This window comes from Paenibacillus praedii (assembly GCF_049725345.1).
In the GTDB taxonomy this organism is placed as follows: domain Bacteria; phylum Bacillota; class Bacilli; order Paenibacillales; family Paenibacillaceae; genus Pristimantibacillus.
Genome location: NZ_JBMWAM010000004.1, coordinates 115343 through 173013, shown reverse-complemented (window position 1 = coordinate 173013; position 57671 = coordinate 115343). Strand labels below are relative to the sequence as shown.

Genomic DNA, 57671 nt, shown 5'->3' with positions numbered 1-57671 from the left:
GCAAGCTTCGCTCCTGCCGTAAGCCCCTCCAGCTCCGCATCACTAATCTCTCGCCCCGCACCGCCATACTCGCTATCTCTTGCTGCTCGCCCCCCGCTGCCATACTCGCTTCCATCCCCCGCTCGCCTCGCCTCTCCGCGCTCGCCTTTAATTGCTCGCTCCCATCTCTCCACCAGGCCAGCCCAATTCTCGTCCCCCAGGCCTCCTCGTTTGCGCCAGCTGCTCCATCGTCTCCACCAGTTATTGCCTGCTGCTTTCTCGCTTTCGCGCGCTTCCCGTTTCGCTTCCTCAACACAACGAGATAAACGTCGAAGCAAATTCGCCTCCAGCTCCAAATAGATGCCCCCTGCCCTTTTTGAAAATCCGTTAACGGATTTCCCCCTTCCGCATTCTCTCTCCCAAAGCTCTGCCGCCAAGCAAGCATCGCCCAGCGGCAGCTTCTCCTTCCACAACCAGCCCGCTTCCGCTTTAACCCCAGCATGCGCACTGCTCATCCAATACCGCTTATCCACTTCCGATTCGATTGTCATCCGAGCCTGCCAGCGACCGTTAACCATGACGATATATACCTGCCCCCGCACCCTCGCTCCCCCTCTCAATCGTTCCCAATAAGGTCCTCTGTTCCACCAAAACACAAAAAAACACACCAAACGACGCAGCATGCGTCATCAAGTGTGCTTCACTTTTCTTATTTATCTCCCGTCATTATATCCTAAAACGGCATCTTCGACAAATCAGCCGGATTTTGCAAATCAACAAGCACCGCATGATCAGCCTTCGACACAACCCCCTCCTCCTGCAAAAGCCACATCAGCTGCGTAGCATCCGTCTCGTTCATATGCGAACGCTTTCGTTCTTTAGGGCTGCGCTTCTCATCAAAAACAACAGCCTGATCTGGATGCACGCGCACCTGCAGCTTATGACTGTCTTTAGACATCCGATCTATAATCGCCAGCGTTTCTCCGTCTATACCGCGATCGACAATCGTAACCTTGACCTCCTTTCCCATCCACCTTGAAAAAGAAAGCATCGAGCGCATATACCATTCCATCCTTTTATGCTCGCCTTCGGCAACGAATACATAATGCTTCCCGGACGGCTTGTATCCTTGCTGTATCCGATAGGCCAGATGCACCGATAATGCCGCCAAAGCATAGATACCAATGACAAGCAATAATATTCCCAACATCGCAGCACCTCCTCTTAGTGACACTATATGCCACGAGGTGCCCACTGGTTCCCTGATTCGCGGACATGCTTAAAAATAGGCGTTCAATCCCTAATAACTTTTTTAGCCTTTACTATTTGACACTGCGAACATGCCGACATCTACGCCAATCACGACAACCAAGCCTGCATCCGATCCCCCGCCTCCATAACTGCAACAACAAAAATCCCGCATCGAGCCGATGCGGGATTTTCCGTCTTATAAAAAAGCACAAAATGGCCTGCTACAACTACAACGTAACCCAGCCATACTTAATCGATTGAATAACCGCCTGCGTGCGGTCGTCAACCTCCATTTTTTGCAAAATGCTGCTTACATGATTTTTAACCGTTTTCTCGCTAATAAATAAAAATTCACCAATCAGCTTGTTGCTCTTGCCCTCGGCCATAAGCCGCAGCACTTCCGCCTCGCGGCGTGTCAATGGGCTATCGTCGCCAGCAACGAACTTAACGCCTGGCTCCTGCGCCGCTGCAGCACCCGATACGATGCCCATTTCATCCAAGTAGGTCATTCGACGAAGCTGATTAATTAGCTTGCCTGTTACTTTAGGATGAATGTACGCATAACCCTGCACGACTGAGCGAATGGCATTAATAAGCGATTCGGCTTCCATATCCTTTAGAAGGTAGCCCGTAGCACCCTTGCGAAGCGTCTCGAATACGTAGCTCTCATCGTCATGAATCGATAAAATAATAACCTTTACGTCGGGAAACATATTTTTCAGGCGCTCTGTCGTAACAACGCCATTCTCAATCGGCATATTAATGTCCATTAGCACAATTTCAGGAAGGGTATGATTGCAAAATTCCATAACTTGGATACCGTCTCCGCATTCTCCAATGACTTCCAAATCATCTTCCATATTTAGAATACGCTTTAAGCCTTCCCGAAATAGCTGGTGGTCATCCGCAAGTAATATTTTAATCGTTTGATTATAATTAGCAGGTCTTTGGATCGTCATATTATTGCTCCTTTCTAGATTCAGCGGTTATTGGTATTTCTATTACAATTTTCGTCCCTTGGCCGGGATTTGAGTCGATCTCCATCCTTCCTTCAATCAGCTCGATACGTTCTCTCATTCCTACTAATCCAAAATGTGTATTTCGGCTAGCATCCATTTCCATGGATTGACTATGAAAACCAACTCCATTGTCGTGAATAACGAGTGAAATCTGATGCGGCTGGTAGTTTATTTCGAGTATGACATGGGAAGCGCTCGCATGCTTGTAAATATTAGTAAAGGCCTCCTGTACCAAACGATAAATAGCCGCTTCCATTGCCGACGGCATACGATTTTCCTTGCCGCTTAACTCGAATACGGTGTGTATTTTGGTTTTTTCCTCGAAGTCCTGCGTAAACTTGCGAAGCGTTGGTACAAGCCCCAGGTCATCCAACGCCATCGGACGCAAATTAAAAATAATTTTGCGTATTTCCTCCAGACCCGAACGAACCTGTCCCTTTAAATCTACTAATTCTTCCTGTACCATTACAAATTCCTGCTTGATTAACATACGTTCTGCAATTTCTGTACGAAGAACAATATTGGCGAGCGATTGCGCCGGGCCATCATGGATCTCTCTGGAAATTCGTTTGCGCTCTTCCTCCTGCGCCAAAATAATTTTCAGACCCAGGAGCTGCCTCGTTTTGGCGGACTCTACAATACGGGTGACCTGATTCAGGTCACCCGATAAGTATTCAAGTACGACATTTATTTGGGAAGCAATCGTTTCTGCTCTCTCGATTGAATTTTCCACATTGCGGACGCGCTTCTGCAGATCGTCACGACGCGCCTTCAAATAGGACTCCTTCTCGCGATAAACCATAAGATCAAGCTGAATTTGTGTCGCTTTCTCATAGGCAGTCTTAATATCTTCTTCCTTATATTTGACAAAATCCCGACTAACCTCAGTTAATCGAATACGCGCTCGACGGTAATCCTGTTCAAGCTTATCCACTTTTTCAATGGTTTTAACGGTTTCTTGCAATACCAGCTCGAGCTCCTGCTCAAGCAATTCCAGCTCCGTTCTTGCCGACTCGCAAATTTCGTAAATCTGATATTTGCTATCTTCCATTACTTCAATGGCATTCTTAATTATTCGATTAATATCAACGCTTAAATGGTCCACGACGGATCGGCAACCTTTCTCTTGTTAAAGGTTTTTCTATTCTATCATATCACAAACCAGTTCGAATCCGTCCATCGTTAATCGATGGTAATCTTTTTCTGCTTGGCTTCGTAGCCGACCTTTAACCCCAGCTTCTCCGAGAACAAACGGACCGGAATTAAGGTACGGCTGTTGCGGATAATCGGCGTAATTTCAGAGGATTGAAGGACACCGTTCAGATTGAGCTCTTTTTCTCCAATCGTCATTTCCAGCAGCTTATTGCCGCGGAGTACAGTTACTTGCTTCGACTTGTTATCGTATAATACTTGCGATCCCATGGCATCCGATACGAATCGAACAGGTACGTAGGTCGTTCCGTTCAGCACGAGAGGAGCCGCTTCAAGCTTAATTGGCTTCCCATTCAATGTTGCATTAGGATTGCCTACAAGCATTTCAATCTTCGTATTCGTGTCGACCACAGCAGATGGCGGATACTGCAGCTTCATGTTATCCATTCCAATCGACCCGGATAACGCTCGTTTATCTTGCCCCTCGGCAATGGTTACAATATATGCTCGCTTCAGCTTAACTGGGAACTTCATACCCGCGGAGGACAGGTTCACCTTGACCGTCTTCCAGCCGCTCCAATCAAGCTGCTTGGCCAGGTCGAGCAAATGCGCTTTGCCGTCAGCATCGATAAACTCGGCGCGCACCCAGTTAAAGCTGTTGTCGCTGTATAGGTCAACTGTCATCGAAGTCGGCGACCCGGTGAGCGGAAGCCCAGTTGAATTAAAGATCGCGTAGGATGCTTTTGTGCCTGTTCCATTCGTAAAATCATAATCAAGCTTCAAGGCCTGAGCGGATGGTTGTTCCGGCAGATTGGACACCAGACTAACATTGCCTGTCGCTCCGGTTGGCGTTACCTGCGACGTAATCGCATAGGCCGGTTTCTCAAAGTCCTCAAGCGTTGTTACAGCTTCTCCCTGTGTAAATGGAATCATCGTTGCAAAACCATCATAACGGGCAATCGCATAGCCTGTCGCCGTTCCTGTGTTAACGGAAGTTACAGTCAAGCTGTCCCCCTGCTGCGTAGCATTGAAGCCGATAAATTGCCATTGGACAGCGTCGCCGCTTAGTTTATAGCTCTTTCCATTCTTAAGCTTCGCGGTCACGGGAACCGAAATCGTCACACCCGGAGCGAGTACACCGGCAGTCGTGCCAATAGATAGTGACGCGATTTGGTCCCTGCCAAGCACCTCCACATCATGTTTCGTCGAGATTGCGCCTGATTTCACGCTAAGCGTTGTTTTCCCAGCCTTCAATGCTGTAAATTCATTGCCTTGCAAAGTGCCAATCGCATTTGAGCTGCTCCATGCTGCCGAATTGTTCAAATTCATTGGATTATAGTATGTATCATAGGCATTCAGCGAGAAGGATGCCTTCTGTCCAATCAGCAGCACGTTAGCACCGCTTATGTTAATGCCTTTAAGTGATCCTTGTGGCGCGCTTGTAAATACGCCAATTCCATTCGAGACGCTGCGCTGCGTTGTCCCACTTTGCGTCGCATGCGCAAGCTGTAAGGAAAAGCTTCCTAGCGGACGCTCCGTCATCGTTGTAGACCCGCCTCCATCCAGATTAACGCCCTTGAATACGCCTAGCTGCAGCATGATTTGCTGCAATTCCTTAAGACTCAAGCCTGTATTGCTGCCGTAACGCTCACTTGTAATAAGGTATACCTTCGTACCGTCCTTACTGTAGCCGACCGCTGTACGAGATGTGTAGGAATTTCCGCTTATGCCCGTTACATCGCGGGAGTAGGTGGCAGCAGCGCCGGCATTCACAAGCAGCGTATGTCCGCCTGCCATCATTTCGAAGGAGACAGGATCGACTTTCGCGCCTGTCGTCTGAGATATCAGCGAATAATTAGCAGCAAGCGCTTGTCCGACCTGCAGACGCTCCTTTACATAAGCAGCCGCTTTGCCGTGCGCGCGAAGAATAAAGCCGTCTGACGGCGCTTGCCCGGCAATTGCTTTATCAATCGAGATTTCCTCAATAATACCGTTGCGTACCAGCACTTCGGTAGGTGTTGTTCCGGAGTTTCTCGGACGCTCCGCACCGCCCCATGCGCTTGTGTACATATACATCTTATCTACATGGCTAAATTTAGAGCCTGTCGTTTCCGGTGCATAGGCTGATTGATTCAAGCCCTCGAGCGGGAAGCCTGAGCCATCCGCCGCTGTAACCTGGCCTTCAAACGTATAATGATCAATCATTGGCTTGCGATCCTTAGACAGTGTGAAGGCATACATCCCCTTAAGGCTTGCCGGACTCGACATGAATACCCCGCTGGTCACCTGTGCGCCAAACGGCGCTCCCTCATTGCCCATAACGAAGAGATCAGCATTTACAGCTGCAACAGCTCCGCTTTCCTTGCTCATGTTAAGTATCGTATTTAATTGACCGACACTGTTATTTTTACCGCTGATCGCGTTTAAGGATACATAAGGATTCGTTAAATCAACTTCAATCACATGCACAGCAGTCTGCACCTTCGCGCTGCCGCGCGTCGTATGCCAAACGTAGTCGAGCCGTTTCGCTCCCGCTGTGACGAAGGATTGCTGCGTCAGCTTAAGCACAGGCCCAGTCGAAGCAGAGGCTATTGCCGGCTTCACAGCCGCTGCAGACCAGCTATCTGGCAGTATAGAAGCCATTGGCTGTACGAGCAGCGCTCCACCTAACATTACGATAATGACCCTTTTACCCAAGCTTGCTGTTTGCCGTCCGATGGTCTTTTGAACCTTACCCATTATTTTTGAACTCTCCTATCCTGTAATCTAATAGTTATAGACTACAAGAGTGATAGAAAAGTTACGTCCCATAAAAGAATGCTATTGCTTTCACTTCGGTGAAAGATAATGCCTATCTACTTTCACATAAAAAACCTCTATCCGTTCCTACTGTTCTGGATAGAGATTTAACTAATTAAATGTTTATGGCGTAATAAATTTTGCCTTCTGCAGCAAACGCATCAGCATAAGCGTACCCTCTGCGCGTGTAGCATTCGTTAACGGACTCATCGTTGAAGCTGTTTTGCCTCCGATAACGCCCAAATGGACAGCCTTCGCTACATCGGCCTGCGCCCAAGCGCTAATCCTACTCCGGTCTGTGAATTTCTGCAGATAGGAAGCTGTCGATTGCGGCAGATCGGCCGAAACGCCCGCCATCTTTGCAGCCCTCATCATCATGACAGCCATCTCTTGTCGAGTAATGGAACTGTTGGGCTTAAAGGTGCCATCGGTATTGCCTACTACGATACCTGCCGATGACGCTGCTCCAATATAAGCGCCCATAGCCGTACTCGTATTGACATCCTTAAACTTAGCTGCCGAAGTTTTATCCCCTGCAAGACCCAGCCCTTTCGCAATATACGTGGCGAATTCTCCGCGCGTAATCGCCGCACCCGGCTCAAATCTCGTTGCTGTTCGCCCTTCGACAATAAATTTGCGCGACATCGTAAGAATGGCGTCTGCCGCCCAGTGCTTCGAAATGTCGGTGAAGCTGGATGAATTCCTCACAAGCGCATAGGCGCTATTGCCTTGACGCTTAAACGTAGCAGTTGTCTTTCCGGAGGAGGTGGAAAGCTCTGTCGGCGCGTAGGATAATGCATTTGTCTGTGAATCATACCATACGACTGCTGTTTGAGCAGGATCAACCATCGAACTGGTCTGGATTGTCCTTGTCACATAGTGATTGAATTTGTTTATCGCTTTCTCTGTTGTGCCATTCGTGGCCGAAACCTCAAAATCGACTGGTCCTGCGATGACCTGCGCATTTGCGCTTTTTAACAGCATCGTTAAACTGCTTGTATCCGCAGAGGAGCCTTGATCGATTTCAATTAGCAGCTGGTTAGCAATGCCGCTTCCGCCAAGCAAGGCGGATACTTCCTGATAATTAATAACGCTCAGCGGAAGCTCATAGGCCACATCACCATACTGCACCGCAAATACGGCGTTGCCGCCTTGACGATTCGCCATATCCAGTGCGAGAACAGGTATGGCTACGATCGCAGCGCGCTCATGGCTTGGCACCTTAAAGACGACACGAGGATTAGCAAGCCCTGCTGAGCGTGCCGTCTGATAAGCCGACAAAATCTTGTCATTCATTACCACATATCGCGTGGCCGTAGCTCCTGACGGCGATACGTCGGTTGATGTCGATGCCGTTGAAGTCTTCATACCGACACCACTGCCGTCGGCAGCCTCATAATCGCCGGTCAGCGAATCCAGCAGCGTTGTCTGATTCGCAGCATTTACATTTGTAAAGTCGTTAATAAGCCGTCCGCCTGTCGTTTTCAAGCCTGCGGAATTCGAGTAGTAAGATACGTTAGCACGCTCTCCTACTCCAGCAGGCGAAGCTAAGGTCAACGTAACCTTAGATCCGCTTACTTCGACCCTCGTCACGACCTTCACGGAATCATTCAGCCGAACAACAAACAAGCTGGGTGATGGATTCGAAGCCGCACTTACCATTTCGCTAAAGGTTAATGTAACCGTCGAGCCTTTCACAATCACGCCCTGAAGTAAGCCGGATTGAGTAGGGCCGCCGCCATTTGCCGAAACCGAGTGGAATGACGCTGCCGCATTTCCTAATGCATCCGTTACCATACTCGCTCCCGCAATATAAGTGACCTTCACATCTTGTCCCGTTAAAACATTCGTCGTTAAAGCTAAAACAACAGTATCCCCTGTTATTCTAACCTGACTAACCGCTCGTAAAGTATTGTCAACAAGAACACTGTATTGGCTGGCCGACGGCAAAGATTGAGGATTGATATTTTCATCATACTTCAAAGTAATCGTTAGACCGCTTGCGCTAATAGATTGCAGAGCCGGCCCGCGTGTGTCGACCGATCCTGATAAATTCAGACCGCTCACCGCAGTCACGTTATTGCCGGCTGCGTCACGCAAAGGATAGGCTCCGGGACTGTAGTGGAGAATGACAGACTGCCCATTCTGAATCGTACCGTTAATTGTCAGTTTAAGTACCGCTCCGCTGCTTGAAATCGAGGTTCCGCTGTAATAGACGCCTCCTACATTAACGGAGAATTGGGTGTAGGCGTAGCTGTTAACCCGAGTCAGCTCCTCACTGAAGGTCAGTGTAATCATGCTTCCGGACACGGAGCTTGAAGCAATCACCGGCGGTATTGTATCCTGCGCATTCCCTACCCCCACATTTGTTAAGCCTGCTGCCTCGTTACCGGTCAGATCCTGTACAAGACCCGGTGACGGCTTTGAATAGGAAAGCTTCACATCCTGACCGCTAACGATTGGACTGGATAAGGCGAGAATAACCGATTCACCCGTTATATGAGCATTAGTTACGGAACGGGGAGCACCGTTGACGGTAACATAATAGCTGCCGGGAGAAGGCCAGAGCCCCGTATTCAATGGTTCATCGTAGGTTATTTTTATTGTGGCTCCTATTGATTCGATTCGACTGACCGCAGGCGGGGTCACATCGGAGCCAACTGTTTTGAATGTCCATTGATATTCATTTAGAATACCCGCAAACATGTTTCCAGCCAGATCCATAATCGCATTTTCCTCAATATAAATGTAATAGGACGTTGCGCGGTGCAGCGTACCCGCCGGCGCAGTAATGAACAAGCGCTTATTGTCTGCAGGGTCTATCGAGAGATTCGCGATGAGCGGAGCAGGCGCGCCTATTCCAGCCTGATGAATGCGAACGGCCCCAAGGCTTGTTATCCTAATCGCTTCACTGAATGCAGCAACGAAGGTCGTGTTTGTTGCAACGGTAGATTCGTTATTAACGGGACTTAACGACGTTAGAGCCGGACGAACAGTGTCCTGCGTAACGTTAAAATTCCAATTGAGATTTGCAGACATCCCCGCATAGAAATTGCCCGCTGCGTCACGGATCGCCCGATTGCCGATCGTTACGTAATACTTCGTATTGTTAACAAACGGTTTCGCCTCCTCACCGCTAATCGCTTTATTCGCGTCTATCGTAATTTGGTAGGTTCCCCCGCCCGTCACACGCTCTGAGGTAATCGGAATCGTACGGAATACAGTATGATTAGAAGCATTTCGAATCTCAATATTGCCGCTGCTTGGAAATACAGGCTCATTAAACGTCAGCTGAAGCAGCGCGTTCAAATTGGCTGCAGCGCCATTATTAGCAGGCGATAAAGCGGTCACCAATGGAGGGACATTCTCATTTCCCGGATCTGTGCTGAAATTCCATATCGATGCACCCGCAATACCGTGATACCATTGGTCACCCTGGGGGTCCGGCATCGTGAAGGCACCTGCATGAACAAGTATATAATAGGCCGTATTTGCTTCTAAATGCGAGCTGGGAGTTATCGTTACCGTATTGTTCGTTACTTGAATACGTGAATTGGTCGCGTCAAATCGCTCAAATGTTGTATTGTTGCTAATTCTGCGTATCTCAATAAACTTTCCTGCACGCGCTTGCACATTTTTGTCAAAGGAAATGGTAAATGTAGAATTGACCGGCACCGAGGTCGCATTATCCGCCGGAGCGAAGTCGACTGCATTAACGGGTGCGGCATCCGTTGTAAACGTCCATAATGTGCCGTTGTACAAATTGCCAGCCGTATCCTGAAACGCCGTACTTGGAATATTCACGGTGTAAGCTGTATTCGGTTGAAACGCTGCCGGCGGCTGAATGACAATTTGGGTTGTGCCGCTGCCCTGCACTGCGCTTGAGGTTACGGATATGCTGCGCGTATCCTCAGCGGAGCTGATTAAAATATTTCCGCTGGCTACAAATACAGGCTCATTAAATGTTATTGTGATCGAAGCTGTTATCGGGACCCCTGCAGTTGTTGGAATGATTTGAGTATGAGATGGTTTTGCTATATCCAACTCTGCAACTGTGCGGAAATTCCAGCTGCTAGCACTGTTTATTCCTACATAGCCTGCTCCATTCGAAGCATTCGTATATGCTCCCGCATCTACCAATACATAATAATTTGTATTTAATGCGAAATTGTTTGTGGGATTAATCGTAACCACGCGTTGCGACGAATCAATCGTTACCCGGTTTGATCCTATATTTATGCTCTCTACCAGGTTGCTTGTCGCATAATCATAAATATTAATGTTTGTCGAGCTGGAGCCCTTCAAGATGTTTTCATCAAAGGTCATTTTTAGATCGGCCGTTATCGGTACATTAGTAAGATCATCAGCCGGGCTTAAGCTGACTAGAACAGGTCCTGCAGGTGCCGCTAATGCTTGCTGCGGGCTCCATGACCAGCCAGTCAGACTTATTTGCAGCAGCAGCATAACAGCCATAAATAAGGACAGCTTCCTGGTACGAATCATTTCAATTCACTCCTCAAAAATTACAGTCGTACCTTATTTGTCGGTATACCGATATGAAAAATTTAGGTTATTTCACTTCTTTTATCAAAAAAAAGAAGCCTGGTCCATGATGGAGACCAGGCTTCTTCCTATTCATTAAACTCCGCTTTGTACGCCAGCGTCAGCTTTAAGCTTCTCTGCTTTGTCTACGCGCTCCCAAGGAAGGTCAACATCTGTGCGGCCGAAGTGACCGTAAGCAGCTGTTTGTGCGTAGATCGGACGACGAAGGTCAAGCATTTTGATAATTCCTGCCGGACGGAGATCAAAGTTGCTGTTAATTAAATCAACAAGCTTATCTTCCGCTACTTTACCTGTACCGTAAGTATCGACATTGATCGATACTGGTTTTGCTACACCAATAGCGTAAGCCAGTTGAATTTCGCATTTATCTGCCAGCCCTGCAGCAACGATGTTTTTCGCTACGTAACGAGCTGCATAGGCTGCGGAACGGTCAACCTTTGTAGGATCCTTACCGGAGAATGCGCCGCCGCCATGACGAGCGTAGCCGCCATACGTATCAACGATAATTTTACGGCCAGTCAAGCCTGCATCGCCTTGAGGCCCGCCGATAACGAAACGGCCTGTTGGGTTAATGAAGTACTTCGTTTCTTCATCAAGCCATTCCACGGGTACAACCGGTTTAATAACATGCTCAAGAATATCCTGTTGAATTTGCTCAAGCGTAATTTCCTCAGCGTGTTGCGTGGATACTACAATTGTATCTACACGAACAGGTTTACCGTCAACATACTCGATTGTAACCTGTGTTTTACCATCTGGACGGAGATAGCCAAGCGTATCGTTTTTACGAACCTCTGACAGACGGCGTGCAATCCGGTGCGACAAAGCAATTGGCAGAGGCATAAGCTCAGGTGTCTCATTCGTTGCAAAACCGAACATCAAGCCCTGATCACCTGCGCCAATATCTTCGTTCTCCTGCTTCATGTCTTTGCCGTCACGCGTTTCAAGCGCAGCGTTAACGCCTTGCGCGATATCAGCGGACTGCTCATTAAGTGATGTCAAAACAGCGCAAGTGCTGGAGTCAAATCCGTATTTCGCGCGAGTGTAGCCGATTTCCTTAATTGTACGTCGTGCAATCGCCGAAATATCGACATAATCCGCTCTGCTGCTAATTTCACCAATAACCAAAACAAGACCTGTTGCTACTGAAACTTCACAAGCGACACGCGCATATGGATCTGCTTCAAGGAATGCATCCAAGACAGCATCTGAAATTTGATCACAAATCTTATCCGGATGGCCTTCCGTAACTGATTCCGATGTGAACAAGTGGCGTCCTTTAACCGACATCCGTATCAACCTCCTACAACCTTAGTATGATATAAGAGCGAACCTTCTACACAAAAAATGAACCTTTTCCCGCAGGAAAAGGTTGTTAGACAACTCTTCTAAAACAGTATGATACCGAAAATGTCGCTTAGTGTCAATGGACGCCTATATTGTGAGCTACAATGAGTAGCCGCCCATGACCTGCTCCGCTTGGGCAATCAGCCTTTTTGTAATCTCGCCGCCGACAGATCCAGCTTGTCGGGTTGACAACGTTGACCAATTGACACTTTGTCCACCGCCGCCGCTGACTGCTGCCCCAAGCTCGCCTGCGAATTCAGTATCCTGCACTCCGCCTGCTTGTACGCCAGTTGCTAAACCAAATTCCGCCGCAATTTCATACTTTAATGTATGCAATGCCGCTTTACAGCCTGGTACGATAACTTTATTTGATCGACTCATGATTTATACCTCCTAGAGAAGTAAGAGCACATCTATATGATGTGCCCTTCGCTTTCTTTTGAAGCGTATAACCTTTTGTCACATTGGGTAAAATGTTCTACATCAACCAATATTATTTCAGCGTGTAGCTTCCTCTTACCAAAACCGTTAATCCATTCTTTTGATTCGGATCCGGCAATATGCCCCGACCATCACGAGGAAACAAAAGCAAATGGTTTGTTGGAATAGCTTTGCCATTGGCAATGTCCGAACCCGCTGTTAAGTTCGAAATTCCGTTCGCATCCGAGCTGAACGCGATCGCTTTGCCGACACGTACAATAACCTCAGCGCCCTGGCTCGCCATAAGCGTCTGTCCAGGTGCAACGACTACAACCTCTAACGAGGCGTCAGCAACCGTTCCAGTCCCTGTGTCGCCGCCAACGGATCCTCCATTAAGCTTGGCTATTTGTTCGTCCACATAGCTCTTGGTCACGACAGGATCCTCTACAGACCCGGGAGTCAGCGCATTGGTTTCTGCTTCAAGCGGAGAAGCAAAGTTCACGCCAACCCACACACCAGCTCCTACAATGACAGCGGCAACTACCCCGCGGATTACATTTTTTTTCACTACGCAATCTCCTCTCCGTCTCTTATCTCCTATAAAGATACTAGATTTGAATAGAAGAAACCAGTTTATCTTTTACATTTTAATGATTACCATCCAACCAGTTGATAATGTTAGAGAATTTTATATCTTTAGCAAACAGCTTCTTCTTATTGCCATTAAAGGTTTCATACACATTTAACGTATATGTGCTCCAATACCTGTTCTGAGTCATTGGCTGGCTTATCGCATTATAGTTCTCGCCAACCTTCCATTGCAGACTCCCCTCAGATTTCCCTTCCAAATCAACGACTTTTGACCATATAACATCGTTAGTTGGCTCATACTCTAGTTCAAATAATAGCTTTGATTGACTAAATCCATCGAAATTGTAATCTCTTGTTACGTTACCGCCCAAATCGACCTCTAACGAATCTTCATATGCAAAAACATTAAAGTAGTTCAGGCCAATCTGATAGGGTCCTACTTTTAGCTGTTCGAATGCAGTTGTATCGGTATTTTCGGCAGGCAATCCAAACAGTACGGCACGGACATAGCCCTTTGGCTCTGCAGTTGAACCCTTCAACAAACCCGAGTCATCAAAAGCTTCTCCAAGCAGCAGCTGCATGCCTTCACTGCTTACATTGGGCGGAAGCTCTGTATATACGATCATTTGATCCTTATTGGAAGGATTAATCGCAGCTGATGATTTTACCACTTTTGCTTCATAGTAATTTCCGCTCTCCGTCTTAAAGTACCCTGTGAATAATGGCAAAAGATTTCTTCTTGATTGATCATTAGAAACATCCATGTAAACAGCATAAATATCATTTGCAGTTCCAGTATACGTTTTTACATCTGTTATTTTTACACTCATCTGAGAACCAATTGATTTCTGCGTATATACGTTGCCATATTTAACGGAATAGATCGCAGTAACATTTGACTTCGTTACTTCCGCAACTTGAGCAAGCTCTTCGCCAACCTTTTCATTAAGCTCAAGCTCAAATTTTTTCCACTCATATTCATATGGAAGCTTGCCAATGAAGGTGACAGTAGTCGAAGCACCTGGCGCAAGTCCAATATCACCAGTATTCGTTATTTTTTGACTTGTTAAATTTATATTTTCGTCCAAAATCATCGTGCCGCTAATATCCGGTATAGGCAGATAAACAGATTCTTTATTCGTTACAAGCAGCTTTGCAACAATGTTATCATCATTATTCCATGGAAACCGCTGAACGGATTGCAATTCTACCTCATATGTACCTTTTACGTTCGTAAATGTTTTTTTAGATGATGTGCTTGTCGTAGGATTTATTTTTACTGGTACATTAAAAATAACGACTGGCAGTTCAATTTGAGCGGTCTCTGCCGCACCAACCTTTTGAGCGATAATCAACTTCCAACCCGTTGTAGGCACTGTAGTCGGGATCATCCCAAATAATCGAATAGAATTCAATACGGTAGGCTCAAGTATCTTATTTTGATCAGCAGTATTTTTCATTTTTAATTGAAACAAGCCTTTTGGCGTTTGCATATAATATGCGTATTCCGGAAGAGCGACTCCAAGCTGATTAGAATTCCTTGCAACATAAGATAAATTAATGGAATAATTATCACCTGATTTGGTTACATTAACTTGGTCAATACGTGTATTAACTGTTGAGTTACTGATCTTAATTCCTTTAAATCCCCCCGCTTTAACTACATTAGAATACCCTGCAGGAAATGTAAATTGTCCAAGCGCTCTTTCATAACCAGGCACGGAGAAATCAAATTTTATAAAACTAAGTATAAGCTCATCAAGAGTAACATTCGCAGCAACTTCACTATAATACGTTAATGTTGTGGTGGACTTTGGACTCACTAGTTTTTTTGAATCCTTGTCTAACAACGTTAATGTGTAGGTTGTTCCACCCTTTGATTTTAAACGCGCCCAATAATCAAGCAAGTTGATTGACTTACTCTCATTATTAAATACTGTAAATGTAAAGCTTGCCGTCGCGCCCTTCGAACTTGGAATGAGATTGGCATCGGTTAATTGCACATATGAAACATTAGATAAAAACACTTTCTTATTGCCGGCAATAGTTGATGCCGCATCTGATATCGGCACAGCACTCAGCAAGAAAATAAGTGCAATAAATAAGGAAAAGAGTCCAATAAACTTTTTCGGTGCTTTTTGCATTTTTATTTAATCACTCCGATTTTATGAATTTATCTATTAGACGTAATCAATACAAAGTAAGTTTCACATGAACATAAATTTGTTTACTCGAATGCCGTCTATAGGAATGACTATAGCAAGTCTATATGAACTGCGTATGAACGTGGATACAAAAAAAAAGAAAGCTGAGAGTAAACTCTCAGCTTTCTAATTTCATCCAACCGGATTATCTTAGTATTTAACTACCAGGATAACGCCAGCTTCTTGTAGTGTTCCGTAAGTAGTACCGCTACCTTGTACTACTACTTTGTATTGGTTCGAACCAGTACCGTAGTTAGTACCGTCTGCAGCTACACGAACGTCAGTAAACGAGCCAACTTCGATCGAATCGTAAGTCTTTTGAGTTACAAGAATTTGTGTTGCATCTGTTACCAAGAAAGTACCGCCAGCAACTGTAAGTGTTCTAGCGCTGTTATTTACAGTCAAACCAGCGGACTCAGCAGAGCGAAGAACCGGAGTTACTGTTTCATATAGAGCGTTAGTATCCAGAGTATCAGTCAGTTTAACGATGTCATACTTCTGTTGTGTTGCAAGAGCAGAGTATGCACCGCCATCAATTGCGTAAGTTTTCACTTCGCCTTTAACGTTAAGGTTAACAGAGTAAGTGGATTCTGTTGCACTTGTCGCTACTTGAGCGCGGCTGATGTACAGACCTTGTACAGCGTCAAGCTCAGCGCTGTCGCCTTCGGAAGTTACTACTACATATTTAGCTACGCCATTGTCAGCTTTAATAGCTACATCGTCGTTTTTGCTAACAGCAGCAGCATTCACAACAGTTACAGTGGAATCAGCTCCATCAACTTTAACTTGAAGGTAGATTGTACCGCTGTTAAGAATGTAGTTAAGGTTAGATGGAGAATTTACAACTACAATTTTAGAAGCTGTTACTTCGTTAACAACTTTAGTCGAAGTAAGATCAAGAGCTGCTGCAGCTTCAAGTGGAGTCAAAGCGATATTACCGTCGCCATCGAATTTAAGCTCGACAAGTTTGTTGTTCAACCCGATTACGTCTGCATCTTTAGTGAAAGCAGTAACCTTTTTCGAGTCTTTCAAAGAGTAGTAAACAACTTTGAACCAACCCTGAGATACAACGCCATCAATTACACGGCCAACTGTATCAGTTGTTGCAGCTGGAGCTTCGTATACAACAGCATACTGGCTGTTGTCTACAGCATTAACAGTTCCATAATATACAATTTTACCATCTTTGTTCAGGTAGTAAGTGTACTCAGAACCGATGTTTGCAGCAACTAGATCGTCAGCATCGCCGATAGCTACATAAGATTTGCCGCCAACTTTGTAAGTTACGTCGCCAGCAACTACACCAGTAGATTCAAGCTTACCGGAAATCGCGTTGCGAGTAGCAACCACGTTAACTGCATCGCCTGCAGCGTTTGCGATTACATCAACAACATCGTATTCTTTAAGGTCAGCAAGCGCTGCTTTATTTCCATCAAGAGTAATGGAAGTGCTGCTTACTACTTTGAATGAACCACCGTTTTTAGTAGTAACACGGGTGTAGTCTTTGTAAGCTACAGTTTCGTCAACTACAAGGTTCGCATCCCAATCGTTAACCAACAGGGCTTGAACTTTGCCATCGCCGTTCAGATAAAGTTTTACTTCTTTATCGTCAGCAAGGTCATAAGTGTTGCCTTGAGCGTCAGTGTTGTCGAACACGAACAGGCCCGCTGCCGCTTCATACTCTTTAGCATCGTTATTAACTGCGATGTAAGTAGCTGTAGCTACGTCAGTGATTGCATCGGATTTAGCAGTAATGATGTTTTTCGCATCTTGAGAATCCGTTACAGCAAGAACGTCGCCGTCTTTGTTGTAAAGAACGCTAACTGTGTGACCAAGAAGGTCAGCAAGTTTAAGACCGCCAGTTACGAAGAAGCTTGCTGCAGTATCCTCACGGGAACCGTTCAGGCTAACTTCTTTGTCGCTGTTCAAAGATACAGCAGTTACAACTTTGTTAGTGGAGCTGCCAAGCTTATTGATCAATGAAACGCTACCGTCATAACGGATTGTGCCGTTTGTGTTAGCAAAGTATTTGTTGCCGTCAGCATCGTAAGTAACAAGCTTTGCGGCAAGTGTGTTGGAAGCCAACTCAGCTACAGTACCACGGTTAGCAAGTGTGCCAGCTGCGATGTCTAGACCGCTGAACAAGCCGATTTCGTCAGCTTGAAGCAATACGTTGTATGGCCAAGCGCCAGACAGGTATTTGTCTTTGTAGCCAAGAGCACGAACCAACATTGCAACTACTTCTTCGAACTTAACGTTGTCGGAAGGACGGAAGTTGCCGTTGAAGCCTTGGATAAAGCCTTTAGCTGCAGCAACGTTAATGTAACCAGTGTACCAAACGTTAGCTTTAACATCTTTGAAAGATGGCTTAACGTTTTGCATCAAAGTTGCAGCAGTTGCGTTGCCAGTTGCGATCGTGATGATTTTTGCAAGCTCAGCACGAGTGATGTTGTTCTCAGGCTTGAAAGTACCATCTGCATAACCATCGATAATGCCTAATGCTGTAAGCTCTTCAACCGCAGATTGTACCGGTTTGCCTGCAACGTCAGACGGCGTTGCTGCAAATGCAGGAACAGCTACGGAAAGTACTAGCGAGAAAGCTAGCACAAATGCTAATAAACTTTTTTTCATAACCTTTTTGTCATCTCCTCTAAATTGTTTCGGTTGTTGAGAGTTTTGTTTGGAAATTGAATTGCTCGTTTCCCTCATAGCCGATTCACCCCCTTCCCAGAGTAGAGCACTAATTTAGTATAAAATGTCTGCGGGGCATGTTTAACCCTATGTAAGAACATGTCGCAGAAACTTGTAAAAAACGGCAGTAAAAGTGCTAGAGTTGCGACACCACTATAACATTATACAATGGGCAATCCATACCGTAAAGAGGAAGTTGAGAATTCATTCCATTTCTTTCCCAGTCTACCTTAGGCCTAACGCATCACTCGGCGTGTTTTCCAACGCTATGTATTTAAACGCATTGTTGCGCGAAAAGTTGCGATGGTTTGAAAAAAAATATGGATTTCTCAAATGGCTCTCTGCTCAGTGGGCACTACGATAGTATATCTCGTTTTAATAGGACAAGTATATACAAAACTTTTTCCATATATGATGCTGCAGCTTGGCTCCTCATGAGCGAAGACCGGCCTCATCGCCGGTCTTCGCTCAAAAGCCTATTATTTGCTGTAAATCTTAGGAAGCTTCTTTAGATCAGCCAATACTCTAGCCATTATAATGGCCGCATCGCTGCGCAGCAGCTTGGATCTCGGTTCAAATACGGAACCGCCCTTGGGATTGTTCATATCGATCGGCGAACCAAGAATGAATGCTTTCTTTTGAATAGCGAGTACGGCAGGGATCGAATAGTAATCAAAACTGCCTGAATCCTTAAACACTTTATCAAGCCCCGCCTTTGCTTTAGCCGCATCCGTATCCAGCTTCAGATTCAACGCTCTCGCCAGAATGACGGAAGCATCTTGACGGGATAAATCAACATCCTCATCGAAGAAGCCTGGTCTTGTGCCGCGTACAAAGCCTGCTCGTGCCGCAGTTTCAATATAACGATAATCGTAGATGGCATTTGCGTTATTGGCATTTGTAATGGTTTCTGGGTAATAGGAGAAATGCAGCGCTCCTCCATAGTTCAAAGGAACATCCAATGCGCGGATAATCATCCGCGTAAACTCTCCGCGAGTAACATAACGGTCTGCCCCAAATACGCCAATCGGATCTACTGCGTTCATGATGCCTTTTGAGTAAATAGCTTCCATGGCCTCGCGTGCATAGGGATGATCGTTAATATCGTTATAACCTCGCGTAAGCTTAACTGCAACATAGTACCCGAATTTTGTGAATGGCACTTTAATCGTACGTTTCTTATCGTCAACAACACCGCCGATATTTTCCCATGTGCTGTTGTAAAGATCGAAACGGAATACCGTAATGGTGGTTCCTGCAGTTTGCGCCACGTTAGAATCATAAGAAAGCGTCAGCGTCCCTGGCGCTGTAGGAACAAGTTCAAGCCCGAATTTATTCCACCGCTTTGCGAAGCTGTCCGTCTTCTTACCTACTATATTCGGAAATGGAAATGGATCCTGCCCGCTCGTAACCGGATCAAAAGCCGGAGATGACGGATCCGGATTATCTGCCTGCCCTCCATCTATCCAATAAAGCGGACTGGCCTTAATGAACTGTCTCGCTTGATCCTGGAAACGGAAGCCGATGTGCAGATTACCTTCTGCAAGACTGTTAGCCGAATAGTTTGGCGGCTGGCTCTCAAACTCATGTCGATCCACAATGCCGTCATTTGGATTCGCGATAGCAAACAGAATATCATTGCCGCTGTACACTTGTCCGGCATGATTTATTGCATCATTATAAGATGGTCTAACAAGCTTGCTGTTTCTTGCAAATGTCAAAACAAGATTATTATCGAATACTTTATGCGAGTTTTGCATCGTCTGTAAGAACTGTGCTCCCGGTATGTTCGCCGGCTGGTATAACATTTCAAAGCTATCCCGAATAACATCCTGACCGCGTGTGATCGTAAAATCGATATTCGTTGCCCGGTTTGGCCTCAGATTCTTCACCGTCACGCTGAAGGCGTCGACGTATTGCGGTGTGCTGTCTGTGTAGTCGATATACTTCACTTTTGCGGCCGTTTGCTTACCGACTACAAGCGAGTCAGCGCCTGGCGATGAAATAATTACCTCAACAAAATTTTGGTTTGTTGTTCTCTTCTCTTTTAAAGGAGCAAGAATCGTATATGGAATAGATACGGAATCAATTTCCATACGGTAGGTCGCTCGAGGCCCTGTTTCACCGCTGTTGAACACGGTGACGACATATACCTGTGAGCTTCCATCCTCCGGCATTAGCTGATTTCTCATTTTGAAATAAAAGTATTGATTCTTTACATCGTAGAAGAAATCAATTGCTGCATCCGGCGTAGTTGCATTTGTCCTTATGGTAGAATTCGAATTAGTATTAAATGGCGTGTTTGCGTAATCGGCAAGAGGCTCGCCGTCCAGAGTTGGCGTAAATTCCATACCCAGATTCCAATTTACAGCGGTATCCCAATTAGGTGATGTAATTTGAACAATATAGTTCCCTTTCGAAACGATCGAAGCGTGGCCATCCTCAAAGCTGTCTGCATTGCCTAAATCAACAAAATCGAATGTTCCGTAAACGTTAAGACGAGCTTCTTTGGTTGTAAAGATACTGCCCTGCTTCACGAAATTAGAATCATTGGGCAGCGGCTTGGAAAGGTTTGCGCTATAAGGATATACCCCATCCGTATTCGGTGCTGGAATAACCGGAAGATTGGTAGGGACGACACTGAACTTAAGCGTGTTCTCATAACTATTTTTTGGCGTGCGGAATACGAATTTCACCGTATTATCTCCCGCTTTATTCAGAACGTTAAAAATCGTCGTGCTTATATTCGTTCCCGTTGGGCCGAATTTCGATGTTGCAACACTATCAGGCCCCAGTGGTATCTCTACATTATTAATGTAAAGGAATACGGACTGCCCGGTACCCGTGTAAACAATCTCGCTCTCAGACGCTACATTAAACAATTGTCCGTTAAACTGCCCAAGCTTAGTAAGCAAGGATGCCGGCGTTTCTCTAACAGTGTCATATTCGATTTTCATACCTTCAACAAGCGTGTTGAACTTCACATATGGTCCGTAAAGCAGCTTTGCTATGATCGTCTTCACTTCAGAGGAGCCGCCAATACTATTCGTGAGATTAATTTTAACCGTATTCGTTCCTGCTGAACCCAGCTTGTTAATTTCAATAAACAAACGCAAGAACGGCACTAATTGGTTATTAACCGTACGATAAACGACTTCATTATGCAGAATCTGTTTGAATTCCCCTGCAGCCTGCAGCTGGCCGTTGATCTCAAACAGATCGGTATATCTCGTTAAGCTTGTGTAATTGCCAACTAGCACTTCAACACCCATTGGCATCGAGTAGACATTAACGCCATCGCTGGGAATGTCCGTTCCCTGCAAGCCCTGAAGACGAGCTGTGTTAACGCTTGGCGTCGCCATTGTAGGATCATAGCCGGATAAATAGTTAATATCATAAATGTACGCAATGGTGCTGTCTCTAAGTACGAATGTCGTCCAATTGGAAGCTTGATAGGCATTATTGTTCGGCGCGATCAATCGCATACGGTTGGATTTGTCAAACGTAAGAGCAGGCAAGTCGAATGTATAGGTAACGGTTATGAATTTAGTCGTGCTGTCAATCGTAGCTGGGGAAATCGTAATGTCAGCTGCATCTGGCTTATGCTGTGTCACAGGATCAGCACCTTGCTGAAGCTCAAGCGTAAGCATCGGTTGCAGATTCGCCTCATTCACTACAATTGGCTGATTATCCCCGTCTATATTTAATATTGGCAGCGGTAAAATCGCGCTTCCTGAAACTTTAATGCCTGTTTCACTTTTCGTCGAGAAGTTCATATTAGGCTCAATAGTAACTTCCTGCGGCACTGGCGGCGCAACGGGGGAATCGCTCATTTTCAAATTATAAAAAGTAACCTCCCCGTTATAGAAGGCAATTTCTCTTGTTGTTTCTACGATTTGACCATTATTATGGACCTTCAGCACAACGGTATTAATCCCCTTATCAATACTTAGCAAAGAAGTACTGAATCGGCTATCGCTTGTCGCGGTTGATACGTTAAAATCATAGCTTCTTCCGTTAATAACAATGCTCACCTTCTGCGCATTCGGCGCTTTGCCGGAAATGACAACTTCTCCTCTTTCTTGAACAGTAGGAGCAGTGGAATAGAGCATCGTAGGTTCGCTCTCCGGCATATCATAGTCTCTGTTCTCGAAGGTAACCTTCAAATCATAAAGCATAGGGCTGTTGCGATATTCAATGTAAATGGATTCACTGACCGTAGACGAACCCGCAATCCCTTTAAATGTAATTTTATTCAAGCCCGGAAACAAAGTGAGATTGGAAATGGAAATATTATTCGTTCCTGAAGAAGTCGCTATACCCGTTGTGATCTCTTCAGTCGTATTCACAACGGTTTCTAGAGCTCCGTTCAGCGTAATTTGCTTGACGTTATAGCTGATGGAGTTCCCCACTACACCGTTAATGCTGCCGTTTAGCGTTACGGACTGAGTAGAAACAATTCTTGCGCTCCCTGGCTTGTCCTGCTCATTTGGAAATAAAAAATATGAACCCGCAGCCGAAGCTTGCTGGATTAAACCTGACGGCGGCAGCAATGTAATAAACAGGGCCAGCGTTAAAACAATTGAAAGTAATCTTTTCAAAACTCTATTCCTCCTTTATGTATGTAGCTTGCATGGGCATTAGACATGAGTGGGTTGAGCATCATTAGCGGCATGGTTAACTTACGAAGTTACTATCCTCCATTTTCTTCTTTAGTCAATTTTTGTCTACAATGACATTAGACGCATTGACTGCAGAAAAGTTCTGTACCTTTTTTATCGGTTAGGGGCAGCTGTTTTTTTAGTCAAAAGGATAATTATTCAGTGGAGGGAGGCAACAAAATACCTGAGCAGAGGGGATAGTGAAGCAAAGCAGACCAAAGGGCCACCGTATAACTAAAAAAAACTCCTAACCCCGCTTTAAAAGGGAAAGGAGCTCATGCTTATTTGGAACGCGATTCTGCATCAACCTTCAGGCGAACCAGCATTCTGTTCAAGAAATTAATAAGCGGCTTTCGGGTTTTGTCGACAATTCCGGTAACCTCTGCGCCAATCTGCAGGAAGAACATCAGCATACAAATCACGCCGAATGTGATCCAGTTCGCTGCGCTTGATTGTACGACAGCCGATTGAATGATGGCAAGAGCGCCGAATACAGCAGCTACGCCCCAAATGATTAATACGGTACGGCGGTGGCTAAAGCCTAGATCGCGCAGACGATGATGCAAATGGCCTTTGTCCGGCGCAAAAATCGGTCGCTTGTTCACCCAGCGGCGAACGATCGCGAAGAATGTATCCGAAAGCGGCACGCCGATAATAAGCAGCGGCGTCACGAACGAAACGATCGTTACTTGCTTAAAGCCCAGCATCGATAGGGTAGCTAGGCTGAAACCGAGAAATAGCGAGCCTGAGTCACCCATGAAAATTTTCGCGGGATGGAAGTTAAAGACAAGAAATCCGATGATGCCGCCAAGCAGCAAGGTGCTAAGCAGGATAACAGGCTGGAAGCCCATTAGCGATGCCATCACAGCAATCGTGGCAATCGCAATACCTGAGACGCCGGCTGCAAGCCCGTCCAAGCCATCAATCAAATTAATCGCGTTCGTTACGCCGACGATCCATAGAATCGTAAGCGGAATACTGATCCAGCCAGCAATAGGCTGCATCGTTTCGCCGAACGGAATGTTAAGCAAATCAATTTTCACGTCAAAACCAAACACAACAACGCATGCCGCAGCGATTTGACCGAGCAGCTTCATTTTTGCCGAAAGCTCGAAGCGGTCATCGAGCGCGCCTAGAATGATAATAATTGTTCCGCCCACAAGCAGCGCATTGATCATGTTCGTATCCTGCGCTCGGAGCAGCCCTGCCGGAATGAAAGGCGACAGAATAAAGAAAGCTCCCACGAAGGCCAAATAAATAGCGAGACCGCCAAGACGCGGCATAATGCGCGTGTGTACCTTGCGGTGATTTGGTTTGTCTATTGCGCCTACTTTAAATGCAAATTTCTTAACAAGCGGCGTTAAAGCAATTGCAAGTACAAGAGCGATAATGAATCCAATAGTATACAGCAAGCCAACCGGCATGTGTGCAACTCCCCTTTTCTTTCTACCGAAGTGAATTATACTCCGATTGAAAAAGAAATTCCAATCCCGTTTTCAACCAATTTTCATGGTTTTAGCGGGAAATTTATGGTGTAGACCGAGGTTTTGTCACGTTTTCTTTGTCGCGAAGCACTTTCACAACGAATTTCGGCAAAACAAGCATTCTTTTATACCGTTTCGGCTCCTGAAGCAGTCGGTAGAGCCATTCCAAGCGAAGCTTTTGGAAAATAATTGGAGCGCGCTTCAGCCTTCCTGATATAATATCGAAGCTTCCTCCGACGCCCATAACAAGCGGTACACCCAGTCTTTGCTTATACTTCACAATCCATGGCTCCTGCGTATCCGCGCCCCGTGCCACGAACAGCATATCCGGCGCTGCTTGATGAATGGCTTCCACTACTTCCTCATCCTGCTCCGGACCAAAAAAACCATTACGATAGCCAACAATGCGTACCTGTGGATACTGCAGCTGCAGCTTGTCCGCTGCAGCCTCGATAACCTCCTGCGAGGTTCCAAGCAGATATACCTTCCATTTGCGCGTTTCCCCATACTGCAGAAGACGATGCATCAGATCAAAGCCTGCGACACGCTCCGCAACGGGTTGTCCAACATGGCTCGCCGCCCATACGACCCCAGCCCCGTCGGGCACAATTAAATCCGCACGCTTCATCATCGCACTGTACTTCGGATCGTCCACCGCTGACATGATCATAATCGGATTTGCCGTTATGACATGTGTCGGCTGTCTTGCTTCAATAGCTTCAATTAGATATTGCACCGTCTCATCCATACTCATTTTGGAAAAAGGTATGCCGTATAACGGTACGGTTGGATATGATTTCGACAAGAGGAAGTCACCTCGATATTATATGACGCAGCTGATGCACAATTTGTTGCGCCGGTTTTTGCGATTGTTGTTTTAACAGGTCGATTGCTGGCTTATGCTCGGCTAACCAGCCCGCCCGATTATCCAAAAGCGAGCTAGCCGCTGCCGCAAAAGCCTCGGCATCAAGCTTCTCGGTCGTGCCGATCGCCTTAAGCCCCAATCGATGGAGAAACTGATCGATCTTCGGGTCATAAGACAAGCCAAGCATAGGTACATACTGATTGGCGGCATAGATGAGCGCATGGAGGCGCATGCCGAACAAAGCGTCACACCGGCTGACCTCCAGCAGCATTTGCTGGGGGTCGTCGCCGGGCGCGGCCAGCTCGGCGCTGCTTCCTTCGCCGAGCCGGCCGCGCAGCCGTTCCAGCACCTGCTCCGACGCTTCTATGTCGGAGGGGGTGTGGAACGGCAGGAAGCGCAGCCGTACAGGCTTGCGCTTCGACAGCGCGATTAGCGCTTCGGCGGCGCGGGCGAGGTCGCCGCCGTCGCTACGCCAGCGGCGCAGCGAGACGCCGACGATCGGCGGCGCGGACGCGCGGAGCGCAGTCTCCGTCGCAATCGCTGATTGCGAGGAGGCTTGTCCAGTTGCAGCATGAGCAGCCCGCTCGGCATCATTCTCTGCGTTTGCTGGAAGCGGCAGGCCCATGACGGGATCAGGCACAACCTCGATCCGGTTCGCCGGCACCCCGATACGAGCTAGCAGCGCCGCCGATTCAGAGTCGCGTACCGATACATATGCACTGCGCTTCATGACACCGCGAATCAGGGGATCCATCCTGCGGCGATTCACAGGTCCGATTCCCTGTGAATAAGCAAAGGTCGGCTTGCCAAGCAGCTGCGCAAGCCTCATGACTCCCGTATAATACGGGATCGTCTTTGCGCTTGTTGCATCCTGCAGCAGGCTGCCGCCGCCGCTGATTAGACCGTCGCTGCTGCGTATGGCGCTCCACAGGTCGCCGGGATGCATCCTGCGAACGGATGCAACGCCATACATTTGGCTTGTCCAAGCAGGATCAGCGGATAAGACGATCGGCTCTATTTGAACACCCTGCGTTTTACCCTGCTCTTCTAATGCGAGCAATATCGATCTAAGCACCGCTTCGTCTCCGCTGTTGCGAAAGCCATAATAGCCGGAAATTACGATCCGACGAACTTGCGAATGATTGCCGGTGCCCATTTACGCAGTACCCCTTCCAATACCAGCCATGCAGCGATCAAAATACAACCGATTATTATACCTGTACCCAATCCAAGCAGCACTCGAATCACGGAAATGTACAACGGTGTATGAATATGCGCGAACGTGTCCACCATGGTCAATTGTCCAATTGATCCTATAATGACAAGCAGCCATGCCGCGCGATATCTTAATGCTAAGAAAAGACCAAGAATTAACGGCGGATGCCCCAGCATAAACTCCTTAAAACGAGGCCGAACACCGAAAGTCGATTCCAGCCAGCTGCGAACAGCAAGCTCGATCGATGATACTTGACCTGCATTGCCTGTACGCGACAAATAATAGTAACCAATCGCACCAATTACGGCGGCTAGCAAAATCCACATTAAAGTAATTGGCTGAGACAACAGCTTGCGCAGTGTACCGATGGATGTCTGTCCGTTATAGAACAGCACGTAAACGGCCACGAGTATAATCGGAGCCAGATGCAGCAGACCAACGCCGCGGAATTGCTCCAGCACTAAATTGTACGTAATATTATTCAGAAGCCCGAATATGATCGGCACTGCAGTAAGTGAGATTAACGTTGCAACAATAAACCAGTTGAGCGCGAGTCCAATCCGGCGTCCTACGGCAGGAGCTGGGAAGAACCATTTCATTTTCGCGTCATGATCATATGCAGTGCCAGGCGGATGCTGCGTTTGTGAAGATTGGCTGCGGCCAACCGTCCAGTCAGCCCCGCCTACAATACGCCGCTCTCCAACGGTCCTGGAATAAATGCGATTCATCACCCATACAAGACCGAGCGTTGGCGCGCTAATCGCTGCACCGAGAGCGAGAGCCTGCGCCATAATGGAGCTGTTAAGCACATACAAGCCGGCACTGCCTGCTAATCCTATTAAGAACACCGGAATATAGACGTATGGTACAAATGCACCCGCCAGCAGTGCGATTAAAGCAATTGCGCCAACGGCTACTGCCCCTCTAAGCGCTTTAGCCCACGAAGGCTGCTCGAAGTCGAACGGCTGCGCCTTTCCAGGCGAATAGCCTGCCTCTGCAAGCTTCGACACAACACCATGTTCTCCGCTCAGAGCTTCGATCGTCTTATCTAGGGAATGCACAATTTTTTCTTTCTCTATATCTCCTTGAACGGTTCCGTTCAAGAAGAACATGCGGATGTTGCGGTCCTTCGCCGCCAGCAAGAAACGGTCCGCTATAGCATCAGGAGTCATTGTCATAGCATCATTTTCAGACAGAGAGTACAATCTCACAACATTATAGTTTGTAATATATGCTAAAGTATTTATGCCCTGCTGAGGTTTTTTTAGATTTTCAATCGCAGCGATACCGATATCGTATTTTTTAAGCAATTCACCAAAGGCATTTAGGCTTTTTTGCTCCTGTTGATTTGATGCGCCCTTGACCTTATCGCCGTCAAATAAAATGCGATTAACGCCGAACCCCTTTAATTTCGCGAGGAGACCGTCCATTGCCGCTTGATCATAGGGCTGAATGCGATCTGATAATCGCGGCAGGATAGCTAAACCGGAATCATGAATCGTTTGCAGAGTTATCGGGTCAAAATCCATTGTTTTCATGCCTGCTTCTGCAACTGGAAGCTCAACGACAATTCCGTTTCGTCCCTTATACGACCAATCTTTGTATACCGCCTCAGAACGATCAAATGCTGCACGTACGATCGGTCCTATCTCTTCCTCTTCTCGCGGTCCGTTAAATAAAATATAAGTGAAATTTTGTGAGGCCGGCTCCAGCTTGTCTTCAAGCATAGCCATTTCCTTTGAGCTGTAATACGTTAACCTTCCCGACTGCAAAAGCTCCTTCAGCGAGCTCTCATACACCGCCATCGAGGTAACGCCCGAAGCCTTGAGCTTTTCTAGGTACTCATTTATAAAAGCCTGCGGAGTGGATTGCCGTTCCGAAATCTCAATGATATCGCGGTAATCAAAAACATACTCCACATGCTTGGATGACTTCTCCATATCCATTCGAACGGCGCCAAGCGGCAAAGCTGCCGCGACGCCGATTAAAGCAATAACCCAAAGCACAAATCTTGCCCGCCGATTCCAATGCTGCCAACGTAAAAACACGTCATTCCTCCGTCCTAAACAGGTTGTTGATGTTATCTATTGATTGCGGTCGACCCGTTCCATTACGGATGTCTTAAACTTTTGCAGAGCTGCCTCAGCAGTCTCTTTTGATTCGCCTTTAACCGCAAAATACACCTTGATTTTCGGCTCCGTGCCAGAAGGCCGCAGACAGAACCATGAGCCATCCTCGCGCAAATATTTTAGCACATTTTCCGGACGCAGCCCGTCTTGGCCGTCAGCATAATCAAGCACGCTCACTACTTTCACGCCGCCGATCTCAGTTGGTGGATTTTGACGCCAATCGTCCATGATGGCACCGATCTTTTGAACGCCGTCAAAGCCTTTGAGCGTTCTCGACTCCAATCCTTCCAAGTAGAAGCCGTATTGCGCATAGAGCTCCAGCAGCACATCGTATAATGTTTTTCCTTGACTGCTGTAGTAAGCCGCAGCCTCGCAAATCAATAACGATGCCACAATAGCATCCTTATCACGGGCATACGTGCCCGTCAAATACCCGTAGCTCTCCTCATAACCGAACAAGAAGCTGCGTTCTCCCGTTTGCTCATATTGTGTCATTTTTTCACCAATATATTTGAAGCCCGTCAACGTATTTTCTACGGCCGCGCCATATGAACGCGCGATGTCTGCGCCGAGCTCGCTCGTCACGATCGTCTTGATCACTACGCCATTATCCGGCAGCTGACCTCGCTCCTTCAACTGACCAAGCACATAATGAACCATTAACGCACCGGATTGATTGCCTGAAAGGACAACATATTCGCCTTCATTATTTTTCACAACCGCGCCCATGCGATCCGCATCCGGGTCTGTGCCGATAATAATATCCGCGCCTGTCTGCTGAGCCAGCTTAATGGCAAGCGTGAACGCTTCGCGCTCCTCCGGGTTGGGCGACTTGACTGTGCTGAAATAACCGTCAGGCTGCTCCTGCTCCGGCACAATATGCAGATTGCTAAACCCAACCTTATTCAACACTTCTCGAACCGGCATGTTGCCAGTACCGTGCAGCGGCGTGAACACAACGCTAAACTTCTCGCCAAGCCCGCCTTTCAGCAGATCTGCATTCAAGCTTTGCGCTGCTACAGTTTCAATAAACTGCTTATCCGCTTCTTCACCCAGCCAGCGCAATAAGCCCTGCGCTTCAGCATCCTCGCGGCTGATCCGCTTTACTTCATCCAGACCTTCAATACGCCCAATTGCCGCAATGACCTGCTCCGCATCCTCAGGGATGAGCTGGCAGCCGTCAGCGCCATAGGCTTTATAGCCGTTATATTCGGGCGGATTGTGGCTTGCCGTAATGACGATACCACTAGAAGCCTTCAATTCACGCACCGCATAAGAAAGCTGCGGCGTAGGACGCAGCCCTTCGAACAAGTAAGTGGTAATGCCGTTGCCTGCGAGCACTAGCGCGGAATCCAGCGCAAACTCAGGCGAGTTGTTGCGGGAATCATGCGCAATGACAACAGACGGCTTCGCTCCCGTCTTCGCCGCACCCGCTAGCAGCCAATTCGCTAGCCCTTGGTTAGCTTTGCCTACCGTATAAGCATTCAACCGGTTCGTACCTGCACCCATCACACCGCGCAGACCACCTGTTCCGAACTCAAGATCGCGATAGAAACGATCCATAATTTCCTTCTCGTCGCCGTCAATCCCCAGAAGCTCTTCCTTCGTTGCAGCGTCAATTATCGGATCATTCAGCCATGCTTCATATTTAGCCTTAATGGTATCGTTCAAAGGATTCGTCATAATTTTAGCAGCCCTCTTTCATTAATTTATCAATATTAAGAAGGATCGGACAAGGCAAACATGAGCTCGCCTTCAGCTACGACCTGGTCGCCAACCTTAGCGGTTGCCTGACCCTTTCCTATCGATCCCTTAAGCCGCGTAATTTGAACCTCCAGCGTCAATGTATCGCCTGGCTTCACTTGGCCGCGGAAGCGGAAGCCGTCGATTCCCGCAAAAAAACCCAATTTCCCGCGGTTAGCTTCCAGCATAAGCATTGCCACCGAACCTACCTGCGCCAGCGCTTCTACGATCAGGACGCCTGGCATAACCGGATAGCCCGGAAAGTGACCCACAAAATAAGGTTCATTCATCGTTACATTTTTGAGCCCTACTGCGCGCACTCCTGGCTCTACCTCCAAAATACGATCGACAAGCAAAAATGGCGGGCGGTGTGGAATAATTTCTTGAATTTGATTAATATCCAGCATATTAAAAACTCCTTCCCAATATTCACTAGTATAAAAATGATTCCTATGTGCGAAACTATACTTATCCTTCATGAAACTGCAGTTTATGAAGGTTAAGATAAGGGGCTTGGCGGTTTGGACCAGAAGTGTCCTTCCTCAAGCCTCTTTGTTCTGAAAGCATCTTGATAAGACATTCGTTTTCATTAAGAATGACCATGCGGCGTTCATGTGACAGGCTTGTTGAGTGCTCTAAACATCACGATATACATAATAGTAGAAACGAAGGAAAGCGCGATAACCGCCCACAAATAGGTATGTGCATAAGGAGCTCGGAAGAAAATAAGCATGATTGCTACATAGAATAGTACCGTCGTGAGCTTACCAAGCCAGTTGGCTGACATCGTTTTCTTCCCCTGAAAATGATAATACAAAACTCCCGTTATCATCCCCAAATCGCGCAGAAACATCGCTGCCGCAGCCGCCCAGGATATATGGCCGGAAATGAGCAACGATAAAATAACCGTAATCAGCATCAGCTTATCCGCAAGCGGATCCAGCATCATGCCGAGTGCGGTAACCTGACCGCTAGCGCGCGCGATATACCCATCGAGCACATCCGTAATACCAGCCGCGACCATAATGAGAAACGCAGGGATCATGTGCCCTTTAGCAAATACCGCTATATAGACAGGAATTAACGCAAAACGCAATGATGTTAAGAAATTCGGCAGATTCAATCCTTCACGCTCCTCTACCTATTCGAACTGTCCATCATGGTTCCCAACTATTATACAACTACCCACCCTAAAATAAAACTGCTTGTAGTATCAGGGTAAACATCTCGATCTGCTTTTCTTTTTTTGTACGCAAAAAAGAGAGATCTCACAGGCAGCTTATGTCGCTGCAGGGTATCTCTCTTCCATTTGCTTGTTAAGACTCTGCGAATACCAAATCATAAAGATGCCGCCAGGTTGACCAGTTGAACACATCATTCTCTGGCTGGTTGCCGATTACGACATAACCGACATACAAACCACTTATGAGCATAATTAGCATGATAAGCGGTACGATGCTTTTGCGCAAAATCCACAGCAGTACCCGTACCCCTTTGGGCCGTTGCTTCTTATTCGAGCTCCCATCAGCTTTCGCGCGTTTGTTGCGCTTCTTCTTCTCGGAGCCGCCCTCTTCAGCTTGACTACCGACTCCGCTGGTTTCGCGGTCGATTCGTTCATCGGCCATACTCATCTACATCATCCTATCCTTATGTGCGCATACCGTTTGCCATACTCATCATCGAATCACTTGACGATAACGCTCTTGCCGCTAGCTGATAAGCGCGCTGTACATTAATTAGCTCAGTCATCTCATCCGTCAACACGACATTCGATTGTTCCAAGTAGCCTTGGCGCAGCGAAATCAAATTTTCTGAATCAGGAATAATATTTTGAATAACATCCCCAATATTGATACCATTCGGAATGACATATAAATTATCAGAAACGGCGGTCAAACCAGCCGGGCGTGTAGGCTGAAGCAGCTTAATGCTGCCAAGCTCAATCGTCTGCTGAGAAGAAACGCCAAAAACCGTTCCATCCGGATTTACGCGCAAGCTGTAGCCCTGCGGCACGACGATATTTCCCTCCACGATTTCACCAGTTATCTCATCGGTAATGTTGGCGACAACCGGATAACCATCTTCTGTTGCCAAAATCGTATCACCGTTTGCCCCTACCGTCAACTGAAACGCCCCATTGCGCGTATAGCCGCGATTACCTGCCTGGTCCACGATCACTTCGAACATCGCATTTCCTTCTATAGCGATATCCGTATCCTTTTCCGTTCCGCTTAGAGGACCTTGTGAAAGGTTCGGTTGTATCATCGTCATCTTGGCGCCCCAGCCTTGCGTGAAATCCAGCGGGGTTAGACGGCCTGGCTGATTGAATGATGCCGGTTGCTGCCTTATATTCGTGAGAAGATCCTCGAATGTCGCTTCCTTGCGCTTATAGCCAACCGTGTTCACGTTCGCAATATTATCTGCAAGCAGATCCAGCTTCTGTTGAAGCCCGTTCATCGATACCATGGCATTGATCATGGAGCTATTCATGCTTCGTGTACCTCCTCTACTTCAGCCTGCTGCTAGACGCGGCCAACCTGGTTAACTGCTTTATCAAGGCTTTGATCATAAAATTGGATCACCTTCTGATTCGCTTCATAAGCACGAAGCGCGGACATCAGATCTACGGCTGCTTGTGCCGCATCCACGTTAGAGCGCTCTACATAGCCCTGGCGCACCTCAACACGCTCTCCTGGAGCTAAGGCAACCGCTTCACCCTGATCGTTAGAGAAGCGGAAATTTCCGTCCCCTTCGCGAACAAGCAGATTTGGATTATCAATTCGGCTAATTAGCAATTGAACGCCAACATTCTGTCCATTCTCGTCAATGAAGCTCTGATCGTCCATTAGCTTCAAGCTGTCCAGACCCATGCCGACAGGCAATTGAATTGGCTGACCATCCGCGCCTAACACATTAGAGCCATCGTTTGACATTAAGAAGCCTTGCTCCGTCAGCGTAAATTTACCGCCTCTCGTATAACGGATCTCGCCATTTTGATCCTGCAGGGTGAAGAAAGCCTGTGGCTGGAAAAAAACCTCTCCATCTGGTGATACATATTTGCCAGATGCGTCGAAAGACATACCTTCCACTTCAATGTTGGAAACCAACGCGAAGTCGGATGCGTTGTTTGTCTGCATCATATCGCCTTGTAAATGAATCGACAGGCTTTCTTCGGCCAATACGCCGCTATTCCACTTCCCGATCGTCTTCGAATGCTCTGCGCCCGCTCCGGTCAATGACAGCAGCATCTCTGGAAAAGACCGCGTAACCGCGTTCGTCTGCTTATAGCCGGGCGTGTTTATATTTGAAATATTATTCGTAACCGTATCATGTCTGCGCTGCTGAGCAATCATACCCGATGCAGCGGTATACATCCCTCTTAACATTATGTTTACCTCCTCGGCCGCTTCCTACCTTTTTATATTATCGGTTGAAAGATAGGATGCTTGAATAGGCCTCCATGCGACCTGGGACTCATTTGCGTCTCGGCTGCGCCCCCCTTAGGCTCCCTACCCACACAAATGATCGATTCAGACCGCTAGTATTTTTGCTTTTTCCCGAGCTTGTCCAAGTTATCTAACAAGATGCCAGTCCCTTTAACAACGCAATGCATCGGATCTTCAGCAATTAAGACCGGTACCTTAAGCTGCTCTGCCAGTAGAGCGTCTAGTCCGTCCAGCAGTGCGCCCCCGCCCGTCAAAATAACACCACGATCAATAATATCAGCAGAAAGCTCCGGAGGTGTTTGTTCAAGCACTGACTTGGCCGCCATCACAATAGACATGACAGGATCCCATAGCGCCTCACGAACCTCGCCTGAACGAATCGTAATGGTAAGCGGAAGACCCGATACCATATCTCTTCCGCGAATATCGATTTCTTCCTGGCGTCCGCCATCGATTACCGTTCCAATTTTAATCTTAATATCCTCACTCGTTCTTTCCCCGATCAGCAGCTTGTACTTGTTCTTGATAAACTTCATGATCGCGTCGTCGAACTTGTCCCCCGCGACCTTAATCGAAGAAGCCGTCACAACATCGCCCATAGAAAGTACGGCTACATCCGTCGTGCCACCGCCAATATCTACGACCATATTGCCGCTGGGCTGGAAAATGTCCATTCCAGCCCCAATTGCGGCAGCCTTCGGCTCCTCCTCAAGAAACACTTCCTTCGCACCACTGCGTTCCGCCGCTTCACGGATCGCTTTCTGTTCAACCGAGGTGATGTTTGTTGGAGCGCATATCAGAATACGGGGACGGCTAAACCATTTTCGACCGTCTACACGATCAATGAATGCCTTCAGCATAATTTCCGTAATTTCAAAATCCGCAATCACGCCGTCCCGCAATGGACGAATCGCGATAATATTGCCAGGCGTGCGCCCTACCATTCGATGCGCATCCTCACCGACGGCCAGCACCCTCTTCGTATCGCTTTCAATCGCAACGACTGAAGGCTCATCGAGTACGACACCTCTACCCTTCACATGAATGGATACGTTTGCTGTACCAAGATCGATCCCGATATCCTTGCTCCACATAAGCCTTAAGTCCCCCAACGAATAATGTATACATAACGTACGGCTGGCTTCATTGACACAGAAACCGTTACCGTTCATTATTCGCCAAAAAAGACAAAAATCCTTTATGATTCGCGAAAAAACTTCACAGCTTGCCTGCTGCAAGCACTTCACGCTTTTTCGAGCTCGTTTTCTTATACTTAATCTTGGTCGCTTCTCCTCCCCTCAGATGCCTGATCGATTTGTGATACTCGAGAATGTGCTTAACCTGATCGGCCAAATCGGGGTTTATTTCAGGAAGCCGCTCAGTTAAGTCCTTATGCACCGTGCTTTTGGATACACCGAACTCTTTGGCGATCGTTCGCACCGTGTGCTTCGTTTCAACGATGCAGCGGCCTATTTTAATGGTTCGCTCCTTGATGTAATCGTGCACGTTCCCGCCTCCCTACTCGAGATAGTTTGGTACATTATATGAGTGGAGTGGGTATATATTCGTTATGACCAAGCATGACAAGCTCTAATGTGAAAAATTTTTCATAAAAACGTAAAACAGGCAGGAAAAATTCCCTGCCTGCATGTCTTAAGTACTATATTGTGAGTACCCTGCTTCCGCTTTCTGCACCTATTCCAACACTAACGAGCTTGGATTTACAGCCTTGCCGTCCTTGATCGTTTCATAATGGAGGTGAATCCCCAACTCGCGGCCAACATCGCTTCTGCCTGCTTGAGCGATCTTTGTGCCTTGACGAACATCGTCCCCTTCAGCAACTTGAATATCCGATACGCTTTGGTAAACCGTTACCAGACCGCCTGCATGGGTAATTTCAATAACGTTGCCATTGGTCGGGTGCTGCTTTACAAGCGTCACTTTACCCGACAAAGCCGCAAGTACATCAAAGGTGCTGCCATCCGGGTTAACGAAGTCAATGCCGGTGTTCGGAGTAAAGGTTGTGCCAACTTGAACCATCGCTGCCTCTTGCTCCGCTTCGCTTGCATTCTCATCGAAGAATGGACGTTCGATCTGCAGTGAAGCTTTGTCGGCAACCGGCCACTGCATCCGTTCGTCACCTACAACCACTTCCAAGCTTTCCTCATTCTCGCCAGGTGTAACAGCTTCCTCACCTTGTGAAACTTCAGTAGAGTCAATTTCTCCTGTTGCAGGACTCGTGCGATCCGCTCCCTGATAGATCCACATTAAGGTTACGATAATTGCTGCCGCGGCCATGAAGATTGCTGGAGATACCCATCGCTTTGCAAACAGGCTCTTCCATCCACTGCTAGATTTGGCGGCAGACGTTCCTCCCAGAACAGTTTTGGGAGTTTCTTCTGGTCTTTGCTTTGACTTGTTTTGATTTTGTTCATTCATTTTCTATCACCTCACTAGCCATTGTTGCCAGATCTGCTAGGTTTATACGTGAGGTGTATTGTATTTTTTAAGAGTCTAACGGAATTGGAAGCTTTGAAACTTGTTCGACCTTCGTTCCCGTATAATAGTAACGAACAATAGCCTCTGCAGTTATGCTCTCCTTCGCCATCCCGTTCGCGCCCCATTGGCTCATTCCTACACCATGCCCAAAGCCAAACGTAGTAATCGCAACGGTATCCTTCTGAATCGTCCATGAAAACTCCGAGGATGCCAGCTCCAGCCGTTCGCGCACTTCTCGCCCGCTAAAGTCTTCACCGTTTATGGTAACCGTATCGATCCGATTGCCAGCTGTCTTCTTCGTCGCTTTGATCGTCAGCATATCGGTTGCTCTCTTGCCAGAGAGGCCCATCTTCCTATAAAACTCTCGCTTAGTCAGCTTGATCGTTGCTTTATAGCGAGGGGAAATTCCCTCATCCCAAGGACTTGCTACACTTCGCAAATAAGGCAGCTGCTGCTCCCAGTAGTCCTCTGAATTTTCAGTAAAACCATTGCTTGTGGAGAAAAAAACAGCCTGTATCGGCTCGCCCTCATAGGTAATGACTAGCCCTCTCGTTTCCTGTACAGCCCGCTCCAGCTTAACCCTATTTGCCTTACCTTGCCGCCCCGTCCACTCTTCGTCCAGCTTGGCGCGCGGAATATACACCTGATGCTCGATCGTATCCGTCACATCAGCAAGCTCCGTCTCCATCCCGCTTCTATCCTTTAGTACAATTCGACGAATGATATAGGTACGTGCCGCAATGGCCTGCGCTTTAAGCGCCTCCAGCTCGAAATCTATCGGCATCTCACCCGCGAGAACGCCCTGTACATAGGCTTCTAAAAAAACCTCTTCTATTCGTTTTTCCTTTGTTAAATATACTCTTACTTTCAGCTTATCAAGTGATGTCTTTGCGGCTCTGCTATCTTCATCATTTATGTCAACCTCTGCTTCTCCTCTAACTGGCGCAGTCGTCTTCGATGCAGAAGCGCTTTTATTCGATTGAGGCACAGCCCCTGCTTTATCCAGCTCCGCTCCAGCCTGTCCCAAACCAGCTTGATTCACACTCGCTCCAAGGCTTGCTTGCTCCGTTACATTCCTGCTGGCCGTTATTTCTGCTAAAGACAAACGAACGAACACAATCGTAGCCCCCAGCAAAATCCCGATCCCAAACAATGACCAGATCCGCCTGCTCCCATACCAACGCTCCCGATTCGTTATTCTACCTATCTTTCGTCTCATGCTTACCCCTTCCCATCCTGGCCAGACGCCTGCAAGCACCTATCATAGAGCGAAATTAGCCTCTCTCTTAATCCGGCCTTGATGGTTTATTCTATGAGCTAAAATAGTAGGGTAGAACTGCGCAGCTGTGATACTCACATTTCAACCCTTAATATACTTTTAAATTTCTCGTATACACACATCGATTTTCCGGGTGCCACTCTTACTATTCTGGGCACACATCGTTTTACCCGGGTGTTACTCTCACTATACTTGGATACTCCCATTCCTCTTCTTTGCTCCACTATCCCCTCAGCTCAGGAAAATTTCTTAATCTAATAAAAGTTTGCCCTAACGAACCGCACTTTAGCAGTCCGTTCCGCCGCTCACTTTTGTATTCACTCCATCCAAGTCAGCCTCTGCTCTGTTATCAGCCTCGACCACCCAAATACAGTCTCCATAAATTCGCAAAAACAGTTGATTTTATATCTCCAAACAGTTAAAATAAAATGAGAACAAATGTTCCCGTTAATTTTAGAAAGTTCGAGGAGAGTTGCAATATGATTGATATCTTAAAACAAATGGAGCAGCTCTTTTCAAATGAAGAACAGTGCATCGAATTTGTGTACAAAATCAAGTGGCCAACTGGCTTTCTATGCCCCGTCTGCACCCACACCTCGGCCTACGTGATAACAACTAGGAGATTGCCACTATATGAATGTAATCGTTGCGGCCGCCAAACTTCATTAACCGCAGGCACGGCTATGGACAAAAGCAAAACTCCACTTCAAAAATGGCTGCTCACCCTGTTTATCGTCGCGACCCACGAACAAAGCATTAACGCAGTCGGACTATCCGCGCTCATAGATGTAACCTACAAAACCGCATGGTCCATGTTGAACAAGCTCCGCCGCGTCATATCGGCCTCAGACATGAGCACCCTTCTCTCAGGCATGATAAAAGCCAAACTTGAAATCTACATGAAGCAGCCCATTCCTACTTATGATGCTCTACAACAAGAGCATGCTGCCATTGTAGCGCGCACGGTTACGACCCATAATGAAACCTCCTACGTAAAAATAAAACTCGCGCCAGCTCAAAAACACCCCCGCGCAGTCTTAAACAAGCTTGCCGAGCACGCGTTCATGGAACAGCATATCTGCTCGACATTCTCTCAAATTGAAATAAACAAAAAATACAGTAATCCACCTCATTGCGAAGCGAAACTTCCTCGTATAGCTAAAAACGCCTTTCAATGGATAAACAACACCTTTCATGGCCTCGGACTCGCTTATGCTCAATCCTATCTAGACGAGTTCTGCTTCCGTCAAAACTATTCAAGAAACCTAACTCGTTGTCCATTCGAACTATTGCTCGAATTATGCCTATCACACACGAATACACACTATCATCCGCAGATTTCTGCAGCTTGAAATTCCATTTATATTATGCGGTCTATACTACTATTGCCGGTGGTCGTCACTTGCCGTCCCGCTCCTCACAGTCTAGCGGTTTATCAACAATATTCATGTAAACACATTTTTTGGACCAGAAGAATCTTTCTCAGCTATCTGTAGGACTGGTTATGTGCTTGCGCATATTTTATCGGTACGCTTTTTGTGCAGTCTATGCCGATTTATCCATTGGGACTAGACGAGTGGTTGCGGAGGTTTATAATCGCAAGCTAGTTGTGCACTTTTTAACGCTGTAGTCTGTTGGGTGAGTTGGTTTTTTGGGGAGAGGTTGCAGTAAAGAAAATTTTCTTTCCTGAGCAGAGGGGATAGTGAACCAAAGGAAATCAAACATTGTTATGTACCTCGCAAATATTATAATTTCACGGGTAAGGGGAGTATTGAATTTATGGAAACAAAAAAAGAACGGCAATTCCGCCTTTGTGAGGGCGTTTGCCGTTCTTGCATGTTCGTATCGTATGATTTACAAGTGACCTGGAGTTGATCGCAAATGATTTGCCGTGATTTGCATTGATCTGCAATAATCTACGATGATCTGGGTGATCTCGGGTATACGTGATTTATTCTGACTCTGTGAGCTCCTCTAATCTGGGAAGAGAGCTTATCGCTCCTGGACGTGTAGTGGTGAGAGCGGCTGCTTTGTTGGCGAAGGAAATAATCTCCTTCGCTTTTGAAGCATCGATCCCTTCAAGGGTACCTTGGTTCAGCTGAAGCTGGTACAAGAGGGCTCCGATAAAGGCGTCGCCTGCACCCGTTGTGTCCACGACGGCTACTACTTGTCCCGGTTCGGTCGCCTGATCACCTCGTCCATACCAGGATGCCCCGTCAGCACCTCTCGTGTAGACAACAGCTTCCACATCGCCCACAAACAAAGAGGCTAGCGCCGCTTGCTCATCTTCTATGCCTGTAATAAAGGACAGCTCATCGGAGCTGATCTTAACGATATGACTCAGCGGGATGAATTGCAAAATCGTTTGCCTGCAGTCCTCGGGATTGTGCCAGAGTGGAAGGCGAACGTTTGGATCAAAGCTGACAAGGCCGCCTGCCGCCTTCACAGCTTGAATAGCTTTCAAATGGGCATACTTCACCGGCGCTTCAATCAGATCGACGGAGCAGTAATGAAGAATATCGCCCTTGGCAAACCAATTCACGTCTACTTCATGTTCTGAAAGCAGCATATCAGCGCTTGGATTGCGATAAAATGAAAAGTCCCGATCGCCGTCGGCCTTTAAGCTGACAAACGCAAGAGCTGTATTCGCCTCATTCGTTCTTAGAACATAACGAGTGTCTACTCCTACATCGTTTAGCGTCTCTACAAGAAAATCACCAAAAGCGTCAGCGCCTAGCTTTCCGATAAATACGCTTTTCCCGCCAAGCTTGGCTACAGCGCAAGCCACATTGGCCGGGGCGCCTCCCGCCTCCTTTTTGAAGTTAACAACAGACTTCAAATCTATGCCGCGCGTGTCAGGAATAAAATCAATTAGTGCTTCACCAATCGTAAATACGTTAGACAGCTCAAGCGCCTCCTTCAGTTGTGAACGATGTGGATTATTTCAAATCCCATTTCTTGAAGGATACCATATTACAGGTCCCTTTGGCATAAGCTTGGATACCTTTTGACTCAGGACCAGGATATATACGGCCTGTCATGACCTTCTCCCCGCCTTGGATGAACACTTCTACAGAAGATTTGTCTACGAAGACACGCAGCTCTAGTAGACCGTTCTTCAGCTCAACCTTTGTTCTACGCTCACCGCCTAATCCAATACCCGAGTTATCACGATTGAAACGCAGCTGGCCATCGGCGGGGCGATAAGATAGAACAGTCGCTTCCGTGTCATGCGTTCGCAGCAGCAGCCCAAATTCTTCAGCAGTCTCCGCCCGGAACACAACCTCGAGCTCATAGCAGTCTCCGCTTACCTCCATATCTTTTACACCATGAATGGTTAGATCAGCAGCCTCATAGCCGTTATCTCGATAGGAGATTATTTCTTCTAACGGCTTGAATAACAGCTTATCTCCTTGCAGCACAACCTCGCGAGCCATCGACATGGCTCCAGCCCAATAATGACCAAGCTGGGTCGGTATTTCCGTCTCCCATGTTTCCATCCAGCCTATGACGATTCGTCTTCCTTTATTGTCGATCGTAGTTTGAGGAGCATAAAAATCAAAGCCGCAATCAACCTGCTCGTACTGCTCGTAATGGAACCGGCCCTGCTCGGTGTCAAGGCGACCAATCATATAAGCCGTTGAATGAAGGTTGCGATAGTCATCTCCTTGCGCCGGCATACGCTGCGGCGACAGCATCATGACATCGTACCCGCCAAGCTCAAAAATATCCGGACATTCCCAGTTGTCGCCCATCTGTCCGTCGCTTCGGGCGATTTCACCCGCGAAGCTCCAATTCATTAGATCATCAGAACGATACATCAGAATAAGTCCATTTCCTTGACCATCATTAGAGCCTAGCACAACATAGTAGGTACCATCCCGCTCAAATACCTTTGGATCACGGAAATCCTTTAAGCTTGCCCCAGCCGGAATTTGATCCGGACCAAGCACGGGATTATTTCCGAGCTTTTCGAAGCGAACGCCATCCTCGGATACGGCTATATTTTGATTTTGGCTATAGTCTGCATCTTTGTCTGGTCCCGTTATAAGATGACCCGTGTACATCAAATAGAGCTTGCCATCGCGCTCGATCGCGCTGCCGGAGAAGCAGCCATCCTTGTCGTACGTTTGGTCGGGTGCCAGTGCCATCGGCAGGTATTTCCAGCTAATCAGATCACGACTTACCGCGTGGCCCCAATGCATAGGACCCCATACGGGCTGATAAGGATAGTGCTGATAAAACAAATGATACTCTCCATTATAATAAACGAAGCCGTTTGGATCATTCATCCAGCCAAATTCGCTCATGAGATGATAGTTCAAGCGGAATTGTTCTTTTAGCAAATATTTTCTGTCCGCAATAAATTTATCGGCATTTTCGCGTGTGTACAAAATAAAGCATCCAACCTTTACCCATTATTTAATAGAGCCTTGCATAACACCTTTAATAATGTATTTCTGCGCGAACAAGTATACGATTAATACAGGTAGAATAGTCAGCATGAGCCCCGCCATCAACGGGCCGTAATCAACGGTATAAGTACCGAAGAAATAAAAGGTCGACAGCGGCAGAGTCCGCTCATCGGGTGCAATAAGCACAAGCGATGGCAATAGGAAGTCATTCCAAATCCACAATACATTCAAAATAGCAATCGTAACCGTGGTTGGCGTAAGCACCGGAAAGACGATGCGGAAAAAGGTCTGCGTTCTCGTACAGCCGTCGATAAGCGCAGCCTCCTCAAGCTCGGCTGGAATGCTCTTCACGAAGCCATGGTAGATAAACACGGCAAGCGGACTTCCGAATCCGATATACATATAAATAAGGGCCCATTTGCTGTTTAAGAAGCCGATGGATCCGTATATTTTGACGAGAGGAATCATAATGGCTTGGAACGGAATAATCATAGCAGCCACCATGATGAAAAACGTATACTGATTGAATTTTGACTCATTTCTAACAAAATAATGAGCCGTCATTGCAGCTAACAGTGAAATAAGCAGAACGCTGATCACCGTTATAATCATCGAATTCGAGAAGGCAGAGATATAGTTCATTTTGCCGAATGCATTCGTATAATTGGCCAAGCTGAAGCTCTCTGGTAATGAAAGCGGACTTGATGTTATAGCTCTGTTTTCTTTGAATGAGTTGCTCAGAAGCAGCAAAAAGGGAAAGACGAACAAAATTAAAAGAATAAAGAGGCTGAGGAACTTGGTCCAGGCCAGTGCTCCGTTTTTCTGTTCCATCACGCCTGCACCTCCATTTTCTTGCTAAAGTAAACCTGTGTAATCGTAATGATGGCCACGAGCAAGAACAGCACGAACGCTTCCGCTTGGCCTACACCGTAATCTCTTGATAGAAAAGCTTTTCCATAGACGTGCATGGACACCATCTCCGTGGTTTTGAAAGGTCCGCCCTTTGTTAAGGAAATATTCAAATCATATACCATAAAGGTTCTTTGCAGCGATAAGAAAATACAAACGATAAAGGATGGAACCATGAGCGGCAGCACCATTTTGCGCATTTTGGTCCATAGATTGGCTCCATCAATGCTCGCAGCCTCCAATATATCCTTGGGTACATTCATAAGACCAGCTACATAAATAACCATCATATAACCCGCATACTGCCACACGGTAACGATAATCATCGCCCAGAAGGCTTTGTTAGGATCAGACAGCCATGAATCGCTGAACAATGGGATATTCATTTCTTTGCCTAAGAAAACTAATACATTTGAAAAAATGAACTGCCAAACAAAGCCGAGTACAATTCCGCCAACCAGGTTGGGAATAAAGAAGCCTGCACGGAATATGCTTTGCCCCTTCAAGCCGGTTGTGAGCACATAAGCAAGAAGAAAAGCAACAATATTAATTAGTACGACCGAAATAAAAACGTATTGTAAAGTCAATAAAAAGGATTTCCAAAAAGCCGTATCCTTAAATACAGAAACATAATTCTCAAACCCAACAAGGTTGCTAGTCGTTGAAATGCCATCCCAATTCGTAAAGGTCAAATATATTCCATATAGGAAAGGAACAATCATTACGGCAAGAAAAGCAAACAAAGTAGGTCCAGTAAATAGCAGCTGCAGTCTCAGACGTTTCCACAGCCCTTTTTCCGATATCATCATTGAGCCCTCGCATTCATGCATGTTTTTTGTCAAAGGAAGCAAACAAGCGTAAACGGCTTACCCCGTTAGATGACGGGGTAAGCCAGCTTCAAACGGTTAACGATTACTTAACCGTCTTCCAATATTCTTGAATTTCTGTTGCCAGCAAGGCACGATCGGCAGCTCCAGCCAAATACTTCTGCATCGAAGCGCCTACTTTAGCCCAGTGGTCCGCCGGCAATGTGCTCATCGAATCCTGCGTTTTGCCATTTGCGATATATTCGGAAATCGATCTCGCAAGCGGATCTTGCGCTTCAAGCGTAATATTCTTGAAGGCTGGGATAATATTCGCCTTATTTACTAAGAAGTCTTGACCCTTCTCACTGTATACCATCCACTCCAGGAACTGCTTAGCTGCTGCTTGCTGCTCCGGTGTGTTCTGCTCTTTATCAAGGACAAGACGCTTTGATACCGCGGAAGAAATTTGTGTATTGCCAAAGTCATCGGCATTGTTGCTTATCGGTACAGGAAGGAAGCCATATTGTCCGTCCGCAGTATCAAAACCGCTGATTTGCGGCCAAGCCCAGTTTCCTTGGAACCAAATGCCTACCTCGCCTTTACCAAGCACCTCAGGACCTCTCTCATAAGTGCCAGAAAGCGGTGAAGCTTTATCAATGTTGAATTTCGCCATTACGTCAAAGGTGTCAATCAAGCCGTTAAACACTGTATTGCTGGAAAGATCGACTGTACCAGCCTTCAAATCGTCTACAAACTTGGAAACAGCCTCCGTATCTGCGGATTGCCCTGCGTATGCAAGCGGCAGGTAGTGAGCACCCAGCGACCAGTCCATCGGAGAAACGATGAGCGCCGATTTTCCAGAAGCTTCGATCTTTGTAAATAGCTCTTCAAGAGCTTGGGTGGTATTAATGGTTGCCGGATCGAAAGAACCGCCTACTGCTGCATCCACAACAGCCTTATTATAAATGAAGCCGTAACCTTCAATCGCAAGCGGGAATGCGTAGTTCTTGTCATCGAATGTCGTCAGCGAAGTGCTGCGGTCAACGGCATCTGCCATCCATTTCTCTTCACTTAGATCTAGAATACGATCTTTAAACTTCTCTACGTCTCCTGTATCAAGCATTGTGATCGTTGCAGGATTGCCAGATGCGTAAAGCGCGGACGCTCTCTCAAACGGTGACTGTCCTGCCGGAACCGGAATGATTTCAAGCGTGATATTCGGATTATCCTCTTTAAAAGCCTTCGCCGCTTCTTCAAGCTGCAATTGAATTTCACCTTTGGAGTTAAGCAGCGATATCTTCACTTCTGAGCTATCGCCAGATTCTTCTGAATTACCACAAGCTGTAACGACCATAACAACGATAAGAGATAAGACCAATGCCTGCATCCACTTCCAAGTTTTCATTCTATATCCCCCGATTCATAAAAGTGTTTTACGGTTTATTGATTATGTAAACCGCTTTCATATCGTATTATATAGACGGACGCATTATATGTCAATCGTTTGACATGTCATTCCTTTGACATATTTGATTAAAATAAAAAATCCCGCGCTGCGCAAGGGATTTTAGCTTGTTACTTTTTAGGTTGTTGCCCGTTCCACCAGTTTGACGGGAAGGATATTTTCTGCTGCAAACGGCTCTTCACTCATCTGTCCCATAATAAGGTCGACCGCTTTTTGAGCCATTTGAGCAATAGGCTGCTTAATCGTCGTAATGGCCGGCATCATCCATTTTGCCGCATTAATATCATCATAGCCGATAATCTTAATGTCCTCCGGAATACGTTTGCCTGCAGCTGCGCTTTCTTTGATCGCAAATGCCGCAATAATGTCGCTCGTCGCGAATATGCCGTCAATATCGGGATGCTCCTGGAACAGCTGACGCATAATTTCCTCGTATTGCATCTGATCAAACACATTCATATCGGTCTGAATAATAAGATGCTCCACATGATTCGCATTCACGATCGCTTGAAAAGCCTCTGTTCGTTTATTTGCTAGCAATTGAAGCTCTAAATTTCCACAAATATGAGCAATTTTCCTACAACCCTTATCAATCAACAGGCTGGCCGCAAGGCTTCCTCCTGCATAGTTATCGGAAGAAATGTATGGAATTTCTTTGCTGATTTGACGGTCAAACGTTACGATCGGTGAGCTCAAATGCTTGTATTCCTCAACCTGCAGCGTATGGCTGCCCATGATGATCCCATCAACGCGATTGCGCTTTAACATCTCGATGTAGTCCTTCTCTTTTACCGGATCGAGCTGGGAATTGCAAAGTAGCATTTTGAAGCCGTGCTCATAAGCATAGCTTTCAATATGATTCGTTAGCTCACTGAAAAATGGATGAGCCACATTAGGCAGGATAAGTCCAATAACATTAGATTGCTTTCTAAGTAGGGAACGAGCAATCTCATTCGGCTGATAGTTCAGCTCCTCCATCGTCTTAAACACTTTGGCTCGAGTCGCCTCACTGATATAACCCCTGTTATTTAATACACGGGAAACCGTCGTAACGGATACCTTTGCTTTTTTTGCTACATCATGAATTGTTGCCATAAGCGCCCCTTTGCGTAAAAACAGTTGTTGCATCCATTATAGCTAAATCCTTCTTACAAGCCTACTCGATAATGGATGAAAAAAAGAAGCTGTTTCAGATAAGCCTGCTGCAGCTTATTTGAAACAGCTTCTTTAGGTTGCCAAGGCCTGCTAAGCCCATGTCGGCTGTACCTTTAGCATGGAAACTTCTTTCTCACGCTTATACGCAGGAGAGGTCTCACCTTCGCCAGCTGATGCAGATATCGCGACTACTGAGACGATATCACGCGCAGGCAATGGTTCATTGCTTGCTGCAACTGTCACTGCTTTACTAGCTGCAGCTGAAATAATAGCTGCCACCTCAGCAGCATTCTCTTCTTCATTCTCTACCCGGTAAATATCCGCACCCAGCGATGCAAGCTTGCCGGTAATATCAACGTATCCACGATCCACATGATGCAGACCTGTTACTTCCGTCTCACCCTCAGCACGCAGTGCCGCGCATATAAGCGCCGCGCCCGCACGCAGATCAGTTGCACATACCTTGGCTCCCGATAACGGCAATCCGCCGCTTACAATCGCTGTACGTCCGTCAACCTTAATCTGCGCATTCATCTTCTGGAATTCTTCGACATGCATGAAGCGATTCTCAAACACCGTTTCTGTTACGACACTTGTTCCCTCAGTTACGAGCAGCAAGGCCATCATTTGCGACTGCATATCTGTCGGGAAACCCGGATGCGGCAACGTTTTGACATCAACGGATTTCAAAGTCGTGCTGGATTGTACACGAATACCGTTATCACTTTCGGTAATCTTTACGCCCATTTCCTGAAGCTTTGAAATAACCGGCGTTAGATGATCCGCGATCGCACCCTCTACAAATACGTCTCCGCCTGTAATCGCAGCGGCTATCATAAAGGTACCCGCTTCTACTCGGTCTGGAATTACATTGTGTACTGCGCCATGCATCTTGTCTACGCCCTCGATACGGATAACGCCTGTTCCTGCACCGCGAACCTTACCGCCCATCGCGTTGATATAGTTGGCTAAATCAACGATTTCAGGTTCTTTCGCAGCATTCTCGAGTATCGTCGTGCCTTCTGCTAAAGCGGCAGCCATCATGATGTTCTCAGTCGCTCCAACGCTTGCTACATCAAGATAAATCTTCGCCCCCTTGAGACGCGTCTTCGTGCTTGCTTCGATGAAGCCCTGACCAAGTGTAATTTCTGCGCCCATTGCTTCGAAGCCCTTCAAATGCTGGTCTATCGGACGAGTACCGATTGCACATCCCCCAGGCAGTGAAATTCGAACTCTGCCGATGCGAGCAAGAAGCGGTCCCATCACAAGGAAGGATGCCCGCATTTTGCGAATAAGCTCATAAGGAGCTTCATAAGTCGTTATAGCCGACGCCGATATGCGCATCGTTTCATTATTATAAGATAATTGTGCGCCTAATGAGGCTAGCACCTTCTGGATCGTCATAACGTCATCGAGGAGGGGTACGTCGTTGATGACGCTGTCTCCTTCTGTCGCTAATAATGAGGCCGCTAAAATGGGCAGTACTGCATTTTTGGCTCCGCTGACACGGACCGTACCCTTCAATCGCTGGCCTCCGCGGACGATAATTTTGGTCATCTTAGGTTCCCTCCGCGAGCTGCATTTTCTATTTCCTACTCGTAAATTTTGGAATTACACACTTTTCCCAAACTTCATCTTATCACTCATTTACATGAATCGACAAGCGTTAAATTCATGCCACATTTTGTCTGCGAATCGCTCGTCATGAAAAGACTCTTTTAGATGAAAATCGATGTTTTTCTTGGGACAAAAATGCGTTTCCAATTTAAAATTAGTTATTCACTTAACTATTCGTAAGACATCGGTATTTTCGTACCGTCATGTATTACCCATTGTTGACATATTTCGCTTTTGTTATTCGACAAAGCTCTTGAGGAGCATCGTATAGCCCCAATATTCCAAAATAAACCTGGCTAACAAATGTCCAATAATAATGGCGATAATAACCTGAAACATACGTGCTTTTGGGCTGCGGGGAAAACGAAACAATGCTTCCCATTTCACCTCTCTCAGCACCGACCAAACGAAAATAATACACAGAATTACAATTAAAATAGAGAACAATCCTGTCATACCTGTATAGGTTTGAAGGCTGTCGTAAAGCCCATAGTCAACGTCCATGAATCCTCCCTAGCTCATCACTCGATACAACAGCACGGTGAAATCGGCTCTGCTTGCTTGCTGCTTAGGTTTGTAACTATCCGCCTGCATGCCTTCAATCTGGCCGCCAAGCTTCATCGCGAACAGCATTGGCGCATACCAAGCGGTTCGAGGCACGTCGGCAAACGGATCAACGATCGGCAATTGCGGCCTTACCCCTTCGGCATTGCCAAGAATAAACGCCATTTCAGCGCGCGTGATCGGCTGTTCAGGCCTGAAGGTTCCATCAGGGAAGCCTTTGATCCAGCCCTGGTGAACGGCCCTTGCGACAGCGTCTGAGACCCAATGACCATTCGGGACATCCCTGAATCGTTTCGTTTGCACTGTATTCACCGGGAGTGGTTTGTAGGCCTTCACCACCATCGCAACCGCTTCGGCACGAGTGATGGCCCGCTTCGGCTCGAATCGGTTTTCGCCTGTTCCATTAATAATTCCCTGCTTGTTTAAAGCTGTAATCTCATTTTGCGCCCAATGATTTTTAATATCCCGGAATCCCGCGACCAGCTCCTCCGCTACTAAATTAAAGCGATAATACTGCTGATCAAATGGTGCGTCCGCTGTCAGCTTTACATAATATATGCCCGGCTGAAGCAACTGCTCCTTTGTTTGAAGCTTGCCGGTCGCATTCGTACTTGTTTGCGCCAACTGTTTCATACGTTTGTCATAGAGCTCAAGCTTCAAATTATGTTTTACGGGCACGTTGCCGATCGAAATGCTTACGATACTCGAGCTCGCTATGCGATACTGAAACCAGTCTACATCAGCAAAGCTTCCAATGACGCCAAGATACTCGGTTCCTGGATTAACCATAAAGGCTTCATACGATTTATCGTTTGGTTCATTCGGATCATCGTACTTTGGCGTGAATTCCATCTTCAGCGTATAGGTGCCGATACTCGGACTTGCTTCGGATGAGATCGCATTGTGAATACGAATATAATATTTGCCGGGTGTGATAGTTATAACTGGTGAATGCTCAGTCTCCCCCTCTTCTTCGTCGTCATACACAAGTAATGGCTGGCCCGCCCGCTGAAGGGCAAGACCCGGATCAATGCGCACCGTATTCGTGCTTAGCGTCAGGCTGAGCCTGCCGCTTTGCGTGAATGTTACGGCGAACCAATCACGGTCAGCAGTCTGGTGAAAGTTTCCCGTTATCGACTGTGAACGAGGCTGAAGCGTAAAAGCTTCATAGGATCTGTCATTGTTCTCGTAATCGTCAGCTTTCATGGTAAACGTTGACGTAAGCTTATAGGGCAGCCTGTCATCACTGCTCTGGTTAATAAGCTCAAGATGAATAAGATGCTGTCCCTTCTTCACCTCGAAATCAATGGACCTGCTTGCAAGCTTCGTGTCGACAGTACTTTGCTTGACGCCATTGGTGTATTGCGTCATACGAACGGGCGGTACAATATTTCCGCTTTCAACCAATCCCTCATAAGAAATGGTTAACGTACCGTCATAAGGAGTATCGATCCTATACCAATCATGATCGGCAGTTCCTTGAAGTTCAGCGGATATTTGCGTATGAAGCGGAAAACGCGACGCCGTTCTGTTGCTGTCGTTTGGCTCAAAGCCATCGGGCTTCAAGGTTGAGCTTACGGCTTGATCCACCCTTAGGACGCCATAGCCGGAAGCATGGTCTGCACCAGCCGCTCCAATATCCTGCGCTGTCTGACGCAGCAGCTCACGGATCTGATAAGGCTTTAATGTTCTGTAACGAGACCAAACTAACGCCGCCGCGGCTGCAGCCTGCGGTGCGGCCATTGAGGTACCTTCTTGCTTTTTATATAAACCACCAATCGAAGTTGTAAACACATTCCATGGAGCAACGATATCAAGCTCACTGCCCGGATTCGACCGGGGATTGACCGAATTGTTAGCTTTCACGCCTCCGACCGCAAGCACAGTCGGATAAGCGGCAGGGTATTTCACTGCTGCCTTCGTCCCCAAAGTCAAGCCGTCATTGCCTGCCGCAGCGATGAGCAGCACCCCCTTACTCTCCGCATACTGCACAATATCAAGCATATATGGCGAATAGCGATGCAATCCCACAGACAGCACCACGATGCTAGCGCCGCTGCGCACGGCATGCAGAATCGCTTCGCCGAGCTCTTGTTCAGTACCGTCGCCGCGATGATCAAGCGCCTTGATCGGCATAATTTTTGCTTTCCATAGTATGCCTGCTACACCTACGCCATTGTTGCCGACAGCACCGATGACTCCCGCCACGCTGGTGCCATGACCATTATCATCATCAGGAGGCGAATTGGGATTAACGAGATTGACGCCGGGCACAAGATTATCCTTCAAATCAGGATGATCAAGATCAACCCCCGTGTCCACAATGGCAATCGTAAGCTTCGACTGCTCACGGACGGTTTCCCACGCTTTCGGCACGCCGATTTGATGAAGATAGAGCTGCTTCGTCAGCTCAGGATCATTAGCCGCGTACGGAGCCGCCGCTGCAGCCGCTGCCGTGCTGGCCGCTTCCAGCTTCGCAGGCAGCTGCGCCTGCGGCGCTGTATCGCTCGCGGCGCTGCCACGCTCGCCCGCACCTGCGCCTGCTGCGTCCCTCGCAGGCGTCTGCACGCCTCCCGGCGCGGCCTCTTCCGCTACGGGAGGCAAATCAAGAATGTGCACCCCAAAATTCGGGTGCACATATTCCACGTCCGGCAAGCTCTGCAGCCGGCGCAGCCACTCCTGCGCGTCCGCTTCGCTATCTTGCGGACGCACAAGAAACACCGCCGTCTCATCCTGACGGCGGAGCACCTCCGTCCCGCGCAGCTCATGCGCGAGCGCGGGATCGCGCCATTTGAGCAGCCAGCTATGCGGCTGCTCTGCTTGGGCGCCGTTGGCGCCAGCGGCCGCGTCTGCGGCGGCCGCCTGCGCCGCAGGCGCCGCTGTGCGAGCAGGCCCTGCGGGGGCTATGCCCCCGAGGGCAACGCTCGCGAGCAGCAGCGCGGGCAGCGCGCGACGAAGAAGCGTGCGCGCCCCGCGAGACAGGCTTGCCGCGCTTGCCGGCTTGCTCAAGCGCGATATGATGTTGTCGATGAATGACGACGGCCTAATCATTCCCTGCATGAGAGCTCGGGAGGAGGCGTCAGACTTATGTCGCCGTTGCTTGCCTGCTCGTTGTCGCATTTTAATTATCATCGTATTCTGCCTTTATGTATCGTATTCATTCATTTCCTTTATGCCACTATCCCATCGGCTCAGGACTATACCACCGTAACGCCATAACATCTGCCAAGGCTCCATTTAACCGCTCCTTATTCCATAGCCTAACCTGCTGTACTTCCTAAGCCGCCCCGTTCTCTTCCTGAGCTGAGGGGATAGTGAAGCAAAGAGTCAAAAAGCAAGTTACCCGCTTCAAAACCGGAATAAGTCTTCAATAATTCGATTCCACCTGTAAAATTCTATTCCGATATACCATTTCCCTTGTTTCTCGCGCACAAAAGGACATAAGACCTATGCCACTCCTCTTCACATAAGGTTTAAATACCCAAGAAAATATGCTTTCTTTCTTATCCTAAGTATTCTCCTGTCCATTACCCATTTGAACCAAATTCTAAACATTTTTTGCAAATACCAACTCACGTGCCCTCATAGCTGCAAAAAAAGCGCTGCAAGCCTCGCTCCGACCTATTGTCGTCAACGCCATCGCGTTGCAAGAGAGCTTCACAGCACTTATTCGCACACTTCAAACTTCAAACTGGTATTCGTTCAATCGCCATAACCAAACAGCAGATCATAGTGAATCGAGAAAACGGCATCAATGACGTTCATGAGCAAGGCAGGGAATAAGCCAAGCACAAGTGTTGCTATCGCACAAAGCCAAATAACGATCCCGGTTGGTACTGGCACGTGAATCTCGCGATCGATATTGCCGCTGCGCATGAACATTTGCCGGACAACTCCAAAATAGAAATAATACGAAATGACGCTGCTGACAACCATGATCGCCACTAACCAGTAAGCCTTCGCGCTGGCCGCTCCCAGTAAAATAAACAACTTCCCGAAAAACCCGCCGGAAACCGGCAGCCCTGCAAGCGACAGAATGAAGATGACCATCGCCGCTGCCGTCCAAGGCGCCCGATAATACATGCCGGAGAAGCTCTTCAGCTCTTCATGCCCTGACGCCCCGCTAACGACCGTCAGTACCGCGAATGCTCCAATTGTCATCAGTAAATAGACGGCCAAGTAAAACACGAACTCCGAGAAGTTGCTGCTATGCACCACCGTTATCGAAATGCCAATCGGCACCAGCATGTAACCGGCATTTGCTACGCCAGAGAGCGCGAGCATACGCTTCACATTTTTTTGACCTAGCGCAGTTGTTGTACCCACGAGCATCGCCGCGGCAGAGAGCACCAGCAGAGCGAAAAACACATCCCTCGATACCACTCCCTCATCAACCCCTGCGACAATCATTACCGTATTGAACAGAATTCTAAATAGAACGGCGAGTGCCGCGCCTTTCGAAATGACCGCAAGGAAAGCGGATACTGGAGTCGGCGCCCCTTGGTACACATCAGGTGCCCACGCGTGAAAGGGCGCTGCGGCGATTTTGATTCCGAAACCTGCCAGCATGAAGAAGAAGCCCACATAGACAAGCGCTTTATAATCGGTCAGAGCACCCGGCAAGGCTTGCCCTATAACAGCTAGATCAACGGAGCCTGTCACTCCGTACAGGTACGACATCCCGAACAGCACAAACGCTGAGGAAACGCCTCCCGTCACCAGGTATTTAAAAGCTGCCTCCGCTGACTTAGACGATTTGCGCCGCATGCCGACAAGCACGTAGCTCGTAATGCTAAGCAGCTCAAGTCCGATATACAGCGTAATCAAATTACCCGAGGAAGCCATTGACATCGCGCCGATAACAGCGGGCAGCAGCAAATAAAAATATTCGCCTTTTTCGGTTATGCCGGCTTCCTCCCTCAAGGAACCCATTGCCAACAGAACGATCAGTGCCGAGCCCGTTAAAATTACGATTTTCAGCAGACTGCCAAAATCATCGATCCGATAGCTGTTAGCGAGCAATTGAATCGGCGCCGAGCCCGTTTGATGCATATCCAGCATCCGCCACAGCACGAGCGCCAGCGAAAGCAGCAGTCCCCCGAGCGACCCCCATCCGATCAGCAGCCTGCTGGAGCTTTTCGGCAAAAATAGATCAAGCAGCACAAGCATAATAAATACGGCTGCAAGAGAAAGCTCCGGAGCAAGGTAGAGCATATCCGTCCATGTCAGCGGTATAAATGAAACGCCTTGGTCCATGGTCTATCCCCCCGCCCTTGTTGCAATTAATTGTTCGAACAGGCCATTTATATTGTATTGCACAGTATCCGTCAGAACGGATGGATAACAGCCCAACAGCACAATGAAGGCCAGCAGCACGATCATCGGTATCGCTTCGATGAGCCGCGCATCCTTAAGCGCGCCATACTTTTCCGGCTGAGTCCCGAACGTGATCTTCAGCACAGCGCGCAGGACATAGACCGCCGTCAATACAATGCCTAACACGCCTGCTGCCGTCAACCAGCGCATAGATTCAAACAATCCGAGAAAGGCGAGAAACTCGCCAACGAAGCCTGATAAGCCCGGCAAGCCAAGCGATGCAAGCCCTGCCGTCAGCAGCACTCCGCTGATGAACGGCATCGACCTGGCCAAGCCGCCAAGCTCAGTCAGTTCCGTCGTTCCCGTCCGCTCGTAAATACTGCCAACAATGAGAAAGAGCAATGCGGATATGAGTCCGTGAGACACGAGCTGGAATACCGCCCCCTGAAGACCAATTTCATTAAAGGCAGCCATACCGAGCAGCACGATTCCCATATGACTAATCGAGGAATACGCAAGCACCAGCTTGAATTCCCGCTGCCGGAAGGCGAGCAGCGCTCCGTACAAAATGTTAATGACGCCAAGCACGGCCAGCACAACCGCCCAATCCTTTGCCTGCTCTGGAAAAAGCAGCACGCCGAAGCGCAGCAGACCGTATGCACCCATCTTAAGCAAGACCCCGGAATGGATCATGACTACTGAAGGCGGCGCTTCCGTGTGCACCTTCAGCATCCAGGTGTGGAACGGAAAGACCGGCAGCTTAATACCGAAAGCTACAAGCAGCATAATGAACAATACCCATTGCATGGTATCCGTCATATAGAACGGATTAATAGAGCCGAGCTGCTCAGGCACCCTATTGACCCATGCGTTCGGATCAGCCAAGTTGCGCATTATATCGGCGTAGCCGCCGCTATAGATCAGATTTACCTGCTCGCCAACTTGATCAATTCGGAATCCCGCCGTGCTAACGAGCAGAACGAATGCAAGCAGCATAATAGCAGACCCGATTCCGTTATACAGCAAAAACTGATTGGCCGCCCGCTCTCGATTGAAATAACCCCAAATGCCAATTAAAAAATACATCGCAATAAGGGTGATTTCGAAGAAAATGAAGAACAGAAATACGTCGCGGGCGAGAAAAACACCCAGCATCCCCAGCTCCAAGAGCAAGAACCATACAAAAAACGACTTCCACCGTTTTTTTACATGCACGGCGGCAAGCGCAGCCATTGCTGTCACAAGCGTCGTTAGCAGCAGCAGCGGCAGCGATAGCCCATCGATTCCAAGTGTATACTGGAAGGAAAAACTATAGCTCGATGCGCCATTCTGCAGCTCTTTGTTAAGCGGAACCTCCACCCAGCTTAACTGCTCCTCAAAGACCGCTCCGCCGTGCTGCTGATCATATTCCGTATATAACCATAAGGAAAGCGCAAGCGGAACCAGCGTAATCATGACAGCGGCCGTCTTCAGCCAGCTGCTCCGATGCTTCGGCAGCAGCAAAATAACAAGAATCCCAAGCAGTGGAGATAACAAAATAAACGATAATATCGGAGTGTCGTTCAGGATGCTCATGGCCAGAACCTCCTTCCGACAATGGCTGCAACAATGACAACGAGCCCAATCACAGCTGCAAGGCTGTATGTCTGCACCTGTCCGTTCTGCAGCCTTGCGGCCACTCTGCCGGCAGATGCCATCGACACCCCAGCCAACCGAACGATACCGCCAATGAAGTAGGTATCCAGAACAATCATAAGCTCACCTGCCAGCTTAATCGGCTTCACAATAACAGCTGCGTAAAGCTCATCCAGGTAATAGCCCCGCTCCAGCAGCTTGCTTAACCAAGGTGAACGTTCCGCAGTAGATTCCCTAGTGGTGCTCCGCTTGCCATAAATGAGCCAGCCGATATAAATCCCGAGAAAGCCTACAGCAATCGAAGCGATAATCGCAACTCCGCTGCTATGCGCAGCCTCGGCTTCTCCGCTCAGCCACGAGCCAAACCAACCATTCCACGGCGTCTCGACGAAGCCAGACGTTACCGCGAGCACAGCAAGCGCGATCAGCGGCACGGTCATTGATGCCGATGACTCCTTCGCGTTAATAACTGCCTTGCTCGGCTTGCCCATAAAGACGAGAAAAAACAATCTCGACATATACAGCGCCGTACAGAAAGCAGCCGCCAAGCCGACAACGAACAATAACGGATTCGTATCCAGCGCCACTGTCAGGATGAGATCCTTCGACCAAAAGCCTGACAGCGGGGGAATCCCGGACAAGGCCAATGCCCCTATGGCAAAAGTCCACGCCGTCACGCGCATCTTCGAGCCAAGTCCGCCCAATTCGTTAATGTTCTGTGTATGTGCCGCGTGTATAATGCTGCCGGCGCCAAGGAACAGCAGCGCCTTGAAGAAGGCATGCGTGAACAAATGAAATATGCCGCCCGTCAAAGAGCCAAGCCCCAGCGCCATCATCATATAGCCAAGCTGGCTTACCGTAGAGTAAGCTAAAATTCTTTTGATGTCGTTTTGTGCGAGCGCAATTGTCGCCGCGAAAATAGCGGTAAATCCGCCAACATACGCGATCGTTTCCATCGCAGCAGCAGAATCCTGAAAAATATCATATGTCCGCGCAATTAGGAACACGCCAGCCGCAACCATCGTAGCTGCATGAATAAGCGCGCTTATCGGGGTCGGGCCCTCCATGGCGTCCGGCAACCAGACATGCAGCGGAAATTGACCCGATTTCCCTATTGCTCCAAGGAATATGAGCAGCGCGATTAAGGTGGTAATTCCGTTCGTTATAGCACCGGATTGACCATCAAACACACTCTGTATCGTCGTGAAATCTAGCGCATGATCCGGCATATACCAGAAAAGCAGCAGAATGCCAAGCAGCAGGCCGGCATCGCCGATGCGCGTCACGATGAACGCTTTTTTGGCAGCAGCCTTGGCTTTAGGCAGAGTATACCAGAATCCGATCAGCAGGAATGAGCAAACCCCTACCAGCTCCCAAAAAATATAAAGCGAGAGCAGATTATCGGATAACACCAGTCCGAGCATCGAGAAGGTAAATAACGATACATAGCCGTAAAACACGGTAATCCGCTCGTCTTTCTTCATATAACCGGCAGAATAGACGTTAACCAGGAAGCTGACCAGCGTCACCACGACCAGCATCAAGGCCGTCAAATTCGTTACTTCGAATCCTATTCGAAGCGTATATTCTCCGATTTCAATCCAATTAAACGCATAATTGTAGTCCACCGCATTCATGTCAAGACGGCTAATAACAATGAGCAGAGACAGTATAAAAGCCGTCAGCGAGCCTATGGCTCCAATCCATACGCCAGCCCTGCGAAAGCTGCGGCCGAGCGCGGTCAAAACGAGGAACGCCGCCAGCGGGAACAGCGGAATCAGCCAAGCCGCTTTCGAGTACATTTCCATATGCCGCGCTACCTCCTCATTTTGTCTAATTCATCGACATTAACCGTTCCGCGCATACGGAATAACGCAATGAGTAACGCTACCCCAATCGCAGCTTCGGCAGCAGCGACTGTAATCGTAAAAATAGAAAAAATTTGTCCAGTCAGCGACGGGACAACGCCATACTTCGAGAACGCAATCAAATTCAAATTGACCGCATTTAGCATCAGCTCGAGCGAGAGCAGCACGACAATCGCATTTCGTTTCACTAATGCGCCATAAAGCCCGATACAGAACAATATCGCCGCCATTGTTAAATAGGAGGGAAGCATCCGATCAATCCGCCTCCTTCTTCGCCAACACGATCGCCCCGATAAAAGCAACGGTCAGCAGCACCGACAGCAGCTCGAACGGCAGTACATAGCCGGTATACAACAGCTCGCCGATTGCCATCGTATTGTCTTCGCCCGCCTGAAAGGACTTCGGCTCCGGGAACGTCGTCGTGCGAATCGCATAAAATAATAGACCAAACACGCTTAATGCGGCCACCAGCGCCAGTGCCTCATGCAGCGGCTTCGCCTTCTCCCTCTCGCCGGGCTGATGATTCGTCATCATAATGCCGAAGATCATAAGAATCGAAACCGCCCCTGCATAAATAAGCACC

At 47.6% G+C, this 57671-nt stretch carries 41 protein-coding genes (2 of these 41 running past the window's edge); 1 reads left to right on the top strand and 40 read right to left on the bottom strand.

Features of this window, described 5'->3' with window-relative positions; all coding sequences use genetic code 11:
• From ACO9K6_RS06095 to spoIID, 26 genes are all read right to left on the bottom strand, one after another.
• Positions 1 to 581, bottom strand: partial view of an ATP-dependent helicase ComFA gene (locus ACO9K6_RS06095; protein ID WP_424766647.1) — the beginning only. The gene continues 1543 nt to the left of window position 1, outside the view; only the first 581 of its 2124 coding nucleotides appear in the window; the start codon lies at positions 579 to 581; its stop codon lies beyond the left edge, outside the window.
• 131 nt (positions 582 to 712) lie between these two features.
• Complete coding sequence (locus ACO9K6_RS06090; RefSeq protein ID WP_424766646.1) at positions 713 to 1189, bottom strand: hypothetical protein; 477 nt, start codon at positions 1187 to 1189, stop codon at positions 713 to 715.
• A 268-nt stretch (positions 1190 to 1457) separates the two neighbouring features.
• A complete protein-coding gene (locus tag ACO9K6_RS06085; RefSeq protein ID WP_424766645.1) occupies positions 1458 to 2189 on the bottom strand; it encodes a response regulator in 732 nt (243 codons plus the stop codon).
• A gap of 1 nt (position 2190) precedes the next feature.
• Entirely contained in the window at positions 2191 to 3354 is a 1164-nt protein-coding gene (locus ACO9K6_RS06080) for a sensor histidine kinase (RefSeq protein ID WP_424766644.1), read from the bottom strand.
• Between the two features lie 77 nt (positions 3355 to 3431).
• The gene (locus tag ACO9K6_RS06075) at positions 3432 to 6140 is read right to left on the bottom strand and encodes a stalk domain-containing protein (RefSeq protein WP_424766643.1); all 2709 of its coding nucleotides are present in this window, start codon (positions 6138 to 6140) and stop codon (positions 3432 to 3434) included.
• A 183-nt stretch (positions 6141 to 6323) separates the two neighbouring features.
• Positions 6324 to 10703, bottom strand: coding sequence for an Ig-like domain-containing protein (locus ACO9K6_RS06070; RefSeq protein WP_424766642.1), 4380 nt, complete (start codon positions 10701 to 10703; stop codon positions 6324 to 6326).
• 135 nt (positions 10704 to 10838) lie between these two features.
• Positions 10839 to 12053, bottom strand: coding sequence for a methionine adenosyltransferase (metK, locus tag ACO9K6_RS06065; RefSeq protein ID WP_424766641.1), 1215 nt, complete (start codon positions 12051 to 12053; stop codon positions 10839 to 10841).
• Between the two features lie 156 nt (positions 12054 to 12209).
• Entirely contained in the window at positions 12210 to 12491 is a 282-nt protein-coding gene (locus tag ACO9K6_RS06060) for a small, acid-soluble spore protein, alpha/beta type (protein WP_424766640.1), read from the bottom strand.
• A 112-nt stretch (positions 12492 to 12603) separates the two neighbouring features.
• Entirely contained in the window at positions 12604 to 13098 is a 495-nt protein-coding gene (locus tag ACO9K6_RS06055; protein ID WP_424766639.1) for a hypothetical protein, read from the bottom strand.
• Between the two features lie 79 nt (positions 13099 to 13177).
• Positions 13178 to 15265 (bottom strand): hypothetical protein, encoded by a 2088-nt coding sequence (locus tag ACO9K6_RS06050; RefSeq protein ID WP_424766638.1) that lies wholly within the window; start codon positions 15263 to 15265, stop codon positions 13178 to 13180.
• A gap of 210 nt (positions 15266 to 15475) precedes the next feature.
• Positions 15476 to 18034, bottom strand: a complete 2559-nt coding sequence (locus ACO9K6_RS06045) for an S-layer homology domain-containing protein (protein ID WP_424766637.1) — start codon at positions 18032 to 18034, stop codon at positions 15476 to 15478.
• Between the two features lie 461 nt (positions 18035 to 18495).
• Entirely contained in the window at positions 18496 to 22617 is a 4122-nt protein-coding gene (locus tag ACO9K6_RS06040; protein ID WP_424766636.1) for an S-layer homology domain-containing protein, read from the bottom strand.
• Positions 22618 to 22958: 341 nt separating this feature from the next.
• Entirely contained in the window at positions 22959 to 24101 is a 1143-nt protein-coding gene (locus ACO9K6_RS06035) for a glycosyltransferase family 4 protein (protein ID WP_424766635.1), read from the bottom strand.
• Positions 24102 to 24204: 103 nt separating this feature from the next.
• Positions 24205 to 24915, bottom strand: coding sequence for a WecB/TagA/CpsF family glycosyltransferase (locus ACO9K6_RS06030; protein ID WP_424766699.1), 711 nt, complete (start codon positions 24913 to 24915; stop codon positions 24205 to 24207).
• Positions 24916 to 24973: 58 nt separating this feature from the next.
• The gene (gene csaB / locus ACO9K6_RS06025; protein ID WP_424766634.1) at positions 24974 to 26182 is read right to left on the bottom strand and encodes a polysaccharide pyruvyl transferase CsaB; all 1209 of its coding nucleotides are present in this window, start codon (positions 26180 to 26182) and stop codon (positions 24974 to 24976) included.
• Positions 26143 to 28290, bottom strand: coding sequence for a DUF5693 family protein (locus ACO9K6_RS06020; RefSeq protein WP_424766633.1), 2148 nt, complete (start codon positions 28288 to 28290; stop codon positions 26143 to 26145). Before ACO9K6_RS06020 ends, csaB begins: the two co-directional genes overlap by 40 nt.
• A 36-nt stretch (positions 28291 to 28326) precedes the next feature.
• Positions 28327 to 30054 (bottom strand): phospho-sugar mutase, encoded by a 1728-nt coding sequence (locus ACO9K6_RS06015; RefSeq protein ID WP_424766632.1) that lies wholly within the window; start codon positions 30052 to 30054, stop codon positions 28327 to 28329.
• 35 nt (positions 30055 to 30089) lie between these two features.
• Positions 30090 to 30521 carry a 3-hydroxyacyl-ACP dehydratase FabZ gene (gene fabZ, locus ACO9K6_RS06010; RefSeq protein ID WP_424766631.1) on the bottom strand — a complete coding sequence of 144 codons (432 nt, stop codon included), beginning with the start codon at positions 30519 to 30521 and terminating at the stop codon, positions 30090 to 30092.
• 203 nt (positions 30522 to 30724) lie between these two features.
• Positions 30725 to 31237: a CDP-alcohol phosphatidyltransferase family protein gene (locus tag ACO9K6_RS06005; RefSeq protein ID WP_424766630.1), complete on the bottom strand. Its 513-nt coding sequence runs from the start codon at positions 31235 to 31237 to the stop codon at positions 30725 to 30727.
• A 193-nt stretch (positions 31238 to 31430) separates the two neighbouring features.
• Positions 31431 to 31745, bottom strand: a complete 315-nt coding sequence (locus ACO9K6_RS06000; protein WP_424766629.1) for a DNA-directed RNA polymerase subunit beta — start codon at positions 31743 to 31745, stop codon at positions 31431 to 31433.
• Between the two features lie 16 nt (positions 31746 to 31761).
• The gene (locus ACO9K6_RS05995) at positions 31762 to 32604 is read right to left on the bottom strand and encodes a flagellar hook-basal body protein (RefSeq protein ID WP_424766628.1); all 843 of its coding nucleotides are present in this window, start codon (positions 32602 to 32604) and stop codon (positions 31762 to 31764) included.
• Between the two features lie 32 nt (positions 32605 to 32636).
• A complete protein-coding gene (locus tag ACO9K6_RS05990) occupies positions 32637 to 33500 on the bottom strand; it encodes a flagellar hook-basal body protein (RefSeq protein ID WP_424766627.1) in 864 nt (287 codons plus the stop codon).
• 152 nt (positions 33501 to 33652) lie between these two features.
• The gene (gene mreB, locus ACO9K6_RS05985) at positions 33653 to 34654 is read right to left on the bottom strand and encodes a rod shape-determining protein MreB (protein ID WP_424766626.1); all 1002 of its coding nucleotides are present in this window, start codon (positions 34652 to 34654) and stop codon (positions 33653 to 33655) included.
• Between the two features lie 124 nt (positions 34655 to 34778).
• On the bottom strand, positions 34779 to 35066 hold the full coding sequence (gene spoIIID, locus ACO9K6_RS05980; protein WP_110770235.1) for a sporulation transcriptional regulator SpoIIID: 288 nt from the start codon (positions 35064 to 35066) through the stop codon (positions 34779 to 34781).
• Positions 35067 to 35255: 189 nt separating this feature from the next.
• A complete protein-coding gene (locus tag ACO9K6_RS05975; protein WP_424766625.1) occupies positions 35256 to 35999 on the bottom strand; it encodes a peptidoglycan DD-metalloendopeptidase family protein in 744 nt (247 codons plus the stop codon).
• A gap of 67 nt (positions 36000 to 36066) precedes the next feature.
• The gene (gene spoIID, locus ACO9K6_RS05970) at positions 36067 to 37278 is read right to left on the bottom strand and encodes a stage II sporulation protein D (RefSeq protein ID WP_424766624.1); all 1212 of its coding nucleotides are present in this window, start codon (positions 37276 to 37278) and stop codon (positions 36067 to 36069) included.
• 539 nt (positions 37279 to 37817) lie between these two features.
• Here spoIID and ACO9K6_RS05965 point away from each other — a divergent pair.
• On the top strand, positions 37818 to 38690 hold the full coding sequence (locus ACO9K6_RS05965) for a transposase (RefSeq protein ID WP_424766623.1): 873 nt from the start codon (positions 37818 to 37820) through the stop codon (positions 38688 to 38690).
• A gap of 599 nt (positions 38691 to 39289) precedes the next feature.
• Here the strand turns inward: ACO9K6_RS05965 and ACO9K6_RS05960 are convergent.
• The 14 genes from ACO9K6_RS05960 to ACO9K6_RS05895 all read right to left on the bottom strand — a co-directional run.
• Positions 39290 to 40243, bottom strand: a complete 954-nt coding sequence (locus tag ACO9K6_RS05960; protein ID WP_424766698.1) for a carbohydrate kinase family protein — start codon at positions 40241 to 40243, stop codon at positions 39290 to 39292.
• A gap of 34 nt (positions 40244 to 40277) precedes the next feature.
• Complete coding sequence (locus ACO9K6_RS05955) at positions 40278 to 41732, bottom strand: glycoside hydrolase family 32 protein (protein ID WP_424766622.1); 1455 nt, start codon at positions 41730 to 41732, stop codon at positions 40278 to 40280.
• Positions 41733 to 41756: 24 nt separating this feature from the next.
• Positions 41757 to 42584 carry a carbohydrate ABC transporter permease gene (locus tag ACO9K6_RS05950; RefSeq protein ID WP_424766697.1) on the bottom strand — a complete coding sequence of 276 codons (828 nt, stop codon included), beginning with the start codon at positions 42582 to 42584 and terminating at the stop codon, positions 41757 to 41759.
• Complete coding sequence (locus ACO9K6_RS05945) at positions 42584 to 43468, bottom strand: carbohydrate ABC transporter permease (RefSeq protein WP_424766621.1); 885 nt, start codon at positions 43466 to 43468, stop codon at positions 42584 to 42586. Before ACO9K6_RS05945 ends, ACO9K6_RS05950 begins: the two co-directional genes overlap by 1 nt.
• Positions 43469 to 43574: 106 nt before the next feature.
• Complete coding sequence (locus tag ACO9K6_RS05940) at positions 43575 to 44873, bottom strand: ABC transporter substrate-binding protein (RefSeq protein WP_424766620.1); 1299 nt, start codon at positions 44871 to 44873, stop codon at positions 43575 to 43577.
• Positions 44874 to 45050: 177 nt separating this feature from the next.
• The gene (locus ACO9K6_RS05935) at positions 45051 to 46028 is read right to left on the bottom strand and encodes a LacI family DNA-binding transcriptional regulator (RefSeq protein WP_424766619.1); all 978 of its coding nucleotides are present in this window, start codon (positions 46026 to 46028) and stop codon (positions 45051 to 45053) included.
• 150 nt (positions 46029 to 46178) lie between these two features.
• Complete coding sequence (gene murA / locus ACO9K6_RS05930; protein WP_424766618.1) at positions 46179 to 47645, bottom strand: UDP-N-acetylglucosamine 1-carboxyvinyltransferase; 1467 nt, start codon at positions 47643 to 47645, stop codon at positions 46179 to 46181.
• A gap of 297 nt (positions 47646 to 47942) precedes the next feature.
• Positions 47943 to 48209, bottom strand: coding sequence for a DUF1146 domain-containing protein (locus tag ACO9K6_RS05925; RefSeq protein WP_424766617.1), 267 nt, complete (start codon positions 48207 to 48209; stop codon positions 47943 to 47945).
• A gap of 9 nt (positions 48210 to 48218) precedes the next feature.
• The gene (locus tag ACO9K6_RS05920) at positions 48219 to 51401 is read right to left on the bottom strand and encodes a S8 family peptidase (RefSeq protein ID WP_424766616.1); all 3183 of its coding nucleotides are present in this window, start codon (positions 51399 to 51401) and stop codon (positions 48219 to 48221) included.
• A 570-nt stretch (positions 51402 to 51971) separates the two neighbouring features.
• Entirely contained in the window at positions 51972 to 53525 is a 1554-nt protein-coding gene (locus ACO9K6_RS05915) for an NADH-quinone oxidoreductase subunit N (RefSeq protein WP_424766615.1), read from the bottom strand.
• A gap of 3 nt (positions 53526 to 53528) precedes the next feature.
• Complete coding sequence (locus ACO9K6_RS05910; RefSeq protein ID WP_424766614.1) at positions 53529 to 55160, bottom strand: complex I subunit 4 family protein; 1632 nt, start codon at positions 55158 to 55160, stop codon at positions 53529 to 53531.
• Positions 55157 to 57028 carry an NADH-quinone oxidoreductase subunit L gene (nuoL, locus tag ACO9K6_RS05905; RefSeq protein WP_424766613.1) on the bottom strand — a complete coding sequence of 624 codons (1872 nt, stop codon included), beginning with the start codon at positions 57026 to 57028 and terminating at the stop codon, positions 55157 to 55159. The genes ACO9K6_RS05910 and nuoL overlap by 4 nt, the downstream gene beginning before the upstream one ends.
• Before the next feature lie 8 nt (positions 57029 to 57036).
• A complete protein-coding gene (gene nuoK / locus ACO9K6_RS05900) occupies positions 57037 to 57339 on the bottom strand; it encodes an NADH-quinone oxidoreductase subunit NuoK (RefSeq protein ID WP_424766612.1) in 303 nt (100 codons plus the stop codon).
• A 4-nt stretch (positions 57340 to 57343) separates the two neighbouring features.
• On the bottom strand, positions 57344 to 57671 hold the 3' portion of the coding sequence (locus ACO9K6_RS05895) for an NADH-quinone oxidoreductase subunit J (RefSeq protein ID WP_424766611.1). 188 nt of this gene lie beyond the right edge of the window; only the last 328 of its 516 coding nucleotides appear in the window; the start codon falls outside the window, past its right edge; its stop codon occupies positions 57344 to 57346.

Bases quoted from the DNA above. Each gene is read 5' to 3' on its own strand.
- ACO9K6_RS06060 (WP_424766640.1), bottom strand. From the start codon at position 12,491: ATGAGTCGATCAAATAAAGTTATCGTACCAGGCTGTAAAGCGGCATTG.
- ACO9K6_RS06085 (WP_424766645.1), bottom strand. From the start codon at position 2,189: ATGACGATCCAAAGACCTGCTAATTATAATCAAACGATTAAAATATTA.
- murA (WP_424766618.1), bottom strand. From the start codon at position 47,645: ATGACCAAAATTATCGTCCGCGGAGGCCAGCGATTGAAGGGTACGGTC.
- ACO9K6_RS05950 (WP_424766697.1), bottom strand. From the start codon at position 42,584: ATGGAACAGAAAAACGGAGCACTGGCCTGGACCAAGTTCCTCAGCCTC.
- spoIID (WP_424766624.1), bottom strand. From the start codon at position 37,278: ATGAGACGAAAGATAGGTAGAATAACGAATCGGGAGCGTTGGTATGGG.
- ACO9K6_RS05945 (WP_424766621.1), bottom strand. From the start codon at position 43,468: ATGATATCGGAAAAAGGGCTGTGGAAACGTCTGAGACTGCAGCTGCTA.
- mreB (WP_424766626.1), bottom strand. From the start codon at position 34,654: ATGTGGAGCAAGGATATCGGGATCGATCTTGGTACAGCAAACGTATCC.
- ACO9K6_RS06015 (WP_424766632.1), bottom strand. From the start codon at position 30,054: ATGACGAATCCTTTGAACGATACCATTAAGGCTAAATATGAAGCATGG.
- ACO9K6_RS06035 (WP_424766635.1), bottom strand. From the start codon at position 24,101: ATGCCGGTTGGCTTGCTGTATACTATTGGATTCATTATCGCTCTTGTA.
- ACO9K6_RS05940 (WP_424766620.1), bottom strand. From the start codon at position 44,873: ATGAAAACTTGGAAGTGGATGCAGGCATTGGTCTTATCTCTTATCGTT.
- nuoL (WP_424766613.1), bottom strand. From the start codon at position 57,028: ATGGAAATGTACTCGAAAGCGGCTTGGCTGATTCCGCTGTTCCCGCTG.
- ACO9K6_RS06090 (WP_424766646.1), bottom strand. From the start codon at position 1,189: ATGTTGGGAATATTATTGCTTGTCATTGGTATCTATGCTTTGGCGGCA.
- ACO9K6_RS05910 (WP_424766614.1), bottom strand. From the start codon at position 55,160: ATGAGCATCCTGAACGACACTCCGATATTATCGTTTATTTTGTTATCT.
- ACO9K6_RS05975 (WP_424766625.1), bottom strand. From the start codon at position 35,999: ATGAATGAACAAAATCAAAACAAGTCAAAGCAAAGACCAGAAGAAACT.
- ACO9K6_RS06030 (WP_424766699.1), bottom strand. From the start codon at position 24,915: ATGAGTATGGATGAGACGGTGCAATATCTAATTGAAGCTATTGAAGCA.
- ACO9K6_RS05915 (WP_424766615.1), bottom strand. From the start codon at position 53,525: ATGGACCAAGGCGTTTCATTTATACCGCTGACATGGACGGATATGCTC.
- ACO9K6_RS05990 (WP_424766627.1), bottom strand. From the start codon at position 33,500: ATGTTAAGAGGGATGTATACCGCTGCATCGGGTATGATTGCTCAGCAG.
- ACO9K6_RS05935 (WP_424766619.1), bottom strand. From the start codon at position 46,028: ATGGCAACAATTCATGATGTAGCAAAAAAAGCAAAGGTATCCGTTACG.
- ACO9K6_RS05920 (WP_424766616.1), bottom strand. From the start codon at position 51,401: ATGATAATTAAAATGCGACAACGAGCAGGCAAGCAACGGCGACATAAG.
- ACO9K6_RS05925 (WP_424766617.1), bottom strand. From the start codon at position 48,209: ATGGACGTTGACTATGGGCTTTACGACAGCCTTCAAACCTATACAGGT.
- ACO9K6_RS06070 (WP_424766642.1), bottom strand. From the start codon at position 10,703: ATGATTCGTACCAGGAAGCTGTCCTTATTTATGGCTGTTATGCTGCTG.
- csaB (WP_424766634.1), bottom strand. From the start codon at position 26,182: ATGGGCACCGGCAATCATTCGCAAGTTCGTCGGATCGTAATTTCCGGC.
- nuoK (WP_424766612.1), bottom strand. From the start codon at position 57,339: ATGCTTCCCTCCTATTTAACAATGGCGGCGATATTGTTCTGTATCGGG.
- ACO9K6_RS06075 (WP_424766643.1), bottom strand. From the start codon at position 6,140: ATGGGTAAGGTTCAAAAGACCATCGGACGGCAAACAGCAAGCTTGGGT.
- ACO9K6_RS06000 (WP_424766629.1), bottom strand. From the start codon at position 31,745: ATGAGTATGGCCGATGAACGAATCGACCGCGAAACCAGCGGAGTCGGT.
- metK (WP_424766641.1), bottom strand. From the start codon at position 12,053: ATGTCGGTTAAAGGACGCCACTTGTTCACATCGGAATCAGTTACGGAA.
- ACO9K6_RS06050 (WP_424766638.1), bottom strand. From the start codon at position 15,265: ATGCAAAAAGCACCGAAAAAGTTTATTGGACTCTTTTCCTTATTTATT.
- ACO9K6_RS05995 (WP_424766628.1), bottom strand. From the start codon at position 32,604: ATGAATAGCTCCATGATCAATGCCATGGTATCGATGAACGGGCTTCAA.
- fabZ (WP_424766631.1), bottom strand. From the start codon at position 30,521: ATGCTGGATATTAATCAAATTCAAGAAATTATTCCACACCGCCCGCCA.
- ACO9K6_RS05965 (WP_424766623.1), top strand. From the start codon at position 37,818: ATGATTGATATCTTAAAACAAATGGAGCAGCTCTTTTCAAATGAAGAA.
- ACO9K6_RS06045 (WP_424766637.1), bottom strand. From the start codon at position 18,034: ATGAGGGAAACGAGCAATTCAATTTCCAAACAAAACTCTCAACAACCG.